This is a genomic window from Geodermatophilus africanus, assembly GCF_900107105.1.
GTDB lineage: Bacteria > Actinomycetota > Actinomycetes > Mycobacteriales > Geodermatophilaceae > Geodermatophilus > Geodermatophilus africanus.
The window spans coordinates 1-54,947 of sequence record NZ_FNOT01000007.1 but is presented as its reverse complement, the minus strand read 5'-3'; the positions used below and the strand labels follow the sequence as shown (position 1 = coordinate 54,947).

The following is a 54,947-nucleotide window of genomic DNA, read 5'->3' as shown; positions in this document are numbered from 1 at the left end:
CTTCCGCGAGGTCATGGAGCAGGACTCCGCGCGGGCGCGGCGCTGCCACGAGTTCCTGCGGCAGATCTCGGGGACCGAGCAGGGCGGACCCGCCACCCAGTAGCCGCGGAACCGGCACCATGGCGGTGTGATCCGCACACCGCTGACCCGGACGTTCGACCTGGCCGCACCGGTCGTCGGGGCCCCGATGGCCGGTGTGGCCGGCGGCGCTCTCGCCCGCGCCGTCACCCTCGGCGGCGGGCTCGGCATGATCGGCGTGGGCAACGCCGCGACACCCGACTTCGTCGCCGAGCAGGCCGCGATCCCGGCGGCCGACGACCTCCCGTTCGGCATCGGGCTCATGGTGTGGGCGCTGGCCGAGCGCCCCGAGCTCCTCGACGCGGCGATCGCCGCCCGCCCGGTGCTGGTGTCGGTGTCCTTCGGCGACCCCGCGCCCGCCACCGGCCGGCTGCACGACGCGGGCATCGCCGTGGCCACCCAGGTCAACACCGCTGGCGACGTCCGGCGCGCGCAGGCCGCCGGCGTCGACCTGCTCGTCGCCCAGGGCACCGAGGCCGGGGGGCACACCGGGCAGCGGGCCACGCTGCCGCTGCTGCAGGAGGTGTTGACCCTGGCCGATCGGCCGGTGCTGGCCGCCGGCGGCATCGCGACCGGGGCGGGGGTCGCCGCGGCACTGGCCGCCGGCGCCGCCGGGGTGTGGATCGGGACTCCGCTGCTGGCCTGCCCCGAGGGGCTCAACTCCCCCGCCGCCCGCGCCCGGGTCTGCGCGGCCGCGGGCGAGGACACCGTGCTCACCCGCGCCTTCGACGTGGCGCAGGGGCTGGCCTGGCCAGAGCGGTGGCCGGGGCGCGCCGTGGCCAACGACTTCTGCCGGGAGTGGCACGGCCGGGAGGCCGAGCTCGCCCGCGACCCCGAGGCCGGTCGGCGGGTGGTGGAGGCCCGCAGCACCGGCGACCTCACTGCCGCGCCGCTCTACGCCGGGGAGTCGGTCGGGCTGGTCACCGGTGAGCGGCCCGCGGCCGACGTCGTCCGGCAGCTGGCCGCTGACGCCGAGCGGGCGCTGCGCGCCGCGGTCGACCTCCTGGACTAGCGCGCGAGGGAGCCGGCGTCCGCCCACGCCCGCTCGAGCACCTGGAGCAGCAGGTCGGCGGGCTGGGCGCCGGCGGCGCCGTACCTGCGGTCGACCACGAAGAAGGGCACGCCGGTCGCGCCGAGCTCCCGCGCGGTGCGGATGTCGGCGAGGACGGCGGGCCGGTAGCGGTGGTCGGCGAGCGCGGTGCCGACCTCGGCCTCGTCCAGGCCGGCCTCCGCCGCGAGCACGGCGAGCGAGTCGGCGTCGAAGACCGAGCGTCCCTCCTCGAAGTGCGCGTGCAGGAGCCGCTCCTTCACCGCTCCCTGGAGTCCGCGCTCGGCGGCGAGGTGGAGGACCTCGTGGGCCGGCAGCGTGTTGCCGCTGACCCCGCTCGCCAGGTCGTAACGCAGGCCCTCACCGGCGGCGGTGTCCTCGACGTGCCGCATCATCTGCCGCACGTCCTCGACCGGGCGGCCGTACTTGGCGGCCAGCGCCGGAAGGGTCGGGTGGGTCTCGCCCTCGGGGGTGCCGGGGTCGAGCTGGAAGGACCGCCAGACGACCTCGACCTCGTCCCGGTGCGGGAACCGCGCGAGCGCGGCCTCCAGTCGGCGCTTGCCGATGTAGCACCACGGACAGACGACGTCGGACCAGACCTCGATGCGCACGGACCGCACCAACGGCGGGCCGGACCGGCTCATTCCGCCAGGTCGGAGTCGCGCCCGACGTCGCCGGGGGTCACCTCGCCGGCGGGCGGGCCGGCGGTGTCACCGCACGCCGACGAGGTCGACGACGAAGATCAGCGTCGCGCCGGGCTTGATGACGCCGCCGGCGCCGCGGTCGCCGTAGGCCTTGTGCGGCGGGATGGTCAGCCGGCGCCGACCTCCGACGCGCATCCCCTGGATGCCCTCGTCCCAGCCCTGGATGACCATGCCGACACCGAGCCGGAACTCGAGCGGGTCGCCGCGGTCCCAGGAGGCGTCGAACTGTTCGCCGCCGTCGTGGGTGACGCCGACGTAGTGGGCGCTGACCAGGTCACCGGCCTTCGCCTCCGGGCCCTCGCCGACGGTGATCTCCTCGATCACCACGTCATCGGGGGCGGGGCCGGTCGGCGGCTCGACGTCGGGGCGGGTGGGCTCGGCCATCGGTTCTCCTGGGGGTCGGTGCCGGGTGGGTCCCGACGGTCGCCCTCATCCAAACAGCGCCCCCGCGAGGTCGCCGGGCGGGCTACGGTCCGGTGCCGTGATCGACCACCTGGCGCTCCAGGTCGCGGACGTCGCCGCCTCGGAGGCTTTCTACACCCGGGTCTTCGCGCCACTCGACGTCCGGACGGTGATGCGGTATGACGGCCCGCAGGGCCTCGTCGTGGGCCTGGCCGGTCCCGAGCGCTTCCCGCGCCTGTGGCTCGGCGCGCTCGTGGACGGCGGCGTGCGGCCGGTGCACCTGGCCCTGCAGGCGCACTCCCGCGCGGACGTCGACGCCGTGTACGCGCTGGCCCGGGAGGCCGGCGCGGAAATCCTGCACGAGCCGCGGGTCTGGGCGGAGTACCACGCGGGCTACTACGGCACCTTCTTCCGCGACCCGGACGGGAACAACGTCGAGGCCGTGCACCACACCTGGCACGCCTCCTGAAAGGACCCCGTCCTCCCCACCCCTCGGAGGAGGACCCCGTCCTCCCCGCGAAGGACCCTCCTGCCCCCCGCCACTCGCAGGCTCGCGGCGGGCCCTGCAGGAGGGCCGATCGAAGCCCGGGGCGGGACCCGGAACGGGGCCGGGGCCTCGGGACGGGGCCCCTCAGCGGCCGCCGGCGACGTCGAGCAGGCTGCCGGTGCAGTAGGCCGCGTCGTTCCCCAGCAGCCACAGGACGGCGGCCGCGACCTCCTCGGGCAGCCCGGCGCGGCCCATCGGCACGGTCGGCCCCACCCGTGCGACCCGGTCGGGCTGGCCCCCGCTGGCGTGGATCTCGGTCTCGATGATCCCGGGCCGCACGACGTTGACCCGGACGCCCTCATCCGCGACCTCGCGGGCCAGCCCGACGCCGAGGGTGTCGACGGCGCCCTTGCTGGCGGCGTAGTCGACGTACTCCCCGGGTGAGCCCAGCCGGCTGGCGGCCGAGGAGAGCAGCACGACCGACCCGCCGGAGCCGCCGTGCCGGGTGGACATCCGCCGCACCGCCTCCCGGCAGCACAGGACGGTGCCGAGCACGTTGACCGCCAACATCCGCTGCACCCGCTCGGCCGTCAGCTCGTCGACCCGCGCCCGCTCCCCCACGATGCCGGCGTTGGCCACCAGCCCGGTCACCGGGCCCAGGCCCTCGGCGGCGGCGAAGGCGGCCAGGACGTCGTCCTCGACCGAGACGTCGGCGCGGACGGCGCGGGCGGTCCCGCCGGCCGCCTCGATGCCGGTCACCACGTCGGCGGCCGCCGCCTCGTCGTCCCGGTACGTCAGGGCGACCGACCAGCCGGCCGCGGCCGCGGCGCGCGCGGTCGCCGCGCCGATGCCGCGGCTGCCGCCGGTCACGAGAACCACACCAGGAGGCACGGTCGGACCGTAGCGCGGCGCGGGTGCGGGACGCCGCCCGCCGTGCTGGGCTGGGCGCATGCCCGCCGATCCCCCGTGGTGGACCCGCGCCGTCGTCTACCAGGTCTACCCGCGCTCGTTCCAGGACTCCGACGGCGACGGGATCGGCGACCTCGGCGGGGTCCTGCAGCGCCTCGACCACCTCGCCGACCTGGGTGTCGACGTCGTCTGGCTCTCGCCGATCTACCCGTCGCCGCAGGCCGACAACGGCTACGACATCAGCGACTACACCGGCGTCGACCCGCTCTTCGGCTCGCTGGCGCAGCTCGACGAGCTGATCGCGGCGCTGCACGACCGCGGCATGAAGCTGGTCATGGACCTGGTGGTCAACCACACCAGCGACGAGCACCCGTGGTTCGGAGAGTCCCGGTCGTCCCCCGACTCCCGGAAGCGCGACTGGTACTGGTGGCGGCCGCCGCGGGAGGGGATGGCCGCGGGGCAGCCCGGCGCCGAGCCCACCAACTGGCACGGCTTCTTCTCCGGCTCCACCTGGGAGCTCGACGAGGCCAGCGGCGAGTACTACCTGCACCTGTTCGACCGCAAGCAGCCCGACCTGAACTGGGAGAACCCGCAGGTCCGGTCCGCGGTGTACGCGATGATGCGGGAGTGGCTCGACCGCGGGGTCGACGGGTTCCGCATGGACGTCATCAACCTGATCAGCAAGGACGTCGGGCCGGACGGCGAGCTGCACGACGGCCCCCCGCTGCCCGGCCTGCCCTACGGCGACGGGTCGGCGTCCTACCTGTGCGGGCCGCGGATCCACGAGTTCCTGCAGGAGATGCACCGTGCGGTGTTCGCCGGGCACTCCGAGCAGCTGCTCCTGGTCGGCGAGATGCCGGGCGTGACGGTGGAGCAGGCGCGGCTGTTCACCGACCCGGCGCGGGCCGAGGTGGACATGGTCTTCCAGTTCGAGCACGTGGGGCTGGACTTCGACGAGACCAAGTGGCGCCCGCGGCCGCTGCGGATGCGCGACCTCAAGACCTCGTTCGGGCGCTGGCAGGCCGGGCTGGCCGACGTCGGCTGGAACTCGCTCTACTGGGACAACCACGACCAGCCGCGCGCGGTCTCCCGCTTCGGCGACGACTCGCCGCGGTACCGCCGGGACTCCGCCACCTGCCTGGCCACGCTGCTGCACCTGCACCGCGGGACGCCCTACGTCTACCAGGGCGAGGAGCTGGGGATGGCCAACGCCCCGTTCGCCGGCATCGACGACTTCCGGGACGTCGAGTCGCTCAACCACTTCGCGCAGGCCGTGGCACACGGCGAGGACCCGGCCGACGTGCTGGCCGCGCTGCGCCGGATGAGCCGGGACAACGCCCGCACCCCGGTGCAGTGGGACGCCTCGGAGCACGCCGGCTTCACCACCGGCAAGCCGTGGATCGCGGTCAACCCCGACCACGCGGACTGGCACGCCGCGGCGCAGCGCGACGACCAGACCTCGGTGTTCGCCCACCACCGGCGGCTGATCGCACTGCGGCACGACGACCCGGTGGTCGCGCTCGGTGACTTCACCATGCTGCTGCCGGAGCACGACGAGCTGTACGCCTTCACCCGCAGCCTGGACGGCGCGACGCTGCTCGTCGTCTGCAACCTCGGCGCCTCGACCCACCCTCTCGGCGCGCTGCTCCCCGGGGCGGTCGGCGCGGAGCTGGTGCTCAGGAACCTGGTCGACGACGGCGACCCCGGCGTCCTGCGGCCGTGGGAGGCCCGGGTGCTGCGGCCCCGCTGACGAAGGACCCCCTTGCCCCCCACCGCTCGTAAGAGGACCCCGTCCTCCCCACCCCTCGCACGCTCGGGGCGGGGCCCTGGACGGGGCCGGGGACCCTGCAAGGGGGCCGGTCCTCTCACCGGTCCTCTCAGCCGAGCAGCAGGTCCAGGGCTGCCGCCGCGGTCCAGGACTGGGCGGCGCTACCGAGCGGCTCGCCGGTGAACGGCTCGTGGTACTCGGCGAACGAGCCCCCAGCCAGCTCGTCGAGCACCGCGCGGCGCAGCGGCCCGGCGACGTCGGCCCGGCCGCGTCGCCCCAGCATCCAGACGACCAGCCAGTCGACCACCGGCCAGCTGGGCCCGCGCCAGTACGCGCGGGGCCGGAAAGCCGGCGACGCGGGGCTGGTGCTGGGCAGGACTGCGTGCCGCAGCCCGGGGTGCCCGGTCCACCGCTCGGACCGCAGCAGCGCCACCATCTCCCGCTCCGCCGTCGCCCCCAGCCCGCCGCAGAGCAGCGGGGCGAACCCGGCCGCCGTCTCCGCGCGCAGCGGCTCGCCGGTCCGCAGGTCGGTGTCCAGGGCCAGCCCCAGCCCGGCGTCGACGCTGCCCGCGACGCCGGTCCGGAAGCGCTCGGCGTGCTCCTCGAGCTCGGCGACCTCGCCGGCCCCCAGGGAGCGGGCGATCCCGGCCAGCGCGTCGCTCGCGGCGGCGAGGACGGCGGAGGCGAGGACGTCGGTGACCAGGAAGCTCGTGGTGACGCGGATCCGGGCGTCGTCGTAGCGGGCCCCCCGGAGCTCCGCGACGAGGCTGAGGTACCGGTCGTACTCGAGGTGGGTCGGGCGCTGGGCGGGATCGCGGACGACCCGGGTGTCCCGGCGGCGGTACGGCGCGAGGTCGGGGCGGACGGCGACACGGGAGTACGGCCCGTCCCACCGCGGCGAGTTGTCCATCCCGCTCTCCCAGCCGTGGTGGATGGCGAGCAGCCCGGTGCGCAGCGGGTCGCGTTCGCGCACGAGGTAGCGGTGCCAGGCCAGCAGCCGGCGGTAGGCCCCGGGCAGCCAGGCCCGGACGCGCGCCGCCGCCCCTGGGCCTCGGCGCTCGGCGAGGGTCACGATCCGCTCGACGGCCAGGGCCTGCACCGGGGGCTGGCAGATGCCGCTGGTCCGGGGGGCGACCGGCGCGTCGTCGGTGACCTCGGCGCACCCCCAGCGGTCCGGCCCGGGGAAGTAGGTGGTCTCGTCGGGGTCGAAGACGATGTGCGGGAGCATGCCGGTGCGCCACTGCCCGCGGAACAGGTGGTCCAGCTCGGCGCACGCGCGTCCGGGGTCGAGGTGGGCGAGGCCGACCGAGACGAACGCGGCGTCCCAGCTCCACTGGTGCGGGTAGAGGTGCGGGGCGGCCCGGACCATCACCCCGGTGTCGTTCCCCCGCAGGACCGCGGCAGCGCGGGCGGCGAGCCCGGCGCCGCGGACGCCGGCAGGGCGGGCTGCCAGTCGGGCATCTCGCTGCGATGCTCCGGCGGCTGTCGTCACGCTGCCGCCCGCAGCGCCGACCTCAGCAGTGCCGTGGCGCGGGGCAGCACCCGGGCGGGGTCCCCCGACAGCCGGCACTCGAACGCGAGGTGGCCGCCGTAGCCGATCGCGTCCAGGGACCGAAGCAGCGCCGGCCAGTCCAGGTGGCCGGCGCCGGGTTCGAGGCGGTTGGTGTCGGAGACCTGCACGTGGCCGAGCCGGTCCGCGACCGCCCGCAGCGCCGCCGGCGGGTCGGCCTCCTCGATGTTCATGTGGTACGTGTCCGCGCCCACCTGCACGCTGGCCAGCCCGGTCGCCCTCGCCAGCTCCGCCGCCTGCGCGAGGGTGTTCACCATGTGGTCCTCGTAGCGGTTCAGCGGCTCGAGCAGCAGGAGGACCCCCTCCCGGGCGGCGACCTCGCCCAGCCGGCCCAGGGCGTCGAGCAGCACCTCGCGGTCGGCCTCGGCCGTGCGGGGTGGGGTGAACGGGGGCAGCCGCCGGGAGAACATCCCCCAGGACGCCGGCGTCATCGCCCCCACGCCGCCGAGCTCGGCGATGACGGCGAGCTGGGTGGCCATGTTGGCGATCGCGTCGGCGCGGCGTCCCGGGTCGAAGTCACCGATGAAGTGGTCCATGTCGACGCAGACCGTGGGCATCACCACGCCGTCCCGCCGGGCCGCCCGCAGCTCGGGCAGCCGCCGGCGCAGCGCGTGCCCACCGGCGCCCCGCAGCTCGATGGCCTCGAAACCGCAGGCCAGCGCGACGTCCCACCTGGCCTGCAGCGTGGCCCCCGGCAGCAACTGCTCCTGGACGGCGAGTCTCACGCGACACCCCCGCCACCGCGTCGGCGTCGTATCGGTACGGACGCCAGCATGTTATCGCTGCTCCTCGGCGCTTTATGCGTGTTCCGTCGGCACAATCCCGCGCGGTGGCCCCGGTCACGCGATGGCCGCTACTGTCCGGAGTCCGGCAACGGCGCCGGCGATGCCGATGGGAGCTGATGGGCGCGATGCAGCGACGGGTCAGGGTCTCGGTGGCGGCGGCGGGGGCAGTGGTCCTCCTCGCCGCCTGCGGTGGAGGTGACTCCGGGGGTGGCGAGGACGGCGGCCCGCTGACGGTGTGGACCCTGGAGAACCTCCCCGACCGCCTCGCCGTCCAGGAGGAGATCGCCGCCGCCTTCACCGAGAGCAGCGGCGTCGACGTCGAGCTGGTCGCGGTCGACCCGAACCAGTTCAACCAGCTCCTGACCTCCTCGGCCGCGGCGGGCGAGCTGCCCGACGTGATCGGTGCCCTGCCGCTGGCCGGCGTCCAGTTGCTGGCGACCAACGAGTTCATCGACCCCGAGGTGACCGCCTCCGTCGTGGAGGGCCTGGGGGCCGACACGTTCTCCGAGCGGGCGCTGGAACTGACCCGCGACGGCGACACCCAGCTCGCCGTGCCCAGCGACGGCTGGGCGCAGCTGCTCGTGTACCGCCAGGACCTCTTCGACGCTGCGGGCCTGGCCGCACCGGAGACCTACGACGACATCCTCGCCGCCGCACAGGCGCTGGACAGCCCCGAGCGTGCCGGGTTCGTCGGGGCCACCGTGCCGAACGACGCGTTCACCCAGCAGACCTTCGAGCACCTCGCCCTGGGCAACGGCTGCCAGCTGGTGGACGAGGCCGGGGAGGTCACGCTCGACAGCGAACCCTGCGTGGCCTCGTTCGATTTCTACGACCGGCTGATCAGCGACTTCTCGGTGGCGGGGGCGCAGGACGTCGACACCACGCGCGCCGCCTACTTCGCCGGGCAGTCGGCCATGGTGGTGTGGTCCTCGTTCATCCTCGACGAGATGGCCGGCCTGCGGGCCGACGCGCTGCCGACCTGCCCCGAGTGCACGGCCGACCCGGCCTTCCTCGCGCAGAACAGCGGCGTGGTCACCGCGATCTCCGGGCCGGACGGGGACGAGCCGGCACAGTTCGGAGAGGTCGTCTCCTGGGCCGTCACGGCCGACGCGCAGTCCTCCGCCGCCGACTTCGTCAGCTACATGATGGAGGACGGCTACGAGCAGTGGATCGGCTTCTCGCCCGAGGGCAAGGTGCCGACCCGGCAGGGCACCGCCGAGGAACCGACGCGGTTCATCGACGCCTGGGCCACGCTGCCGGCGGGCGTGGACACGAAGGCGCCGCTGTCGGACTTCTACTCGCCCGAGGTCCTCGACGCGGTGCGCACGGCCCCGGACACCATCTCCCCGTGGGGCATCCCGCAGGGACAGGGCGCGCTGATCGGGGCCTCCCTCGGCGAGCTGCCCGTCCCCCAGGCGATCGCCGCGATGACCGGCGGCGAGGTCGACCCGCAGGGGGCGGCCCAGCAGGCGGCCGAGGCGCTCCGCGAGATCGCCTCGTCGCTGGACTGACGGTGGGTCCGGCGGTGTCCGCACGTCGGCAGGCCGGCCGGGAGCCCGGGGCTCCCGGCCGCGGGACGCTGCGGGCACGGGAGGCCCGGACCGGGTGGGCCCTGATCTCACCCACCGTCGTCCTCGTGCTGGTGCTCGTGGTGCTGCCGATCCTGTGGACGGTGGTGCTCGCGTTCCAGGACCTGCGGCTCATCCGGCTGCGCACCGCCGGGCTCTTCGGGGACTACACGTTCGACAACTTCGCCGACGTGTTCGGCTCCCCCGGCTTCTGGAGCTCGCTGGTCACCACGCTGATGTACGCCGGCGGCGGCACGGCGGCGTCGATCGGGCTCGGGCTGGTCGCCGCGCTGGCCCTGCGCCGCGGCTTCCGCGGCCGCACGCTGGTCCGGGCGTCGCTGCTGCTGCCCTACGTGGCGCCAGTCGTGGCGGCCACGTTCGTCTGGGGCGTGATGCTCAACCCCCAGTTCGGCGTCGTGAACGAGCTGGGCACGGGCCTGCTCGGCTGGGACGAGCCCATCGCGTTCCTGTCCGAGCGCCCGAGCGCCCTCCTCACCGTGATCGTCTTCGAGATGTGGCGCTCGTTCCCGTTCGCCTTCCTCTTCATCACCGCCCGCCTGCAGGCCGCGCCGGCCACGCTGGAGGAGGCCGCCCGGGTCGACGGCGCCACCCCGACGCAGCTGTTCCGCCACATCGTGTGGCCCCAGCTGCTGCCCACGATCGCGGTGCTCGCGCTGCTCCGCTTCATCTGGACCTTCAACAACTTCGACGACATCTACCTGCTCACCGGCGGCGGGGCGGGTACCGACGTCATCAGCGTGCGGGTGTTCGACTTCCTGATCAGCCGTGGGGACATCGGCGCGGCGTCCGCCCAGGCGCTCGTGCTGTCCGCCGTGCTGCTGGTGCTGGTCACGGTGTACTACCGGTTCGCGGCGAAGGACGAGGTGGCCTGATGGCGGGCATCGCGACCGTGCCGGCGGAGTCCCCCGCCGCACCCGAGACCCGGCGCAGCGGCTCCCCGGCGGGGCGGGGCTGGTCGCGCAACACCGTCGAGACCCGGGTGCTCGGCGTGCTGCGGTGGCTCGTGATCGCGGGGTTGGTGCTGTTCACCCTGTTCCCCTTCTACTACATGGTGCTGCTCTCCCTCCGGGACCTCAGCTCGCTGCTGCAGGCCCCGGCTCGGCTGTGGCCGGCGCTGTCGGAGCTGACGGTCGACACGTACCGCGACGTGCTGGCCCCCACCGACTCCGGCGGGCAGGGCTTCCTGCGCTTCATGGCCACCAGCGGCGTGGTCGCGCTGGGCACGGTGGCGGTGACGCTCGTCTTCGCCGTCCTGGGCTCGTACGCCCTGGCCCGGCTGCGGTTCCCCGGCCGGCGCCGGATCGGTGTGCTGTTCCTGGCCGTGTACCTGTTCCCCAGCATCCTGCTCGCCGTCCCGCTGTTCGTGTTCTTCACCCGGGTCGGGCTGCGCGGCGCCCTGCCGGCGCTCGTGCTGGTGTACGTCTCGCAGACCGTCGCGGTGGCGATCTACATGCTTCGCAACTACTTCCAGACCGTGCCGGCCAGCATCGAGGAGGCCGCCGCGGTCGACGGCGCCGACCGGTTCACGATCATGCGCCGGATCACCCTGCCGCTGGCGATGCCGGCGATCCTCTCCAACGCCCTGTTCGTCTTCATGATCGCGTGGAACGAGTTCCTGTTCGCGCTGCTGTTCCTGGTGGATGACCGGTCGCGGTGGACGGTGTCCCTGGGCCTCTCCCAGCTCGCGGGCAGCATCGAGATCCCCACGACGGTGCTCATGGCCGGATCGGTGATCCTGACGGTGCCGATCGTCGTACTGTTCTTCGCCACCGAGAGGCTTCTCACCGGCGGCCTGACCGCCGGCGCCGAGAAGGGGTGAGGACCTGGGTGAACGCGCCGGACAGCTGCTCGACCTGATCCGCCGGGGCCGGGCCCGGACCCGCGGGGACCTGATCGAGCTCACCGGGCTGTCCCGCTCGACCGTCGCCGCCCGCGTCGACCTGCTGGTCGACGCCGGGTACCTGCGCGAGTCGGGCAAGGAGGCCTCCGCCCGCGGCCGGCCCTCGCAGCTGCTCGGCCTCGAGGGGTCCGGCGGGGTGGTGCTCGCCGCCGACCTGGGCGCCGCGCACGCCACTCTCGCGCTGTGCGACCTGTCCGGGCGCCCGCTGGCCGAGGCGGTCCACGAGATCCGGCTCGCCGACGGCCCCGAGCCGGTGCTCGGCTGGGTCGAGCAGCGCTGGCGGGAGATGCTCGACGCCTCCGGGGTGGTCGCCGGCCGGGTTCTCGGTCTCGGGGTCAGCGTGCCGGGCCCGGTGGACGTCGCCACCGGCCGGGTCGTGCACCACACGCCCGTCCTCCCGGGCTGGCAGGACCACCCCGTGCGCGACCTCCTGGAACGGCGCTTCGGCGTCGTCTGCGTGGTCGACAACGACGCCAACGCCATGGCGCTGGGCGAGCACCACACCGCGTGGCCGGGCTCCTCGCCGCTGCTGTTCGTCAAGGTCGCGACGGGCATCGGCGCCGGCGTGGTGGTCGACGGCCGGCTGCTGCGGGGCGCCGACGGCGCCGAGGGCGACATCGGGCACGTGCGGATCACCAGCGCCGACGACGGCCCGCTGTGCGTCTGCGGCGCCCGCGGTTGCCTCGCCGCGTCGGCGAGCGGACGGGCGCTGGCGCGGGCGCTGCGCGAGCAGGGGGAGGACGTCCCGGACAGCCGGTCGGTCGTCGAGCTGGCGTCGACCGGCCACGCCGAGGCCACCCGGCTGGTCCGGGAGGCGGGGCTGGTGATCGGCGACGTCCTGGCGACCGCGGTCAGCCTGCTCAACCCGCGCGTCCTCGCCCTGGGCGGGGACCTGGCGCTGGTCCACCACTTCGTCGGCGCCGTGTGCGAGCGGCTGTACCAGCGCACCCAGCCCCAGTCCGCCCGGGGCCTGCAGGTGGTGGCCAGCGGCCTGGGCGACCGGGCGGGCGTGGTCGGCGCGGCCCGGCTGGCGCTCGAGGAGGTGCTCTCCGCCGAGGCGGTGGACCGCGCGCTCGCCGGCCGGCGCCAGCCGGTGCCCTGACGCTGCATCCGCTCAGCCCTTCCAGTCGACCAGCTGGACGATCACGCCGTTGGGGTCGCGGACCTGGAAGGCGCGCTCACCCCACTCCTCGACGGTGAGCGGCATGGTGATCGCCACGCCCTCGTCCTGCAGCCGGCGCAGTTCGCCCTCGAGGTCGTCGACGACGAACGCGAGGATCAGCCCGGCCGCGTGCACGTCGCGCTGGTCGGCCGGGAGCGTGGGCAGACCGCGGCGCAGGAAGGCGACGTTCATGCCGGCGTCCTCGCGGGTCAGCGAGGCGAAGCCGTCGGCGGCCATCTCCTCGCGGAAGCCGAAGTGGCGGACGAGGAAGGCACTGCTGGCGGGGACGTCGTCGACGTTCAGCGACACGGCGGTGGCGGTGATGCGCACGGGACCTCCTGGCGTGGACGAACCAACCTCGTACACCGTACGCCGTATCCGCCGGGGAGGATGCCGTCGTGCCGACCGACCGGAGCAGCGCGGGCGACCCCGCCCGCACCCTGGCCCTGCTGTGGCGGCAGCCGCCCGAGGGGCCGCGGCGCGGACCGGCCCGCGCCCTGGACCTGGACGCGGTGGTGGCGGCGGCCGTCACCCTCGCCGACCGGGACGGGCTGGCGGCGGTGACCATGCGGGCGGTGGCGCAGGCGCTGGGGGTGGCGCCGATGACGCTGTACACCTACGTGCCCGGCCGCGCCGAGCTGCTGGACCTCATGCTGGACGCCGTCCACGCGCAGATGGCCCGCAGCGACACCGGGGGCCGGCCCTGGCAGGAACGGGTCACCGCCGTCGCCGAGGAGAACCGGGCGCTGTTCGCCGCCCACCCCTGGGCCGCGACGGTGTCGACCCTGCGCCCTCCCCTCGGGCCCGGCTCCACCGCCAAGTACGAGCACGAGCTGGCCGCCTTCGACGACCTCGGGCTGGACGACGTCGAGCGGGACGACTGCCTGACCCACCTGCTGTCGTTCGTGCAGGCCAACGCGCGGGCGGCCGCGGAGGCGGCCGCCGCCCGGCGGCAGAGCGGGGTGGACGACGCCCGGTGGTGGGCCGCGGCCGGTCCGCTGCTCGCTCGGGTGCTGGACCCGGCGCGGTACCCGCGCGCGGTCCGGGTCGGGGCGGCGGCCGGGGCCGCGCACGGCAGCGCGCACGACCCCGGCCACGCCTACCGGTTCGGGCTGGCCCGGGTCCTCGACGGGCTCGCCGCGATCGTCGACGCCCGCCGCTGACCTCAGCTCACGGCGGTCGTGTGGGTTGGCGGGGCGCCGGACCCCTCCGGGGCCCGTCGACCGACGAGGACGCCGCCGTCAGACCGGGGTGGCCACCGGCTCGGCGGCCGGACGGCGGTCCAGCGGGTGGGCCAGCTCGTCGGCGGGCATCCGGGCCGCCACGACGGCGACCCCCGCCAGCACCAGCGGAACCAGCCCGGCGACGAGGAAGGTCGCGGTCAGGCCGATCCACCCGCTGACCGGGCCGGCCAGCGCCATCGACAGCGGCATGAAGGCGCCCGAGACGAGGAAGTCCAGGCTGGAGACCCGGCCGAGCAGCGCCGGGGGCACCCGCCGCTGCAGCAGCGTGCCCCAGATGACCATGCCGCTCTGGAAGGTGGCGCCGGTGAACAGCCCCGCGGCCACCATGACCTCCAGCCGGGTGGTCAGCCCGAAGACGACGAGCGGCACGCAGCCCAGGCCCCACAGCAGGTTCATGACCGTGAGGTAGCGGCGCGGCAGCGGGCGCGAGGAGATGAGCAGCGAGCCCAGCGCGCCGCCGACGCCGAAGGCGGTGAGCACCAGCGCGTGGCCCATGGGCCCGCCGCCGGCGCGGTCGCGGATGGCGAAGGGCACCAGCACCTCGAAGGGGCCCATCATCACCAGCAACATCAGCGAGGCGAACAGCAGCGTGGCCAGGAACCAGGGCGTGCGGACCATGTAGCCGAAGCCCTCGCGCAGGTCGTCGGCCACGGCGCGCAGCGGGTGGACCGGGACGGCGGCCGGCTCGCGGCGGACGCGGGTGACCGGCAGCGCCGCCACGCACAGCGCCGCGCCGGCCGCGGCCGCGGCGGTGACCAGCAGCGCGATCCCCGGCGAGGCCGCGGCGACCAGCAGCCCGGCGGCCGTGGGGCCGGCCACCTGGTGCAGCACCGGCCGCATCAAGCCCTCGAGACCGTTGGCCGCGAGCAGCTCGTCCTCGGGGAGCAGCGCGGGCACCAGCGCCGAGTAGGCCGGGTAGTACAGCCCCATCCCGACGCCGCCGAGCAGGCCCACGGCGGCCAGCAGGCCCAGGGGCAGGCCGTCGGCCAGTGACAGGACGGCGACGCCCGCGACCGGGACGGCCTGCAGCAGCGCCACCACGAGCAGGATGTGCCGCTGCGGCACCCGGTCGGCGAGCACCCCGCCGAGCAGGGCGACGCCCAGCGTGCCCCCGAAGGTCAGCGCGCTGACCAGGGAGACCTCCGCCGGGCCGCCACCGAGGGCGACGACCTGCCAGATGACCGCGACCGCCCAGGACCCGTTGGCCAGCAGCGACAGGCCGAGCGAGACGGCGAGCAGCCGGTAGGCGCGGTGCCGCAGCGGCTGCAGGGCCCTCGGCAGGCCGGCCATCGTGTCCCCCCGGGTCCTCCGCGCCGCCCCCGCGGTCGGCGCAGCCGATGGTGCCCGGCCGGGTCCGGCGGGCGCGCGCGATTTCGCCGACGGCTCAGCTCGGGCGGTATCGGGTGCGGACGACGCCCTGACGGGGCGCCGGCTCAGTGGGCGCCGCGCTCGGCAGCGAGCCGCACGTAGTGCTCGACCGCCGTGGGGTCGTCGACCGCGCCCAGGTTGAGGGCCCGGGCCGGGTCGGCCCCCTGGAACAGCCGCTTGAGCGGGACCTCCAACCGCTTGCCGGTGCGGGTGTGCGGGACGGCGGGGACGGCGAGCACCTCGTCGGGCACGTGCCGCGGGCTGGCCTGCCGGCGGATCGCGTCCCGGATCCGCGCCTGCAGCTCGTCGGTGAGCTCCTCCCCCGGCGCCAGTTGGACGAACAGCGGCATCCAGTAGCCGCCGTCGCGCTGCTCCACGCCGAGGACGACGCAGTCGCGGACCTCGGGCACCGACTCGACGGCGGCGTAGATGTCCGCCGTCCCCATGCGGACGCCCCCGCGGTTGAGCGTGGAGTCCGAGCGGCCGGTGATGACGCAGGTGCCGCGCTCGGTGACCTCCATCCAGTCGCCGTGCCGCCACACCCCGGGCCAGGGCTCGAAGTACGCCTCGCGGTAGCGGGACCCGTCCGGGTCGTTCCAGAAGTACAGCGGCATCGTGGGCATCGGCTCGGTGACCACCAGTTCGCCGAGCTCGCCGACGACCGGCCGGCCCTCCTCGTCCCAGGCGGCCGCGGCGACCGCGAGCATCGGGCGCTGCAGCTCGCCGGCCACCACCGGGAGCAGCAGGGTGCTGCCGATGAACCCGGTGGCGACGTCGGTGCCGCCGGACACCGAGCCGAGGAAGACGTCGCTGCCCACCGCGTCGTAGACCCAGCAGAAGGCCGACGCCGGCAGCGGCGACCCGGTCGACCCGATGCTGAGCAGCGCGGACAGGTCGTGGGTCTCCCCCGGGCGGATCCCCGCCTTCTCGCAGGCGGTGAGGTAACCGGCGCTGGTACCGAGGTGGGTGATGCCGGTGCGCGCGGCCAGGGCGAACTGCGCGTCGACCGACGGGTACGCGGGGGCGCCGTCGTGGACGACCACCGTCGCGCCGCGCAGCAGGGCCGAGGTGGCGATGTTCCACATGATCCAGGCGGTGGAGGCGTACCAGTAGTAGCGGTCGCCCGGGCCGACGTCGCCGTGCAGGCCGAGCTGCTTGTGCATCTCGACGGCGGTGCTGCCGTGGCCGTGCACGATCCCCTTGGGCAGCCCGGTGGTCCCCGAGGAGTAGACGATCCACAGCGGGGCGTCGAACGGCAGCGGCTCGACGACCGGCGGTTGCTCGTCGGCGACCGCCTCGGCCCAGCTCAGCGCCCCGTCGGGCACCTCGTCGGGGAAGAGCCGGGGGACGGCGATCGTCGTCCGCACGCCGGGCAGCGCCGCGCGGAGCTCGGCGACGACGTCGCGCCGGTCGTACTCCCTGCCGCCCCACCGGTAGCCGTCGACGGCGACCAGCACGGTCGGCTCGATCTGCGCGAAGCGGTCCAGCACGCTGCGGGTGCCGAAGTCCGGGGCGCAGGAGGACCACACCGCGCCGACCGCCGCGGCCCCGAGGAACGCGACGACGGCCTCGGGGACGTTGGGCAGGTAGCCGGCCACCCGGTCGCCGCGCCGCACGCCCAGGCGGCGCAGCGTGGCGGCGAAGGCGCCGACCTGGTCCCGCAGCTGCGCCCAGGTGATCTCGACCGGCTCGGCGTCCTCGGCCACGGCGACCAGCGCCGGGCTGCCGGGGTCCACGGTGCCGTCCCGCAGCGGGCGCAGCGCCTGCTCGGCGTAGTTGACCGTCGTCCCGGGGAACCACTCGGCACCGGGCATCCGGCGGCGGGTGAGCACCCGGTCGTCCGGAACGCCGGGCAGCACGCCGGACCAGTCGGCCACCTCGGCCCAGAACTGGTCGAGGTGCTCGACCGACCAGCGCCAGATCGCGTCGTAGTCGGCCGGGTCGCCGAGGTCGAGTCCGCGCCGCCGGGCCACCCGGTCGGCGAACCGTGCGAGGTGCGTGGCCCGGATCGACTCCGGCGTGGGGCGCCAGAGCACCTGGGGCCCGGCAGACGTGTCGGTACTCACAGCAGCACCTTGCCACGCCGCCCGGTGAGCACGAGGCCACTGAGCGCGGACCGGCGTCGGGCACCAGGATGGGGACCCATGAGCGAGCCGGAGGTCGAGCGCAACGTGCTCGGCGGCGCGCTGCAGCCGTGCGGCACGGAGCCGCTCACCGGCTTCTACCGCACCGGCGTCTGCAGCAGCGGTCCCGAGGACCTGGGCAGCCATACCGTCTGCACCGTCGTGTCGGCCGAGTTCCTCGAGCTGCAGCGGGCGCTCGGCAACGACCTGTCCACCCCGCGGCCGGAGTACGGCTTCCCCGGCCTGCGCCCGGGCGACCGCTGGTGCGTGGTGGCCGCGCGGTGGATGCAGGCCTACCAGGCCGGGGTCGCGGCGGGCGTCGTGCTCGCGGCCACCAACGCCCAGGCGCTCGAGGTCGTCCCGATGGAGGCGCTGCGGCAGCACGCCGTCGACGTCCCCGACGACCTCAGCGGCCTCGACTAGGAGAGGACCCCCGTGAGCGACCTGCTCGGCACCCCGGTGACCACCCTGCAGGGCGAGGTCACCACCCTCCGGGACCTGACCGGCGGCGGCGCGGCGCTGGTGGTCAACGTCGCCAGCCGGTGCGGCCTCACCCCGCAGTACACCCAGCTCGAGGGGCTGCAGCAGGAGTACGGCGGGCGGGGTCTCACCGTCGTCGGCGTGCCGTGCAACCAGTTCGCCGGGCAGGAACCGGGCACGGCCGAGGAGATCGCCGGCTTCTGCTCGGCCACCTACGGCGTCACCTTCCCGATGACCGAGAAGCTCGAGGTCAACGGCCCGGGCGCGCACCCGCTGTTCCGGCGGCTCACCGAGGCGCCCGACGCGTCGGGCGAGGCCGGCGACGTGCAGTGGAACTTCGAGAAGTGGCTGGTGACCGCCGACGGCGAGGTCGTGGCCCGGTTCCGGCCCCCCACCCAGCTGGACGCACCCGAGGTCCGGCACGCGATCGAGGAGGTCCTGCACCGGTGAGCGATCCCGACCTGCACTTCTGGTTCGACCCGGTCTGCCCGTTCGCGTGGATGACCAGCAAGTGGGTCCGGATGGTCGCCGAGCAGCGCGAGTACCGCGTCGAGTGGCGGCCGATCTCGCTGCGGCTGCTGAACCGGCACGTCGACTACGACGCGCAGTTCCCGCCCGAGTACGAGGCCGGCCACACGGCCGGCCTGCACCTGCTGCGGGTCGCCGCCCGCGCCCGCGCCGAGCACGGCCCCGAGGCGCTCGACCCGCTCTACGCGACCCTCGGGCGGCACGTGTTCGAGGACCCGGCCGGCCAGCCGCCGCCGGAGCGGGCCACCAGCCGGCCCTTCCTCGAGCAGGTCCTCGGCGAGGCGGGGCTGCCGGCCGGCCTGGCGGCCGCCGTCGGCGACGCGTCCTGGGACGCGGAGGTCCAGGAGGAGACCGACGCCGCGCTGCGGCTCACCGGCAAGGACGTCGGGACGCCGATCCTGCACTTCCGCCCGCCCGGTGGCACCGCCTTCTTCGGCCCGGTGATCAGCCGGCTGCCCGATCCCGGCGAGGCCGTCGAGCTGTGGGACCACGTCGTGGGCCTCGCCGCGTTCCCGGGGTTCGCCGAGCTCAAGCGCAGCCTGCGGGAACGGCCGCAGCTGCCGGCGCTCGGCGTCAGCCCGGGTGAGGCCGGGATCGAGGAGGACTGGCACGGGGGCAGCCGCCGCCAGCACCGCTGAACGGGGTGCGCGGCGCCGGTGGGTCGGCCGGCGACCAAGGTGAGGCGTCATCGAGTGCACCGTCGAGCTCGCCGAGTCGCTGGGCGCCGACGGCGCGACGGTCGACGCCGCCCGCGAGGGCCAGAGGCGGCGTCGGCCGAGCTGCGGGCCGCCGGCGAGCGCGGGATCACCGTGCTGCCGGTCTACGCCACCGCCGCGGACGGCTGGTGGATGGGCAAGGCCTCCGACGACCCGTCGCTGCGGCTCTACTCCGACCTGGGCGTCGACTTCGTCGACCCGGGCGGCGACACCTACTTCTGGGAGACCACCAGCTGGGACCGGGTCACCGACCACCCGAGCGACGTGATCCTCTACTCGCTGCGCGGTGGGGAGACGCCCGAGCAGATGCGCGCCCAGCCGACCTATCCCCTGCTGCCCGCGGTGCAGGCCGGCCAGGAGCACCCGTGGAAGTACATCGGCATGGACCACGTCGCCCAGGCCGCCTACATGTCCGAGCTGGCCGGCTGGCTCGACGAGGCCGAGAAGGTGACCTGAGAAAGGACCCCCTGCCCCGGCCCCGTCCCGGGCCCCGCCCTGAGCCTGCGAAGGGTGGGGAGGACGGGGTCCTTCCTCAGGCGGGGACCGCCTCCGGCACCGGGGCGGGAGGGCGGGCCGACCGCGCGGTCTGTGCCAGCCCGATGCCCACGAGGACGACGAGGCCGCCGAGCACCTGCCAGCCGGAGAGCACCTGCTCCACCCACAGCCAGGCCACGACCGACGCCAGCACCGGCTCCACCGTGGCGATCAGGCCGGCCGTCGTCGGCGGCAGGTGCCGCAGCGCGGCCAGCGACAGCCAGAACGGCAGCGCCGCCCCCAGGACGACGATCCAGCCGACCAGCACCCACAGCGGCAGCTCGATCGTCCCGAGGGAGACCGGCACGGACGCGCCGAGCACTGCGGGGTCGAACGGCCAGAACGGCGCGGCGACCGCCCAGAACAGCGCGGCCGCGACGAAGCTCCAGCAGGTGAGCGCCACCGGGTCGCGGGTGGTCGTGCCGCGCTCCCCCATCAGGTAGTAGGTCGCCAGGCACAGAGCTGCCGCGAGCGCCGCGGCGACCCCGCCCGCGTCGAGCGAGCCGCCGCCCTGCCAGACCTCCGCCACCAGGACCAGCCCGGACAGCGACAGCCCCAGCGCGCCCCACAGCCGGCGACGGACCCGCTCGCCGCGCACCAGCCACACCCACAGCGCGATGAACACCGGCGCGGTCATCTCGAAGACCAGCGCGATGCCGACCGGCAGCCGGCCGATGGCGACGTAGTAGAGGCACTGGGTGAGCGCGATGCCGACCACCCCGAAGACGGCCAGGAACGGCACCTCCCGCCAGGACACCCGCAGCCGCGCCGGCGCGACGACGGCGAGGGCGGCGAGCAGCACGACCGCCGCCCCGCCGCAGCGCAGCGCCGTCAGCCACGGCGCGGGGACGCCGGCCTGCAGCGCCAGGGTGGAGACGGTGCCGTTGACGGCGAGCAGGCCCGCAGCGCCGACGGTCAGCGCGGAACCGAGCGGAGGACGGGACACGGGACGACGGTAGCGACCGTCCGACCCCGAACCCCCTACCGGGGGGTCACTGCACCGCGGCGGGGTCCATGCAGACGACCTCCCAGACGTGCCCGTCCGGGTCGGTGAAGCTGACCCCGTACATGAACCCCTGGTCCTGCGCCGGCTGCCACGGCCGCCCGCCCGACGCCAGCGCCCGCGCCAGCAGGTCGTCGGCCTCCTCCCGGCTCTCGGCTGACAGCGCGTTGAGCACGGTCGTCGTCTTCGCCGGGTCACCGATCTCGGTGCCCTCCGGGACGAAGTCGGTGAACCGGTCACGGGTCAGCAGCATCACCACGATGTTGTCGGCGACGACGACCGACGCCGTCCGCTCGTCGGAGAACTGCTCGTTGAAGCCGAAGCCCAGGCCGCCGTAGAACGCCTTGGCGGCGGCCAGGTCGGTCACGGGCAGGTTGACGAAGATCCAGCGCACGGTGTGCTCCCGTCGTCGTGGGGCCCGGTCGGCCCCGTCGCAGGTACAGACGGGGCCGACCGCCACGACTCATCGGTCGCGACCGGGCAGCGGAGGAGTGACCTCGGACAGCGGCGAGCGGACGTCGCGCACGCCCCGGTCGCCGTCGGAGCCGCGCCGCTCCGCCGCCGGGAGGACGGTGGTGCCGGTGGCGGTGTCCGGGACGCCGTCGCGGTCGGCGTCCGGCGCGGGCTCGACCACCAGCACGAAGTCCTCGCCGTGCCGGGTGATGCCCTCGACGACGGCCTGCTCGACCGCCTCCACCGCGACCGTGCGGCGCAGCACCAGCGGGTCGGAGCGGACGTCCTTGGCCAGCGACACCGCCATGCCCACCATCACCAGCGCGAAGGGCAGCGCCGCGATGATCGTGAGGTTCTGCAGGCCGGTGAGGGCCTCGTCGCCACCGACCAGCAGCATGATCGCGGCCACGGCGCCCATGACGACGCCCCAGAAGACGACCGTCGTCCGGCTCGGGGACAGCGTGCCGCGCTCGGACAGCGACCCCATGACGATCGAGGCGGCGTCGGCGCCGGACACGAAGAAGATCGCGACCAGCACCATGACCAGCACGGTCATGACCGTGGCGAGCGGGTAGGTGCCCAGGACGCCGAACAGCTGCCCCTCCGCGGTGGTCTGCCCGGCGACGTCGACGCCGCTGCGCTGGGCGGCGACCCCGGCCCCGCCGAACACGGCGAACCAGACCAGGCTCACGACGCTGGGCACCAGCAGGACGCCGGTGACGAACTGCCGGATGGTGCGGCCGCGGCTGATCCGGGCGATGAACAGGCCGACGAACGGCGTCCAGCTGATCCACCAGGCCCAGTAGAAGACCGTCCAGCCGCGCAGCCACTCGGCGGTCGCGTCCCCGCCGCTGGCCTCGGTGCGGGCGGCCATGTCGCCCAGCTCCGCGACGTAGGTGCCGAGCGTGGTGGGCAGCAGGTTGAGGACGAGCACGGTCGGGCCGACGGCGAAGACGAACACGGCCAGGACGACGGCCAGCACCATGTTGGTGTTGGCCAGCCACTGGATGCCCCTGGCGATGCCGGAGACGGCGGAGGCGACGAACGCCGCGGTCAGCACCGCGATGACGACCACCAGCAGCCCGTTGCCGGCGTCCCCCACCCAGCCGAGGATCTCCACACCGCTGCCGATTTGCAGCGCGCCGAGCCCGAGCGACGCCGCCGACCCGAACAGCGTGGCGAAGATGGCGAGCACGTCGATGGCCCTCCCGGCCCAGCCCTCGGTGCGGTGCCGCCCGAACAGCGGGGCGAAGGCGGAGCTGATCAGCTGCCGCCGGCCGCGGCGGAAGGTGCCGTAGGCGATCGCCAGGCCGACGACGGCGTAGATGGCCCACGGGTGCAGCGACCAGTGGAACACCGTGGTCGCCATGGCCGTCCTGAGCGCCTCGGGCGTCTCGGCCTCGACGGTGCCCGGCGGCGGGGCGACGTAGTGCGCCAGCGGCTCGCTGACGCCGAAGAACATCAGCCCGATGCCCATTCCGGCGCTGAACATCATCGCCACCCAGGACACCGTCCGGAACTCCGGCTCCTCGTCGTCGCGGCCCAGCGGGATGCGGCCGTACCGCCCGGCCGCCAGCCAGACCACGAACACGACGAAGGCCGAGGCGAGCAGCACGAACAGCCAGCCGAGGTTGGTCTCCACCCACTCGAGGGCGGTGCCGCTGGCCGAGCCCAGGCCCTGCGGGCTGGCGAAGCCCCAGGCGACGAAGGCCAGGGCGAGGACGGCGGAGACCCCGAAGACGACCCGGTCCAGCGCCCCCCCGCGGTCGGCGGGCGACGGTGGTGGCTGCGCGACGGCGGGGTGGGCCTCGGTGGCCCCGGGTGGGCCGGTGCGTTCAGGTGTTGTGGTCACGACTGTGGGCGCCGGTGCCGGCGCGCCTCCCTACTGAGTGGACGACGGGCGCCGTCGGCACCAGGGCGCCGACGGCAACCCCTCCACCGTCGGGGCGTTCCCGGAGCGGTGCAAGCTCGCCGGGACCCGGGCGGGACGCGCCGAGGAGGCGGCGGCGGGCCGTGTGCCGACCCCGGCGACCGGGCACACCCCCGGCAGCCAGGCGGCCGCCCGACCGGGACGGCGGCGCCGCGACGGGGGGAGGCACCGGATCGTGAGCGAGCTGCGTCCGCCCTGGTCAGCGCGCCGTCGGAAGCTGCTGCTGTGGCTGGCGGTGGGCGCGGTGCTCGGCGGGCTGGGGGCCGTCGGCCTGCCCGGCGAGTTCGGGGCGACGGCGGGCTACGCGGCCGCGCTCTGCGCCTTCCTCCTCGGAGTCGCCCTGGTGGTGTTCATCACCGTCCCCGGGCCCGAGACCCTGGGCACACTGTTGCGCACACCACCCCTGGCGGGGGCGGTGCTGGTGGTCGCCGTCCTGCTGGTGCTGGCCAACCCGACCGGGTCGTCGCTGCGCTGGCTGTGGGTGGTCGCGGCGGTGCTCGCCGCCGGGTGGACGGCGTTCGCCGTGTGGGAGACCCGCCGCTCGGGCGGCTGACCGCGGCGGCAGACTGCGATCGTGACGCCCGGCCTGCCCGCTGCCCTCTACGTGCCCGACCGCGACGGCTTCCTCGCCACCGACCTCACCATCGGGCCGTGGGACCCGGGGCTGCAGCACGCCGGGCCGGTCGCGGCGCTGCTGGCCCGCGAGGCCGAGCGGGGGACCGGGATCCCCGACGGGCAGACGGTGCGGCTGGCCTTCGACATACTCGCGCCGGTGCCCGTGGGCCCGGTGCGGGTCGCCGCCCGGCAGCTGCGGCCCGGACGGCGGATCGAGCTGCTGGAGGCGGTGCTCACCGCGGGCGGCTCGGAGCGGCCGCTCGTGCGGCTGACCGCCTGGCGGATGCGCAGCTCCGCGGTCGAGGGGACGCCGGAGGCCCCCGTCGCGCTGCCCGGGCCGGAGGAGAGCCGCCCGGAGACGGCGGCCTTCTTCACCACCGACGTCGCCTACCACCGGGCGCTGGACTGGCGCTTCGCGCACGGCTCATTCAACGCGCCCGGGCCCGCGGCGGCGTGGACCCGGCCGCTGTGCGCGCTGGTCGAGGGCGAGCCGATGAGCCCGCTGCAGCACCTGCTGGTGATGACCGACGCGGCCAGCGGCATCTCCGCCGTGCTGGACTGGCGGCGGGCCACGTTCGCCAACGTCGACCTCACCGTCGCCCTGGTGCGCCCGCCGGCCGGCGACTGGCTGGGCGTCGACGCCGTCACCACCATCGGCTCCTCGGGCGCCGGGCAATGCTTCGCCGACCTCCACGACGCCACCGGCCGGATCGGCCGCTCGGCGCAGGCGCTGTTCGTCGCCCCCCGCTGATCGGGGGACGGGGGTTGGCGTCCACACCGTCCCCCGGGGAGGCTGGAGCGCGATGGCACCCCTGAACCCACTGCTGACCTGGCTGGCCGAGCGCGGGCTGGTGATCGCCCTGTTCGTCCTGGGGTCGGTGCTGCTGGCCCGGTTCATCGCCTGGGTCGGCGAGAAGATCACCGACCGCATCGACGCCCGCGCGACCGGCGGCGACGCCCTCGTGCGCTCCGAGGCGGCCAAGCACCGGCACTCGCTGACCCAGGTGATCACCTGGACGCTGGTCGTGATGGTCTACGCGATCGCCGTCTTCGCCGTGCTGGACCGGGCCGGCATCCCGATCGGCGGGCTGGTGGCCCCGGCGACCGTGCTGGGTGTCGGGCTGGGCTTCGGCGCGCAGCGGGTCGTGGGCGACGTGCTGGCGGGCTTCTTCATCATCACCGAGCGGCAGTACGGCTTCGGCGACGTCGTCGCCATCACGGTGGTGGGGGGCGTTGACCCGGCCGAGGGCACGATCGAGGACGTCACGCTGCGGATCACCCGGCTGCGCTCCCCCAACGGCGAGGTGATCACGCTGCCGAACGGGCAGATCGTGAAGGTCGTCAACCTCTCCCGCGACTGGGCGCGCGCCGTCGTCGACGTGCCGGTGCCGACCACCCTGGACGTCAGCCGGGTCAACGACATCCTCCGCGAGGTCGGCGCCGACGCCTTCCGCGACCAGCGGCTGCGCCCGCTGCTGCTCGACCCGCCCAGCGTGATGGGCGTGGAGACGCTCGACCTCGAGCAGGTCAACGTCCGGATGGTGGCCCGCACGCTCCCCGGCAAGCAGTTCGAGGTCGGCCGCGACCTGCGCGCCCGCGTCGTCCAGGCCTTCCGGGAGGCGGGCCTCACCGTGCCGCCGCCGACGACCGGCACGCCGACCGGGCAGCTCTCCGCCTCCTCTGACGGTGCCCGGTGACCACCCCGCACGAGGGCCCCGACGAGCCGACCCGCGCGCGGTCGGTGGACGCCGCGCCACGCCGCTGGTGGTCCTCGGTGCCGCACCACCTCGGCCGCGCGCGCACCTCGACCGTCGTCCTGGCGCTGCTGTTCGTCGGGCTCTACGTGCTGTGGCTCTACGTCCGCCCGCCGGACGTGCCGACGGCGCCGGCCACCGACGGGACGACGGTGCAGACACCGGCGACCACCGCCCCCGCCGAGCCGCCCGCGACCACCGCGCCGACCACGACGGCCCCGGCACCGACGTCGCCGACCCCCGAGCCCACGTCCCTCCCCCCGGGGGAAACCGGCGGCGAGGAGACCCCCTCGGGGACGACCCCGGCGCCGACCCCGGCCGGGGAGGAGCCGACGACGCCGCAGCCACCCACCCCCGCCGCGCCGACGACGAGCGCCGCGCCCGGGAGCTGACCGCTCAGCCGCGGGTGACCACCGCGATGCCGGGGTCCCGGCCCACCGCGGCCAGCGCGGCACCGGCCTCGTCGAGGGGGAGCCGCCGGGTGACCAGCGCCTGCGGCCGCAGCCGGCCGGCGGCGACGAGGCCGAGCAGCTCGGGATAGGTGTGCGCGGCCATGCCGTGGCTGCCCAGCACCTGCAGCTCGCGGGCGATCACGAGGTCCATCGGCACCGCGGGACGGCCCTGCGCCGGGGGCAGCAGCCCGATCTGCACGTGCCGGCCCCGCGGCCGCAGCGACCGGATCGAGTTCTCGCAGGTCGCCGCCGCGCCGAGGGCGTCGAGGGAGACGTGCGCACCCCCGCCGGTCAGTCCGGTGACCGCGGCCGGGACGTCCCCGCCGCCGTCCAGCGTGTGTTCCGCGCCGTTGGCGGCGGCGAGCCGCAGCGCCGCCGCGGAGACGTCGACGGCGACCACCCGCGCGCCCGCGGCGACCGCCACCTGCACCGCCGAGAGCCCCACCCCGCCGCAGCCGTGCACGGCGACCCACTCACCGGGCCGGACCCGCGCGACCTGCGCCACCGCGCGGAAGGCGGTGGCGAACCGGCAGCCCAGGCTCGCGGCGGTGGCGGGGTCCAGGTCCTCGGGCAGCGCGACGAGGTTGACGTCGGCCGCGTCGAGGGCGACGTACTCGGCCATCGAGCCCCAGTGGGTGAACCCGGGCTGGGTCTGCCGGGCGCACACCTGGTGCTCCCCGGCGGCGCACTGCGCGCAGCGGCCGCAGGCGTTGACGAAGGGGACGGTGACGCGGTCGCCCACCCGCCAGTGCCGCACGCCGGCCCCGACGGCAGCAACGGTGCCGGCCAGCTCGTGGCCGGGCACGTGCGGCAGGACGACGTCGGGGTCGTGCCCCTGCCAGGCGTGCCAGTCGCTGCGGCAGACGCCGGTGGCCGCCACCTCGACGACGACGCCGCCGGGCGCCGGGTCCGGCGCGGGGACGTCCTGCACGGTCAGCGGGCCGCCGAAGGTCTCGAACACGAGTGCGCGCACCCCGGCAGCCTCTCCCAGGCCGCAGCGGTGTCCACCACCTGGGACGCCGGTTCCGCGGAGGGCGGCGACCTGCCTAGGATCACGCTGGCTCACGAGAGGCAGTGACAAGCACCTGGCTGGCTGCCCGGCAACCTCTACTCCGTCTGAGGTGCTCCCAGGGGAAGAGCCGGCCGGACGGCGCCCGCCGCCCGGCAAGGACGGAGTCCTCGCGCGCCGCGGGTCCTCCGCGAGCGAGAGGACGAGCCGCATGAGCGACCCCCAGAGCTGGAGCTTCGAGACCCGGCAGATCCACGCCGGCACCAGCCCCGACCCCACGACCGGCGCCCGCGCGCTGCCGATCTACGCGACGACGAGCTACCAGTTCCGCGACGCCCAGCACGCCGCCGACCTGTTCGCGCTGGCGGAGATGGGCAACATCTACACGCGGATCATGAACCCGACGCAGGACGCGCTCGAGCAGCGCGTCGCCTCGCTCGAGGGCGGCGTGGCCGCGCTGGCCGTGTCGTCGGGTCAGGCCGCCGAGACCCTCGCGATCCTCAACGTCGCCGAGGCCGGCAGCCACGTCGTCGCCTCGGCCTCGCTGTACGGCGGCACCTACAACCTGCTGCACCACTCGCTGCCCAAGCTGGGCGTCTCGGTGTCCTTCGTCGAGGACCCCGACGACCCGGAGAACTGGCAGTCGCTGGTGCAGGAGAACACCAAGGCCTTCTACGCCGAGTCGATCGGCAACCCGAAGGGCGACGTCCTCGACATCGAGACCGTCGCCGGCGTCGCGCACCGCAACGGCGTCCCGCTCATCATCGACAACACGATCGCCACCCCGTACCTCATCCGGCCGATCGAGTCCGGTGCGGACGTCGTGGTCCACTCGGCGACCAAGTACCTCGGCGGCCACGGCACCGCGATCGCGGGGCTCATCGTCGACTCGGGCACCTTCGACTGGACGAGCGGGAAGTACCCCGGCTTCACCGAGCCCGACCCGACCTACCACGGCGTCGTCTACGCCGACCTGGGCGCGCCGGCCTACGCGCTCAAGGCCCGCGTGCAGCTGCTGCGCGACCTCGGCCCGGCGATCTCGCCGTTCAACGCGTTCCTCGTCGTCCAGGGCATCGAGACGCTGTCGCTGCGGATGGAGCGGCACGTGGCGAACGCGCAGCGGGTCGCGGAGTTCCTCGAGGCACACGACTCGGTCGACCGGGTCAACTACCCGGGCCTGCCGTCGTCCCCCTGGCACGCGGCGCAGCAGAAATACGCGCCCCGCGGCGCCGGCGCCGTCCTCACCTTCGAGCTGCACGGCGGCGTCGAGGCCGGCAAGCGGTTCGTCGACGCCCTGGAGCTGCACAGCCACGTGGCCAACATCGGCGACGTGCGCAGCCTGGTCATCCACCCGGCCTCGACCACGCACTCGCAGCTGACGCCCTCGGAGCAGCTGACCACCGGTGTCACGCCGGGCCTGGTCCGGCTGGCCGTCGGCCTGGAGGGCATCGAGGACATCCTCGCCGACCTGGAGTCCGGCTTCCGCGCCGCGAAGGGGGCCTGAGGTGGGCGGGGCCCGGGTGACCTCCTGGGCCCCGCCCCGGCCGGGGGGCTGGCGCGAGGGCGACCCGGCCGGCGACCGTCGCTTCCTCGACCTGCCCGGACCGCTGCGGCTGGAGCGCGGCGGCCTGCTGCCGGGGGTGCGGGTGGCCTACGAGACGTGGGGAACGCCGGCGCCCGGCGGCGGCAACGCCGTCCTCGTCGAGCACGCGCTCACCGGCGACAGCCACCTCGCCGGCCCCGCCGGCCCGGGGCACCCGACACCGGGCTGGTGGGACGAGCTGGTCGGCCCCGGGGCGCCGCTGGACACCGACCGGCTGTTCGTCGTGTGCGCCAACGTCCTGGGCGGCTGCCAGGGGACGACGGGGCCCTCCTCGACCGCGCCCGACGGGACCCCGTACGGGTCGCGGTTCCCGGCCGTCACGGTCGCCGACCAGGTCCGGGTCGAGGCCGCGCTCGCCGACGCGCTGGGCGTCCCCCGGTGGGCGGCGGTGCTCGGCGGCTCGATGGGCGGGATGCGCGCACTGGAGTGGGCGGTGGCGCTGCCCGACCGGGTGGAGCGGCTGCTCTTCCTCGCCTCGGGCGCCGCGGCGACCGCCGACCAGATCGGCACCCAGACCACCCAGCAGGCCGCGATCCGCGCCGACCCCGCGTGGGCCGGCGGAGACCACCCGCCCGGCGAGGGGCCGGTGGCCGGGCTGGGCGTGGCCCGCCGGATCGCGCACCTGACCTACCGCAGCGACCAGGAACTCGACGCACGCTTCGGCACCGCGGTGCAGGACGACGGCCGCTACGCCGTCGCCTCCTACCTCGACCACCACGCCGACAAGCTGGCGCGCCGGTTCGACGCCGGCAGCTACGTGGTGCTCACCGAGGCCATGAACTCCTGGGACGTGGGCCGCGGCCGCGGCGGGGTCCGGGCGGCGCTGGGCCGGGTCACCGCGCGCGCCGTCGTCGCCGGTGTCGACACCGACCGGCTGTACCCGCTCGCGCTCCAGCAGCAGGTGGCCGACGCCCTCGGCGTCCCGCTGCGGGTGATCAGCTCGCCGTACGGGCACGACGGCTTCCTCATCGAGGCCGATGCCGTCGGTGTCCTGGTCCGCGAGCTGCTGGACACCTGACCCGCGACCTCGTGAGGGGGCCTCAGTCCATCGCGTCGCCGGGCGTCTGCCCGGCCGGCGGGAGCGGGGCGCGGACGACCGGGCGCACCCGTCGCGCGCTGTCGAGCCGGTCGGTGTAGCTGGCGGCGTTGCCGCGGATGTGCCGCTGGTCGTCGTCCGTGGCCGACCGGATCACCTTGGCGGGGACCCCGGCGACGAGCGACCCCGGCGGCACCTGCGTGCCCTGGGTGACGACGGCGCCGGCGGCGACGATCGAGCCCGAGCCGATGTGCGCGCCGTTCATGACGACGCTGCCCATGCCGACCAGCACGTCGTCGTCGACCCGGGCGCCGTGCAGGACGACGCGGTGCCCGACGGTCACGCCGCGGCCGACGACCAGCGGGAAGCCGGGGTCGGAGTGCAGGGTGCAGCCGTCCTGGATGTTGGAGCCCTCGCCGATCTCGATGACCTCGGCGTCGGCGCGCGCCACCGCGCCGTACCAGATGCTCGACCGCGGCCCCATCGTCACGGCGCCGACGACGACGGCCGTCGGCGCCACGAACGCCTCGACGTCGATCTGCGGGGACCCGAACGGCAACTCGGCGATGTAGTTCTCGGCCACGGGCGACAGCACAGCACAGACGCGTCGGAGCTGCACCGCCGGAGGGCTGGTGGCCCCGACCGTGGACCGGGGCACCCACCGCCGCCAGGATGGCCGCCGTGACCGTGCCGACCGACCTGCCCGTCCTGGCCTTCGCCAGCCAGGCCGCGCTGGAGGCGTGGCTCGACGCCGAGCACGCGACCGCGCCCGGCCTGTACGTGCGGCTGGCGAAGAAGGGGGCCGGTGTCCCCTCGGTGACCTACGCCGAGCTGGTCGAGTCGGTGCTCTGCTTCGGCTGGATCGACGGCCGGTCGCAGCGCCTGGACGAGACCTCCTACCTGCAGCGCATCACCCCGCGCCGGGCGCGCAGCATCTGGTCGCAGAAGAACGTCGCCGCGGTCGAGGCGCTCACCGCCGCCGGCCGGATGCGCCCGGCCGGGCTGGCCGCGGTGGCGGCGGCGCGGGCCGACGGCCGCTGGGAACGGGCCTACGCGGGTCCGGCCACCATCACCGTTCCCGACGACCTCGCCGCCGCGCTGGCCGCCGACCCCGCCGCGCAGCAGGCCTTCGCCGGCCTCGACGGCCGCAACCGCTACGCCGTCCTGCACCGGGTGGCCACGGCCGCCACGCCGCAGACCCGCGCCCGGCGGATCGCCGCCCTGGTCACGATGCTCGCCGAGAGACGCCGCCCGTACTGAGAAAGGACCCTCCTGCCGCCCACCCCGGCCCCGTCCAGAGGCTCGCCCCGAGCCTGCGAGGGGTGAGGAGGACGGGGTCCTTTCACCTGCAGGAGGCCTCCGCTCAGAGGACGCGGCGGGCGCCCACGTAGCCGCCCATGTCCACGCTGGTCACCGCCACGGGGATGCCGTGCGTGCGGGCGTGCACCATCTTGCCGCCGCCGATGTAGATGCCGACGTGGCTGATCGGGGAGTAGAAGAAGACGAGGTCGCCGGGCATGAGCTCGTCCCGCGACACGGCGACCCCCATCCGCGACTGGGCGCGGCTGGAGTGCGGCAGCGAGACACCGGCCGCGGCGTAGGCGAAGCTGGTCAGCCCGGAGCAGTCGAAGCCGTCGGGGCCGGTGCCGCCCCAGACGTAGGGGTCGCCGACCTGCGCGAGGGCCGCCTCGAGCACGGCTGCGACGTCGCCGCTCGGCGCGGCGGCCACGACCGCGTCGGTGTCCGGAGGGGCCAGTGACGGGCCGGCGAGCGAGGTGGTCACGACGGCCCGCTCGGCGGCCGAGAGCCGGTCGAAGTCCGCCTCGTAGGCATCGACACGCGTCTGCACCTCGGCCCACTGGCGCTCCAGCTCGGCGAGCGACGCGGTCGCCTGCGCGGCAGTGGCGTCGGCGTCGGTCCGGGCCTGCTCGGCCGCGCGCTGCGCGATCGACACCTCGGCCAGCAACCCCTCGGTGTGGGCGGCGATAAGGTCGAGCGTGGTCATCTGCTGGACGACGTCGGCCGCGGACTCGGAGGTAAGGAACGCGGCCATCCGGGACTGCGAGGTGCCGGCGGTCTGCGCGATGGCCGCCAACTGCGGGCCGTAGCCGGCGAGCACGCCCTCGGCCTGGGCCGCCCGCGCGGCGGCGTCGGCCGCGGCCTGCTGCTGAGCGGCGACGGTCAGCTGGGCCTCGTGGACCTGCTCGTCGAGAGCGGCGAGCTGCCGGCCGGTCTCGGCGACCAGTCGGGCGGCCTCGTCCGCGGTGCCGGGGGTGGCGCCCGCGGTCGCCGGGGTCAGCAGCACGGCGACGGCGGCAGTGACGGCCAGGGTGGCGCGCGTCCAGCGCCGGCTCGTCGTCCGGTTGCGGCCCATGTCCGGCCCCCTCTCGCCGCGCCCCGCTCCGGGAAGGGAGCGGTGTTCCGAGCGCGTGAGCACGCACGGTAAGGACACGACGTCAAGGGGTAGGGGGCGGCGCGCGGCGCCACGGGAGGGTGCGCGCCTCAGCTGTCACAGCTCCCTCAACGGCCCCCTGCGACGCCGGGGTGACCGCGTGCCGTCAGCGGTGTGGACTACCGGCGGCGGGGCGGGGCGGAGCCCGAGGGGGTGCGGTCGGGTGCGAGGGGGACCAGGCGGTCGGCCACCGCACCGGTCACGAAGGAGTAGACGGCCTTGCCGCCGAGGTCGACGACCTGGTCGCGGCGCGACCAGGTCCACGGCGGCGCACCCACGCCGGTGGCGTTCTCGAGGGTCTGGTCGGTGGCCAGCCGCACGGAGGTGTGCCAGGCCGAGGCGCGCCAGCCGCGCAGCCCGCTGGCCGACCACACGCCGCGCAGGGCGCCGACGAGCGCACCGGTGCCCCAGTGCATGAGGTGGTTGCGCACCGGTGGGCGCTCAGACCCCGGCAGCCGGCGGCGGGTGGTCAGCGCCGTGAGGGTGCGCGCGGGCACGTAGGAGTCCGGGCGGTGCGTGACGGACTGCTCGACCTGCTCGGCGAGCGTCATGGCCGCGGTGCCGGCCAGGCCGGCGAGGGCACCTCGGAGAGCAGCGCGTCCCAGCATGGAGCAGCCCTACCCGGGTCGGGGTGCGGAGGAACCGCGACCCGGCCCCGCAGGTGCGGAGCCGGGTCGGGGGACGTACCGGAACGGCCACCTCTCAGGGTCCCGCGCCGAGCCTGGTGACGTACGGGAACGGCCACCCTTCAGGGGCCCGCGCCGAGCCTGCGAGGTGCGGGGGGAAGGGTGGTCCTTCTCTCAGCCGGCGAGCGGCTCGGGGGCGTCGAGGTCGGCGACCATCTCGAGGTCGCGGACGATGGCGGTGAGCTCGTCGGCGGTCCACGGCTCGCAGCACTCGCAGCCGCCCTCGCGGTAGCTCACCAGGCCGAGCAGGCCCTCGGTCTGGTCCTCGGCGATGGCCAGGCTGCCGGCGGACGGGTGGCGGTGACAGGCGCACGCCGCGGCGCACAGGCCCAGGCCCCACCCGGAGACCACGACGGCGTGCCCGTCGTCCCACACCCTGCCGATCTGGAAGACCGACGGCTTCTGAGTCCTCGTCACGGGACCCTCCCCTCACCGTTCCGGCTGTGCCGGAGCCCGTCCGATGCGGGCGGGAGGTCTTCCCGCCCGGTGCACGTTTCGGCGTGCGTGCGGGGTGGTCAAGCCGAAGGTCCAGCAGCCCGCGAGACAGACAGTAGGTGGGCAGACGCAGAACGTCACGACGCCATGCGTGACGAGTGTGACGGAACGGTCGCTCCGCCCCACGAGTCCCAGGGACCCCACGCGTACGGCCCCCGGCCCCGGCCCCGTCCAGGGCACCGCCCCAAGCTCGCGAGGGGTGGGGAGGACGGGGTCCTTCTCCGAGCGGTGAGGAGGACGGGGTCCTTCAACTGGCGGGCGACACCGAGCTCATGTTGAAGTCCGGCACCCGCACGGTGGGCATCGCGGCGCGCGTGAACCAGTCGTTCCACTCGCGGGGCAGCGTCCGCTCGGTGCGTCCGGCCTGGGTGATCCGGCCGAGCAGGTCGACCGGCGACTCGTTGAACCGGAAGTTGTTCACCGCGCCGGTCACCTCCCCGCCCTCGACGAGGAAGACGCCGTCACGGGTGAGCCCGGTCAGCAGCAGCGTCTGCGGGTCGACCTCGCGGATGTACCAGAGCGTCGTCAGCAGCAGCCCGCGGTCGGTGGCGGCGACCATCTCGTCCAGCGACGCCGTGGCGCCCGGCTGCTCGAGGACCAGGTTGTCGACGGCGGCAGTGGCCGGTGCCGTCGTCCTCAACGCCCAGGCCCGCGGTCGGATCAGGTTGGCGAGCACGCCCCCGGAGATCCACTCGACCGCCGGGGCCGCCATGCCGTTGTCGAACACCGACGCCGAGCCCGACGATCCGCTGACCACCTGGAACGGGCAGGCCTCGAGGCCCGGCTCGAACGGGTCGCTGCGCAGCGTGAGCGGCAGCGCGGCCAGCCGCTCGCCGACCCGGTTGCCGCCGCCGGCCCTGGCGTAGACGTTGCGACCCTCGTCGGCGTCGCGGGCCTCCATGGTCCAGTAGGTGTAGATCATCAGGTCGCTGACCGCCGACGGCGGCAGCAGCGTCTCGTAGCGGCCGGCGGGCAGCTCGACCCGGCGCTGCGACCAGCCGAGCTTGCGCTGCACGTCGGCGACGAGCCCGGCCACCGACACGTCGGCGAAGTCGCGGGTGCCGACGCCGGACCACACCGAGCGACTCATGTCGCCGCTCTTGCCGTTGAGCTCCACCCGGCCGCTGGGCTGGTCGTGCCGCAGGCGCAGGCCGGTCGACGTCCCCAGGTAGGTGGTGGCCATGGCGTGCTCGGCGTAGCCGAACAGCAGCTCGTCGCGGTCGCGCGCGCCACCGAAGGCCTCGCCCAGGGCGGGTGCGAAGTCGCGGAAGACGCCGATCGAGGTCTCCGCGGGGTCGGCGTCCCAGTCGCCGGCGCCGGGTGGCGCCTCGCCGACCAGCGGGACGGCGTCCTCGGCCGGGCCGGCGTCGCGGGCGGCCTGCTCGCTGGCGGCCACCAGCTCCTCGACGTCCGGGTTGCCGGTGCGCGCCACCGTGCCGGCGGCCATCCCGGCCCCGCCGTCGACGAACGAGACGACGACGACCTGCCGCGAGCGCATCGCGCCGTTGGTGGTCAGGCTGTTCTTCGCCCAGCGCAGGTTGGCCTCGGAGCTCTCCACGACGAAGGCGACCTGCCCGTCGGCGGTGGAGGCGGCCAGCGCCTTCTCGACGACGTCCTGCGGTCGCGACCACGAGCTCACGAGTCCTCCTCGCTGGCGCTCGTCAGCCGCGTTCGCGGAGCTGCTGTGTCCACGGATGAGCTCGCAGGCTCACTCATCGCCCGGCCTCCTGGACGGTGTTGAGGATGTTCACGCCCTCGAACAGGGCCACCGGGCAGCCGTGGCTGACCGGGGCGACCTGTCCGGGCTGGGCCTTGCCGCAGTTGAACGCGCCGCCGAGCAGGTACGTCTGCGGGCCGCCGACGACGCGCATCGAGCCCCAGAAGTCCGTCGTCGTCGCCTGGTAGGCCACGTCGCGCAGCTGACCGGCCAGCCTGCCGCCCTCGATCCGGTAGAACCGCTGGCCGGTGAACTGGAAGTTGTAGCGCTGCATGTCGATCGACCAGCTCTTGTCGCCGACGACGTAGACGCCGCGCTCCACACCGGCGATGACCTCCTCCGTGGAGGGGCCGTCGGGCGCCGGCTGCAGCGAGACGTTGGCCATCCGCTGCACCGGCGTGTGCTGCGGCGAGTCGGCGAAGGCGCAGCCGTTGGAGCGGGCCATGCCGCCCAGCCGCGCGGTGTTCCGGTCGACCTGGTACCCGACCAGCACGCCGTCCCGGACGATGTCCCACTGCTGACCGGCGACGCCCTCGTCGTCCCAGCCGATCGTGGACAGCCCGTACGGGGCGGTGCGGTCGCCGGTGACGTTCATGACCTCGGAGCCGTAGCGGAGCGTGCCCAGTTTGTCGACGGTGGCGAACGAGGTGCCGGCGTAGGCGGCCTCGTAGCCCAGGGCCCGGTCCAGTTCGGTGGCGTGGCCGATCGACTCGTGGATGGTCAGCCACAGGTTCGACGGGTCGACGACGAGGTCGTAGCGGCCGGCCTGCACCGACGGCGCCTTGGTCTTCTCCCGCAGCAGCTCGGGGATCTCGGCGATCTCGGTGCGCCAGTCCCAGCCGGTACCGATCAAGTACTCCCAGCCGCGGCCCGCCGGCGGCGCGATGGTGCGCATGCTCTCGAACGCGCCGGTCGTGCGGTCGACGGTGAGCGCGGTGAGGTCGGGGTGGATGCGCACCCGCTGCTGACGGGTGCGGGTGCCGGCGGTGTCGGCGTAGTACTTCTGCTCCTTCACCGCCTGGCAGACCGCCTGCACGTGCTCGACACCGTCCGCGGCCAGCAGCTGCTCGGACAGCTCCGTGAGCAGCCCGGTCTTCTCCGCGTCGGGCACCGCGAACGGGTCGACGTCGTGGTCGGACACCCACACCGCGTCCGGGTACACCGGCTCGGGGGCGAGCTCGATGCGGTCGCTGTTCACCGCCGCGGACACCTGCGCGACGGCGACCGCCTCCTCGGCAAGCCGCACGGCCTCGGCCGCGGTGAGGACGACGCCCGCGGCGAACCCCCAGGTGCCCTCGTGGACCACGCGCACGGCCAGGCCGAGGTCCTCGCCGTCGGCCAGCGACTCCAGCCGGGCGTCGCGCAGGCTGATCGACTGGGTGCGGATCCGCTCCACCCGCAGGTCGGCGTGCTCGCAGCCGAGGTCGAGGGCCCGGGTGAGCGCGGCGTCGGTCAGCGCGGAGAGCGGGAGGGCGAGGAAGGACGCGTCCACGTCTCGGGAGGCAGCCACCGCCCCTGTCTACCAGCCGGGCCCGAGGGGTCCGCCGTCCCACCGGTCGGCGCCGCCACTAGCCTCGCGGGGGTGCCCCGATGCCGGATCTGGGCCGTCCCGGCGGCGGCCCTCGCCCTCACCGCCTGCGCCGGCGCTGGCCTGGACCGGTCGTCGGCCGAGGCGTGCGACGTCCTGGCCGCCTGGTCGGCGTCGGGCAGCCCCGCCGACCGGCGCGAGGAGGTCACCGCCCGGGTCGAGGGCCTGCTCGAGGAGTCCGGCACGACCCCGCTGACCGACCCGTTCGGGCGGTTCCGCGACACGAGAGAGAGCGACCTCGACTACGCCGCGGTCGTCGAGGCCGGCGCCAACGTCCTCCGCGCGTGCGGCGACCACGGCTGGGAGCGCCCCGAGGGCTGACCGGTCACCGGCCCGGGGCGGCGTGGCCGGGGAACCGCCGGGGTAGACGCGGCTCATGGCTGCGCCCTCCCCCGCCGACGACGTCACGCTCACCTTCGGCGGGAACGCCACCACGCTCCTGCGGCTCGGGCCCTTCACGCTGCTCACCGACCCGAACTTCCTGCGCCGCGGACAGCGCGCCTACCTCGGCAAGGGGCTGTGGACCAAGCGGCTGACCGACCCCGCACTGCAGCCCACCCAGCTGCCCACGCTCGACTCGATCCTGCTGTCGCACCTGCACGCCGACCACTGGGACCGGATCGCCACCCGCACCCTCGACCGCGGCACCCCGGTCGTCACCACCCAGGCCGCCGCCCGCGCGCTCGCCCGGCGCGGCTTCCGGGAGACCGTCGACCTCACCCCCTGGCAGCAGCACGAACTCGTGCGGGACGACGCCACGCTCCGGATCACCTCGGTCCCCGGCGTCCACGGCCCCCAGCCGGTCGCCAAGCTGCTGCCGCCGGTCATGGGCAGCGTGCTCGAGCTGCTGCGCGGCCGCGAGGTCACCTGGCGGGGCTACATCAGCGGCGACACCGTCTTCCGCCCCGAGCTCGGCGAGGTGCTGCAGCGCTGCGGGCCGCTCGACGTCGTCATCCCGCACCTCGGCGGCACGAGGGCGCTCGGCTTCACGGTGACCATGGACGGCCGGCAGGGCGCCGACCTGGTCGAGCTGCTCAAGCCGCCGGTCACCGTGCCCGTGCACTACGACGACTACGACCGGTTCGCCTCGCCGCTGGGCGACTTCGTCCGCGAGGTGGCCGCCCGCCGCGCCCCCGGTGAGATCCGCGCCGTGACCCGCGGCGAGACGATCTCACTGCGCGCGTGATCATCGCGATCCTCCGGATCGCACCGCGGCCAGGTGCCGTCCCCGACCTGCGTTGAGCCGCTGCCCGTGTCCGATCGATGTAAGGACCCCCTCCTCCCCACCCCTCGCACGCTCGGGGCGGGACCCGGGAGGGGGCCGGGGCCTCCACGACCGGTCCACCGCGGCCAGGAGCCGTCCCCGACCTGGCCTGAGCTCCTCAGCCGCTGGCGAGACGGGCTGCCCGTTCGGCGACGTCGGCGCGCAGCTCCTCGGCGTCCACCGTCGTGCAGACGCCGTCGCGCACCACCGGCCGCCCACCGACCCAGACGTCGCGCACCAGCCGCGAGGTGCCCGACCAGACCAGGTGGGTCAGCACGTCCGGTGGGCTGAGCACCGGCTCGAACAGCAGGTCGCGCACGTCGACGTGCACCAGGTCCGCCCGGCGGCCCACGGCGAGCTGGCCGAGGTCCGGCCGCCCGATCGCATCGGCGGCGGCCCCGGTCGCCAGCCAGAACGCCTCGGCGGCGGTCAGCGCGGTGGCCGAGCCCTCGCGGAGCCGGGCCAGGGACGCGGCCAGCCGGACGTCGGCCAGCAGGTCCAGCCCGTCGTTGGACGCCGGCCCGTCGGTGCCCAGCCCGACCCGGACGCCGCGGTCGAGCATCGCGCGCACCGGCGCGATCCCGCTGGCCAGCTTCGCGTTGCTGGCCGGGCAGTGCGCCACCGCGACGTCGTACTCCCGCCACAGCTCCAGGTCGCCGTCGTCCACGTGCACGCTGTGCGCGGCCAGCACCCGCCCGCCCAGGACGTCGTGCGCGGCCAGCAGCGCGGGGACCGACAGCCCGTGGGTGGCCAGCAGGTCCGCGCCCTCGCCGGCGGTCTCGGCGACGTGCAAGTGCAGCAGCAGACCGTGCTCCCGGGCGGCGGCCGCGGCGTCGCGCAGCACCGGGAGCGGCAGCGTGTAGGCCGCGTGCGGGCCGATGCCGTACTCGACGGCGCCGTCGCCGGGCGCCGCGGCCGCCAGCGCCACCGCGTCGGCCAGCTGCTCGGCCAGCAGGGGCATCCCGGGCAGCGGCAGCAGCGGGGTGGCGACCACCGCGCGGGCGCCGGTGCGGCCGACCGCGGCGGCGATCCGCTCGGGCGAGAAGTACATCTCGACGCTGGTGGTGACCCCGCCGCGGAGCATCTCCACCGAGGCCGCGGTCATCGCCACCTCGACGTCGTCGGGGGTCAGCCGTGCCTCGCGCGGCCAGATCACCTCGCGCAGCCAGCGGGCCAGCGGCAGCCCCTCGGCCTGGCCGCGGAACAGCACCATCGGCGCGTGCGAGTGGGCGTTCACCAGCCCCGGCAGCAGCACCCCGGGGACGGCGACGACCTCGGCGTCCCCGGCGTCCGGCGCGTCGGCGGCCGGGCCGACCCAGGTGAGCCTGCTGTCCTCGACGTCGACCGCAGCGTCGGGCACGACCGTGCCGGCGCGGTCCCCGACGACGACGGCCCGGGCGGTGAAGCGCTGCCGCATGGGTGGCGAACCTACCCCCGCGACTGGCAGGTGCCGCCCGGAGCACGCCGTTACCGTGGGTGCATGTCCTCCCTCGCCGCCGCGGCCTCCTCCGACCAGGGCGGCATCACCGGCTTCCTGCTCGACATGGTGGAGCGACTCGGCGCCGTGGGCGTCGGCTTCGCCATCCTGCTGGAGACGGTCATCCCGCCCATCCCCAGCGAGGCGGTGCTGGGCCTGGCCGGGGTGCTCATCAACGACGGCCGGCTCGAGATCGTCCCGGTGGTCCTGTTCGCCACCCTCGGGTCGATCCTGGGCGCGGTCTTCTTCTACCACGTCGGCCGGGCGCTGGGCCCGCGCCGCTCCCACGCCTTCCTCGACCGGCTGCCGCTGGTGGAGACCGAGGACGTCGACAAGACCTTCGCCTGGTTCGAGCGGCACGGGCGCTCGGCGGTGTTCTTCGGCCGGATGGTGCCGATCGTGCGCAGCTTCATCTCCGTCCCCGCCGGGGTCGTGCGCATGCCCTTCGCCCAGTTCGTCGCCTACTCCGCCGCGGGCAGCCTGGTCTGGAACAGCGTGCTCATCGGCCTGGGCGTCGCGGCCGGCGACTTCGTGCAGGCCAACCTCAAGTACCTGGACTACGCCGTCGTCGCCGCGTTCGCCCTGGGCATCGGCTACCTGATCTACAAGCGCTACCGGGACGTCCGCCGGCACCGGCAGGCCCGCCGCGCCGGCAGCGACGAGAGCCGGTCGGCGTGAGCGCGCTGCGCCCCGACGCCGTGCCGGCCACCCGCCCCACCGTCGTCGCCTTCGACGTCAACGAGACGCTGCTCGACCTGGCCCCGGTGCGCGCCGCGCTGGTCGAGCTCGGGCAGCCGGCCGACCTGCTGCCCGCCGTCTTCTCCCGCACCCTGCTCACCGGCTTCGCCGCCGCGACGGCGGGCACCTGGTGCCGCTTCCGCGAGGCGTTCGACGCCGCGCTCGCCCAGGGCACCGACCTGGGGGACGCCGACCGGTCGCGGGTGGCCGACACCTTCCTCGAGCTCGCCCCGCACCCCGACGTCGAGCCCGCGCTGCGCCGGCTGGTCCAGGCCGGCGTCCGGGTGGTGACGCTGACCCACGGCTCCCCCGGCGTCGCCGAGGCCGGGCTGGAGCGCGGCGGGGTGAGCCCGCTGGTGGAGCGCTCGCTGTCCAGCGAGGTGATCCGGGCGTGGAAGCCGGCCCGCGAGGTCTACCTCTGGGCGGCCGGGGTCTGCGACGTCGAGCCGGCGCGGCTGGCACTGGTCGCATCGCACGGCTGGGACGTCCACGGGGCGCTGCGGGCCGGTCTGACCGCGGCCTGGTTCCCGCGCAGCGAGCGCACCTACCCGGCCGTCTACGACCCCGCCGCTCTGGTGGCGGGTGACCTCGCCGGCGCGGTGGACGCGCTGCTCGCGCTGCCCCCGGCGTGACCCGGGACGTCGACACCCCGCTCGGCCCGGCGCGGGTCACCGTCACCGAGCCCGCGGGCGCCACAGTCGGCACGCTGGTGCTCGGCCACGGCGCGGGCGGCGGCATCGGGTCGGCCGACCTGACCGCGGTCACCGCCGACGCCGCCGCGGCTGGCTGGCGGGTGCTGGGCGTCGAGCAGCCCTGGCGGGTGGCGGGGAGGCGGATCGCGCCGGCGCCGCCCCGGCTGGACGAGGGCTGGACGGCGGTGCTCGCCGCGCTGCGGGACGACGGCCGGCTCACCGGGCGGCTGGTGCTGGGCGGCCGCAGCGCCGGCGCCCGGGTGGCCTGCCGGACGGCGGCCGCGCTCGGGGCGGACGGCGTGCTGTGCCTGGCCTTCCCGCTGCACCCGCCGGGCCGGCCGGAGCGCAGCCGCGCCGGCGAGCTGACCGCCGTCGAGGTGCCGCTGGGCGTCGTGCAGGGCGAGCGGGACGCGCTCGGCCGCCCCGAGGAGCTCGCCGCGGTGCTGACCGGACGGCCCGGGGCCTCGCTCTACGCCGTCCCCGGGGACCACGCGCTCACCCGGTCCCCGGACGTGGTCGCGCTGGCCGCCGTCGACTGGCTGGCCGGGGTCGCCGAGGTCTCCCCCGGCGACCCCGCGGGCGTCAGCGGCGCCGGCGCCGCACGACCAGCGTGACGACCAGCAGCAGCACCGCGGCACCGGCCAGCGGCGCGGCGTAGCGGGTCAGCGCGGCGCCGCCGGCGACCTCGAGCAGGTCGATCGGCTCGGGCTCGGCGTGCTCGGGACCCGACGCCCGAGCCGCCGGGGTCGCCGGAGTCGTCGCTGCCGGGACGGGAACGGCGGCGGCCGGCACGGTGTCCGTCGCCCCCGGGGCGGCGACGGCCGTGGCCGGCATGGTGTCGTCGGCGGCCGGCGCAGCCGCCCGGTCGGCCGTGGCAGCGGCGGTCTTCTTCGCCGCGGCCGCGGTCGTGCGGGTCTTCGCCGCCGCGGCGCTGTCCCCCGGCACCTGCTCGGCGGAGGCGGCGACCTCCTCGGCCACGCCGGCCGCGGTGGCCGCGGCCTTCTTCGCCGGCGTCGCCTTCTTCGCCGGTGCGGGAGCGGCCGCGACCGTCGCCCCCGCGTCGCCGGAGGCCAATTGGGCGGCGAGCTTGTCGGCGAACTGGCCGAGCAGCTTGTTGCCGACGTCGGTCATGACGCCGCGGCCGAACTGCGCCGGCCGACCGGTGATGTTCAGGTCGGTCAGGACGTCGACCCGCGTGGTGTCGCCCTCGGCCTTCAGCTGCGCGGTGATGAGCGCGGCCGCGGTGCCGTTGCCGCGCTGGTCCTTGCCGCGGCCGTCGATGACCGCCCGGTGCGCGTCAGCGTCCTTCTCGACGAAGGAAGCCTTTCCCTGGTAGGTGAGGTTGATCGGGCCGAGCTTGACCTTGACCCGGCCGGTGAAGTCGTCACCGGTGACCGAGTCGAGGGCGGCGCCGGGCATGCACGGCGCGATCCGCTCGATGTCCAGCAGCACCCGCCAGGCTTCGTCGATCGGCACGGGGACGGTGAACGAGTTCTCCAACTTCACGGTGCTACCTCCGAGGATGCGGAATCCGGCCGGCCCGCCCCCCGCGGGGTAGGCCGGCCGATCCGGGCGCGGCCCCGTCCAGGGCACCGCCTCGAGCCTGCGAGGGGTGGGGAGGACGGGGTTCTTCAAGCTACAGTCCCGCCGCCGCGGTCACCGCGCGACGAGTGAGCACCTGCGCCAGGTGTTCCCGGTAGTCGGCCTGGGCGTTGAGGTCGCTGCTCGGGGAGGTCCCCTCGGCGGCCGACCGCGCCGCCGCGGCGATCGTCTCGGGGCTGGCCTGTGCACCGGCCAGCGCGGCCTCCACCGCGGTCGCCCGCAGCGGCGTGCTGCCCATGTTGGTCAGCCCGATGCGCGCCTCGGCGATGTGCCCGTTCTCCCGCCGGACGACCGCGGCCACCGCCACGATCGACCACGCCTGGGCCACGCGGTTGAACTTCTCGTAGCGCATCCCCCACTCACCGGCCAGCTTGGGGACGCGGATCTCGACGAGGAGCTCCCCCTCCTCCACCGCGGTGGTCAGGTAGTCGACGAAGAACTCCCCCGCGGACACCGTGCGCCGCCCCTCGAGGCCGGCGATGACGAACTCCGCGTCCAGGGCGAGGGCCACCGCCGGCAGGTCGCCGGCCGGGTCGGCGTGCACCAGCGCTCCGCCGAAGGTGCCGCGGGCGCGGACCTGCCGGTCGGCCACCGTCTCGGTCGCCTCGGCGATGAGCGGCGCGTACTGCTGCACCAGCGGGTCGGTCATGACGTCGTGGTGCGTCGTCATGGCCCCGATGACGATGGCGTCGCCGTCGTCCCGGACGCCCCGCAGCTCGGCGACGCGGCCCAGGTCGACCACCGTCTCCGGTGCGGCCAGCCGCAGCCGCATGACCGGGATCAGCGACTGGCCACCGGCGAGGACCTTCACGTCGTCCCCACCTGCGGCGATGGCCTGGAGGGCCTCGTCGACGGTGGTGGGACGGGCGTACTCGAACGCAGCGGGGATCATGGCTCGACTCCTTCGTCGTCACCGGTCATGGCTCGTCTCCCCTGTCGCCCCGGCGGGATCACCGGTCACCTCCGAGAGCGGACTGCGGGGTGGAGACGCCGGCGGTGGTCTCGGTCTGCGCCCCGCCATAGGCGTTGGTGCCGGCGGTGGCACGGTCGCCGCCGTCACCGCCGTCGTGCAGCGCCCGCCAGACCCGCTCGGGCGTCAGCGGCATCCGGATGTCGCGCACCCCGAGGTGACGGACGGCGTCCAGCGCGGCGTTGACGACCGCCGGGGTGCTGGCGATGCAGCCGGCCTCCCCCACGCCCTTCGCGCCGATCGGGTTGCCCGGCGCCTCGTGCACCGTGTTGCCGGTGTCGAAGTGCGGCAGGTCGGCCGCCGACGGGACCAGGTAGTCGACGAAGGTGCCGGTGGTGAGGTTGCCGTCGGCGTCGTAGACGGCCTCCTCGAACAGCGCCTGCGCGATGCCCTGCGCCAGCCCGCCGTGCACCTGACCCTCGACGATGAGCGGGTTGACGATGGTCCCGACGTCGTCCACGCAGGCGTACTTGCGGATCTTCACCATGCCGGTCTCGGTGTCGACCTCCATGGCGCACACGTGCGTGCCGTGGGGGAAGGAGAAGTTCTCCGGGTCGAACGTCGCGTCGGCGTCGATCGAGGGCTCCACCCCCTCGGGGAAGTTGTGCGCCGCGAACGTGGCCAGGGCGATCTCCTGGATGGAGACCTCCGAGCCGGGCGTGCCGCGGACGGAGAACTTCCCGCCGGTGTAGTCGAGGTCGTCCTCGCTGGCCTCGAGCAGGTGCGCGGCGACCCTGCGGGCCTTCGCCACCACCTTCTCGGCCGCGTTGACCACCGCCGCCCCGCCGACCACCAGGGACCGGGAGCCGTAGGTGTCCAGGCCGCGGGGGGCGACCGAGGTGTCGCCGTGCAGCACCTCGACGTCCTCGAACGGCACGCCGAGCCGGTCGGCGACCAGCTGGCTCCACGCCGTCTCGTGACCCTGCCCGTGCGGGGTGGAGCCGGTGACGACCTCGACCTTGCCGGTCGGCAGCATCCGGATGGCGGCGTGCTCCCAGCCGCCGGCGCCGTAGGACAGCGAGCCCAGCACGCGGGAGGGCGCCAGGCCGCACATCTCGGTGAAGGTCGAGAAGCCGATGCCCAGCTGCACCGGGTCGTTCGACTCCCGCCGGCGCTGCTGCTCCGCGCGCAGCTCGTCGTAGCCGAGCAGCTCGAGCGCCTGCTGCGTGGCGGTCTCGTAGTCGCCGCTGTCGTAGGTCATCCCGGCCACCGTGGTGAACGGGAACTCCTCGGCCTTGATCCAGTTCTTGCGGCGCAGCTCCAGCGGGTCCATGCCCAGCTCGACGGCGAGCTCGTCCATGATCCGCTCGATGGCGAACGTGGCCTCGGGGCGGCCCGCGCCGCGGTAGGCGTCGGTGGGCGTCTTGTTGGTGAAGACGCCGTCGCACTCGAACCGGTAGGCGTCGAACTTGTAGATGCCGTTGAACATGAAGGCGCCGAGCACCGGGACGCCAGGGCTGACCAGCCGCAGGTAGGCGCCCATGTCGGCGAGGATCCGGCAGCGCAGGCCCTTGACGTTGCCCTCGCGGTCGGACGCGATGTCGATGTACTGGATCTGGTCGCGGCCGTGGTGGGCCGTCATCAGCGACTCGCTGCGGGTCTCGGTCCACTTGACCGGCTTCCCGAGCCGGCGGGCCACCAGCAGGCTGATGACCTCCTCCGGGGTCACCTGCAGCTTGCCGCCGAAGCCGCCACCGACGTCGGGAGCGACGACCCGGAGCTTGTGCTCGGGCACCCCGGTGACCATCGCCAGCATGATCCGCAGGATGTGCGGCACCTGGGTCGAGGACCACATCGTGTAGTTGTCGCCCTGCGGCTGGACGACGACCGAGCGGGGCTCCATGAACGCCGGGATCAGCCGCTGCTGCACGAACCGGCGGCTGACCACGACCTCGGCGTCGGCGAAGACCTGGTCGGTGTCGGCACCCGTGCCGGCCTCCCCGCCGTCGAAGACGAAGTGGAAGCTGCGGTTGGACTCGAGGTGGTCGTGGCACAGGTCCGGGTCCTGCCCGGTCGCCTCCTCCATGTCCAACACGGCGGGCAGCAGATCGTAGTCGACGTCCACCAGCTCGACGGCGTCCTGCGCGGCGGCCTTGCTGCGCGCGACGATCACCGCGACGGCCTCGCCGACGTGGTTGACCTCGTCCACGGCGATCGACGGGTGGCCGGGGTTGACCATGTCGGGGGTGACCGGCCAGGCGCAGGGGATCGAGCCCTGCTCGTCGGCCACGTCGCGCCCGGTGAGGACGGCGACGACGCCCGGCGCCTCCTGCGCGACGCTGGTGTCGATCGAGCTGATCTTCGCGTGCGCCACCGGGCTGCGGACGACGGCCAGGTGCAGCATCCCCGGCAGCACCATGTTGTCGGTCCAGGTGGTCCGGCCGGTGATCAGCCGGGCGTCCTCCTTGCGGCGGCGGGCCTTGCCGACCTCGCGCTCCGGCGCCTCGGTGGTCGGCCGGTCCTCGACGGCGGTCATCGTGCCTCCTCGCTGGCGCTCGTCGGCGCGCTGCCCGACGGTGCTGTGTCCACTGCTGAGCTCGCGAGCTCGCTCACGACTGACCGACCACGTGCGGAGCGGCCGCGATGTCGACGTCGGCCGCGGAGACGTGCCCGTTGGTGGCGCCGCGCATCTCACCGGCGGCCTGCTGAACCGCGCGGACGATGTTCTGGTAGCCGGTGCATCGACAGAGGTTGCCCTCGATGCCCTCGCGGACCTCGGTGTCGCTCGGGTCCGGGTTCTCCTTGAGCAGGTCGACCGAGGCCATGATCATCCCCGGCGTGCAGTAGCCGCACTGCAGGCCGTGCATCTCGTGGAAGGCCTTCTGCACCGGGTGCAGGCTGCCCTGGGGAGCCAGTCCCTCGATGGTGGTCACTTCGCCGCCGTCGGCCTGGACGGCCAGCACGGTGCAGGACTTCACGGCCGAGCCGTCCAGGTGGACGGTGCAGGCGCCGCAGTTGCTGGTGTCGCACCCGATGACGGTGCCGACCTTCCCCAGCTGCTCCCTCAGGTAGTGCACCAGCAGCGTCCGGGGTTCGACGTCGTCGGTGTACGTCACCCCGTCCACCCGCACGTTGATCTGGGTCACCGTTCCTCCGCTCCTCTGCAGGGGTCGCGTGTGGTGTCGGGCACGGCCCCACCTACTGGCGAGTGTGTCGAGCAACACGTGACTTAGGCCACGCTTACCTGAGGGCGGTGCGCACTCCGGACTCCGCGCCGGCAGGCCGAGGGACCCGTGATCACCCGCGTGAGCGGGACTTCTGCCCCTTGCGCGACCGCGGCCGCGGTAGTCAGGCAACGTTGCAGCGCCGTTGCAGCCGGCCACGGCGCGGACCCGGGTCGAGCCGCTCCAGGACGACGTAGTCAGGTGAGCCTCACCTACTCGGAGGGGAGACCCATGCCCGTTCGCCCGATCCTGCGCGGCGCCGCCCTGCTCGCCGCCACCGTCCTCGTCGCCGGCTGCGGTTCCGCCGACGGCGAGTCATCGGGGGAGGCCGCCGCCGGCGACTCCCCAGCCTCCGGCGGCGCCTTCCCCGTCACCGTCGGGACCGCCCTCGGTCCGGTCGAGATCGCCGAGGAGCCGCAGCGGGTGGTCGCCCTGGGCTGGTCCGACGCCGAGACCGCGCTGGCGCTGAGCGTGCAGCCGGTGGGGGTCAGCGACTGGCTGGGCTTCGGGGGCGAGGGCGTCGGTCCGTGGGCCGAGGGGCGCTACGACGAGGCCCCGAAAATCATCGAGACGCTCGAGCCGAGCCTCGAGGCGGTGGCCGCGCTGCAGCCCGACCTGATCCTCGACACCCGCTCGGACGGCACCCAGGCGCGCTACGGCCAGCTCAGCGCGATCGCGCCGACCGTAGGTGCACCGGAGGGCGTCGGCCCCTACCAGACGACCTGGCAGCAGCAGCTGGACCTGGTCGGCCGGGCGCTGGGCCGCGAGGAGCAGGCCGACGAGCTGCAGGCCGAGGTCGAGCGGCAGTTCGCCGAGGCCGCGGCGGCCAACCCGGCGTTCGCCGGCACCGAGGTGGCCGTGGGCGCGTACACCTCCGAGGGCTTCGGGGCCTACGTGCGCGGCGACTCCCGCGTCGACTTCATGGAGGCGCTGGGCTTCACCAACGAGCCGGCGATCCAGGACCTCGCCGGGGAGAACTTCTTCGTCTCGATCAGCGAGGAGCAGGTGCCGCTGCTCGACGCGCCGCTGACCGTCGTCTTCCCGATCTTCGTCGACGCCGCGCAGATCACCGGCAACCCGCTGTGGCAGGCCCTCCCCGCGGTGCAGCAGGGCAACGCCCTGGTGCTCGAGGACCAGACGCTGGTCAGCGCCTTCTCCAGCGGCTCGGCGCTGGGCACCCAGTACGCGCTGGACAACGCCGTCCCGCTGTTCGCCGAGACGCTCCGCTAGGCCTCCCTGCAGGGTCCCGCCGCGAGCTCGCGAGTGGCGGGGGGCAGGGAGGTCCTTTATCTGGCGGGGGCGGGCGCCGTCCGCACCGGCCCGGTCCGCAGCTCGCGGCGGCGCAGCACCGCCGAGGCGGTGAGCGCGACCAGCCCGACCGCCGCCAGCGCCGCGCCGACGGCGGCCGGGGCGGTCCAGCCCAGGCCGGCCGCGATGACGACGCCACCGAGCCAGGCGCCCAGCGCGTTGGCCGCGTTGAGCGCCGAGTGGTTGAGCGCGGCGCCCAGCATCTGCGCCTCGCCGGCGACCTCCATGAGCCGCAGCTGCAGGGTCACCACCAGCACCGAGGCGGTCGCCGACAGCAGGAACAGGGTGACCAGCAGCCCGAGCACCCAGCCGGCCAGCAGCGCCACCAGGGCCAGCAGCAGGCCCATCGCCCCCATGGCCCCGAGCAGCGAGCGGAACAGCGCGAGGTCGGCGAGCCGGCCGCCGAGCGCCGTCCCCAGGACTCCCCCGACGCCGAAGACGAGCAGCACCCACGGGACCGCACCGCGCGGCAGCCCGGCCTCCTCGGTCGTGAGCGGGGAGATGTAGCTGTAGACGGCGAACATGCCGCCGAAGCCGACGGTGGCCACCAGCAGGGTCAACAGCACCTGCGGACGGCGCAGCGCGGTGAGCTCGGTGGCGACGGTGACCTCGGCCGGCGCGGGCGAGGACGGCACGACCGCCAGCACCGCGAGCACGGTCGCGCCGGCGAGGACGACGACCGCCCAGTAGGCCGCCCGCCAGCCCAGCGTCTGGCCCAGCCAGGTCGCCGCCGGGACCCCGGCCACGTTCGCCACCGCCAGGCCGAGCATCACGGAGCTGACCGCGCGGCCGCGCAGCTCGGCGCGCACCAGCGAGGCGGCCACGAGCGAGGCCACCCCGAAGTAGGCGCCGTGCGGGAGGCCGGTGACGAAGCGGGCGAGCAGCAGCGAGGAGTGCCCGACGGCCAGCGCGCTGCCGAGGTTGCCCAGCAGGAACGCGAGCACGAGGGCGACCAGCAGCCCGCGCCGCGGCAGCCGGGCGCCGAGCGCGGCGATGACCGGGGCGCCCACCACGACGCCGAGCGCGTAGGCGGAGATGACGTGGCCGGCGGTCGGGATGTCCACGGCCACGCCGTCGGCGATCTCGGGCAGCACGCCCATCGTCACGAACTCGGTCGTGCCGATGGCGAAGCCGCCCAGGGCGAGGGCGACGACCGCGGCGACGACGCCCCGCCGGGTGCTGAGCTGGCGGACGTCAGGCGGTGCGGTCACGTGGGAGAGGCAAGGCCACCCACCCCGACTGCATTCCCGGCGCGGCGGGGACCCGGAGCGGCCCTCCTGCAGGGTCCCGCCCCGAGCGACGGCGGGGGGTGGGGGGCAGGAGGGTCCTCAGCGCAGCGGCGCGCGCGGGACCCGGCGCAGCCGGTGCAGGTGCGCGGCGACGGCCGGCCGGCTCGGGGCGCCGGGCGGCAGGGCCTCCAGGCAGGCCTGCCACACCGCGACGTCGTCCTGCGCCTCCGGCAGCCGGGTGTAGCGCAGCAGCAGCTCGGGACGGCGGGCGGCGAGCACGGCCTGCCGCAGCGCGGCCGACAGCCGGTCGCGGGCGGCGCGCACGCCGGGCGCGGACGAGCGGGGCAGCACCGCGCCGGGGTACCGCTCCAGGGCGGGCCCGACGGCGCCGCGGGCGAGCAGCCGGCGCACCTGGTCGAGGTCGGTCTCCAGCGGGCCGGTCAGCCGGTAGGGGCGCGAGCCGAGCAGCTGGGCGCCGACCAGCCGGCGCAGCCGCGACAGCTCGGCCCGGACGGTCACCGCCGCGGCGTCACCGGCGTGGCACTCGGCGGCCAGCTGCTCGGCCGTGCGCCCGCCGCCACCGGCAGCCGCCTCCGCGAGCAGCAGGAGCAGCTCGGAGTGGCGCAGCGAGAGCTCCGCGGGACCGGAGGGGAGCTGCAGCCGGGCCCGCTCGCGGCCGAGCACCTCCAGCCGCGGGGCCGGCCGGGCGGCCGGGCGGGGCGCGGCGGCCGGCGGCCGGGCGGCGTCCTCGCGGTGCAGCCAGCGCAGCTCGGCCTCGACGGCGGCGACCGTGGCCCGGACCAGGGTGAGGACCTGGGGGCTGGCCACGTGGTCGCCGCCGGTGACGTCGATGGCGCCGAGGAGCACCCCGGTGACCGGGTGGTGCACCGGCGCGGCCGAGCAGCTCCACGGCTGCACCGGGCGGCGGTAGTGCTCACTGCCGTAGATCTGGACGGCGTGGTCGAGGGCCAGCGCGGTGCCCGGGGCGTTGGTGCCGGCGACGTCCTCGGACCACCGGGCGCCCTCGACGAAGTGCATCGCCTCGGCGCGCGTCCGCAGCTGCCGGTCGCCCTCCACCCAGAGCATCCGGCCGTCGGCGTCGGTCACCGCGACGATCATCCGGTCGGCCTCGGCGTCCTCGACCAGCAACCGGCGGATCACCGGCAGCACCGGCGCCAGCGGGTGGGCGGCGCGGTAGGCCAGCAGCTCGTCGTCGAGCAGGTCGACCGGCGGGGCGGCGCCGTCGGGGTCGACGCCGCCGGCGAGGCTGCGCCGCCAGGAGTCCCAGACGACAGCGCGCACCAGGTCCGGCACGACGGGGACGGCACGGGTCACGAGCGCCTCGTGGGCGGCGCGCAGCCGCCGGGTGTGCGCGGGGTCGGGTCGGCCCTCGGGCAGCGCGACCCACGGGTTCCCCGCCGTCACGGCTGTGTCTTCACGGCGCTGTCCGCGGGCTCGGGTCCATCGTCCGCCCATCGTGACCGCTCTCACGCGATTCCACCAGGGAGCCGGTGGTGCGCAACCGTTTCGGAGGAGGCGGCATCGGTGCAGGCCGGGCAGGGAGCAGCGCCCGCGGGTCGCGCGCCCGCAGCGCCCCGGTCCACAGCCCGGCGCCGTAGGCGAGATCCTCGAGGCGCCGCCCGGCGGCGAAGCGCAGCGGGCCGACCCGGCGGCGGTGCGGCCACCAGGCGAGGGCGGCATCGGCGACGGCCGCCGCGGTGACGAGGCGGCGGGCCCGGCGGGAGACCGCGGCCGCGACCAGGGCCAGCGGCCAGTGGTGCCGGGTGACGCTGCGCGCCAGGGTCTTCCCCGCCGCGGCGCTGCCCCGGACGACGAGCACCGCGGCCAGGCCCACCGGGGCCCGCTGCCCGGGCCGGGCCAGCCGGGGCGCGAGGCGGGCGGTCGCGACGGCCAGCACCGCGGCAGAGCCGAGCACGCCCGCCCGGCGTCCGGTGAGCGCCAGCGCCCAGGCCGCCGCCGACCACGGCGAGAGCACCACGGGGGCGACGGCGGCCCCGTGCCGAGCGGCCAGCAACGCGGCGCCGGTGCCGTAGAAGGCGCGCCGGCGCCACCACTCCCCCGTCGCCGCCGGGTGCTCGTGGGCGACGGCGGCGGACGGCTCGTAGCGCACCCGCCAGCCGGCCGCGACCAGCCGCCACACCAGGTCGACGTCCTCGGCGACCCGCATCGACTCGTCGAAGCCTTCGCCGAGCGCGGCCCGGCGGGCCACCATCGCGGCGCTGGGCAGGTAGGACACCGCCGTCCCCGGGGCGACCGGCGCCGGGGCGGGGCCCATGTCGAGTGCGCTGACCGTGGCCTCGTACTGCGCCACCCAGCCGCCGCCGGGCGCCGGGAGCGCGGTGATCCGGGGAGCGACCAGCGCCAGCCGCGGATCGGCGGTCAGCCGGGCCAGCGGCCCGGACCAGCCGGGCAGCGGCACGCAGTCGGAGTCGAGGAACGCCACGAGCGGCGTGGTCACCGCTCGCAGGCCGGCGTTGCGGGCAGCGGCCGGGCCGCGGGCGGTGGCGTGCCGCAGCACCTCGGCGCCGTGCCGGCCGGCGGTCGTGGCCACCGCGGCGGGGTCGGCGGAGCCGTCGTCGACCACGAGCACCGGGACGGCGGCAGTGTCGGGGTCGGCGCGCAGCGCGGCGAGCAGCCGCGCCAGCTCGGCCGGGCGGTCCTTGACGGGGACGACGACGGTGAGCTCCCCCGCGGGGACGCCGTCCGGCTCGGGGTGGGCGAGGCCGGCGTCGAGCAGCCGGGCGGCCAGCGCGGCGGTGGCGGCGTCCCGGACGACGAGCCGGTCGGCGCACAGCAGGTCGCGGGCGCGGGGCTGCAGGCGCAGCAGCCGCAGCGGCGAGCCGCCCAACAGCGTCGTCCCCCCGTCGCGGCGGCGGACCCGGGGGTCGAGGCGGACAGCGGTGCCGTCGGGGAGCCGGTCGCGCGGGGGGACGGCGACGAGCACCCGCCTCCCCGCGCGGAGCCCCGTGCTCATGCGTCGGCCAGGACCTCGGAGGTGGTGGTGACCTCGACCAGCGGGGCGTAGCAGCCGAGGATCCGCATGGTGTCGTCGTGCGCCTCGTCGTCCGCGCCGGCGCAGGCGTCGGAGACCACGCGGACCAGCACGCCGGCATCCGCCGCCGGCAGCACGGTGGACAGGACGCAGCAGTCGGTGGCGACCCCCACGACGGTGATCGGGCCGTCGCCGACCAGCTCGGCGACGGTGGGGACCCACTTGCCGAAGGCCGGCGCGTCGACGACGGGGCGGGCCCGGGGGTCCTCGGAGAGCTGGAACAGCGGGATGGCGTGCGCCTGCGTGAAGTAGTCGTACTTCGCGTAGTAGTCGGCCCACGCGCCGGTCGGCTCGTCGGGGACGACGAAGCGGGTGAACACGACGCGGTCGCCGAAGGCCTCGACCAGCGAGCGGACGCGCGGCCGGATCTCGTCGAAGCGCGGCGTCGTCCACGGTGAGGTCGGGTCGCGGAAGACCTCCTGGTAGTCGACGACGACCAGCCAGCCGGGGGGCGGAGGCATGCTCGCGACACTAGATGCCGCTCCGAGCGCTCCGCCGCCGGGAGGACCCGTGCCCGAGTACCCGCCGTCCCTCGTGCCCGTCGGCCACGTCGAGCCCGCCCCCCGCCGGGTGCGCGCCTTCCTCGGCGGCCGGACCGTGCCGGACGCCCACAGCGCCGGGTACGTGTGGGAGTGGCCCCACTACGCGCAGTACTACGTGCCACGGGACGACGTCGACGTCTCCCTGCTCGTCGACGAGCGAGCTGCCGAGGACTCCGACCACGGGACGGCGCGGCGGCACGGGCTCCAGGTGGGGGAGGTGAGCCGTCCGGGCGCGGCCCTGGTCTACGGCGCGGACGCCCTGGAGGCCCTCCGGGACACCGTGCGGTTCGAGTGGTCGGCGCTGGACGCGTGGTTCGAGGAGGACGAGGAGGTCTTCGTCCACCCGCGTAGAGCTCGACGGGGTCGTGCTGGCCGAGTCGTCGTCACCGGCGCTGGTCTTCGAGACCGGCCTCCCCCCGCGGTCCTACCTGCCGCGGACGGCGGTGGACTTCACCCACCTGGTGCCCAGCCCGACCCGGACCGAGTGCCCGTACAAGGGGCGGACGAGCGCCTATTGGTCGGCGGGGACCGGTTCCGCCGTCCACCCCGACGTCGCTTGGTCCTACGACTTCCCGACCCGCGAGATGTCGCCGATCGCCGGGCTGGTGGCCTTCTACGACGAGAAGGTGGCCGTCGTCGTGGACGGCCGGCGCCGGCCACGGCCTCGGACGCCCTTCTCCGACTGAGCGCCGGCGGGCCGTGCGGGCCCCTCAGCCGCGCAGCCGGCCGGCGGGGTCGACGTCCCACGCGCGGACGGCGGCGGCCAACCGCCCGGCCATCCCGGCGAGCAGTTCCGCCCCCTCCCCCGACGAGGCGCCCGCCGGGTCGCCGAGGACCCCCGTCGGGCTGACCGCGCGGACCCCCTCGGCGCGCAGCCGGGGCAGCAGCTCGTCGATCGGGGCGGTCTCCCCCGCCACCGCCCGCTCCCCGCGGACCCCCGCTGGTTCCACGTGCAACATCAGTGACGTCTCGGTCCGCCCGGCGTGCGCGTCGGCGCCCGCGACGCCGCAGGGGAACCAGGCGACCTCGCGCCCCTCGACCCGCAGCTGCGCGCCGGCCGTGCGCAGCGCGTCGAGGTTGCCGCCGTGGCCGTTGACCAGCACCAGCCGCCCGGCCCAGCGGCACGCCGACCGGCCGTACTCGACGAGCAGCCCGGTCAGCGCCTCGGTGCCGATCGAGACGGTGCCGGGGAAGTCCTCGTGCTCGCCGCTGGCGCCGTAGGCCAGGGCGGGGGCGAGCAGCGCGCCGGCCAGGTCGTCGACGGCCGCCTCGGCGACCGCGCAGGCCACGGTGGTGTCGGTGGCCAGCGGCAGGTGGTGGCCGTGCTGCTCGACCGCGCCGAGGGGGACCAGCAGCAGCGGACGCTGGGGCAGCTCGGGCCAGGTGGCGCCCGCGAGCCTCGTTCTCGGGACGGCGTCGGTCACCGGGACCACGGTAGTCAGACCGCCAGGCCGACTCGGTCGCCGTCCAGGGTGGCCGCGCCGGCCCTGCGCGGGGCGAGGCAGTCGCCGACGCGGTGCACCTCCAGGCCGCTGTCGCGCAGCGCGGTCCACAGCTCGTCGTCGGCCCGCGGGGGTGCCGCGACGACCAGCCAGTCGACGTCGCGCTCCTCGACCGCACCGGTCGGGTGGTGCAGCAGCCGCACGGTGCGGCCTTCGACGGCGGTGACGAGCCGTTCCGTCGTCCGCCGGATGCGCAGGTCCGCGGCCCGCCGCTCCCAGCCCGGGCGGTCGAGGGTGAGGCCGAGGTCCTGGCCGACGACCAGCGCCGCGGTCACCACCTCGACCGTGCAGCCGCGCGTGGCGAGCAGCTCGGCGGCCGAGGGAGCCGCGGCGGTGCCGAGGTCGTCGACCACCAGGACGTCGCCGGCCGGGTGGGCCGCGCCGGTGAGCACGTCGCGGACGTCGACCACCCGGTCGCTGTCCGGCTGGATCGTCGTCCGGTTCGAGCCCGGGGCGCTCACGAGGTCGCAGCGCAGCGAGTTCGCCGCCGCCCTCGACTGCCTCTACGTGGGGATCACCGAGGACCGTGTCGAGTGCTGATCACGGGCCGGTGGAGACTCCGGGCATGGTCCCTCGACGCTGCCCCTGTGGGACCGGCCTGTCCTACGCCGAGTGCTGCGGCCGACTGCACGACGGCACCGCGACGGCGGGGACCGCCGAGCAGTTGATGCGCTCGCGGTACAGCGCCTTCGCCGTGGGGGACCCGGCGTACCTGCTGGCGACCTGGCACCCCTCGACCCGCCCGCCGTCGCTGGAGCTCGACCCGGCCGTGCGCTGGACCGGCCTCGACGTGCTCGCCACCACCGACGGCGGGTTGCTCGCGGCGGAGGGCACGGTCGAGTTCCGGGCCTGGTACCGGCACGAGGGTGAGACCGGCAGTCAGCACGAGGTCAGTCGCTTCGTCCGCCAGGACGGCGCCTGGCGGTACCTCGACGGGAGCTGACCGCCACCGGCCCTCGCGCACGGACAGCCGGCAGCCACCCGGCGCCCGGAGGGGGCGTCGATCGGCTGCCGGCAGGGGTGCTGGCGGGGTCGTTGGTGTGGCGGTCGGGTCAGGCGGCTGTGGTGAGGGGTGGTCCGGTGCGGCCGGGTCCGGTGCGGATCTCGGTGCCGTCGGGTCGCCAGGTGCGCCATCGGCCATCGGGTTGTCGTTCGACCCGGAAGCCGTGGTGGACCTTGGTGTGGTGCCGCTCGCACA

The 54,947-nt window shown here is 75.3% G+C and carries 55 protein-coding genes, 5 pseudogenes and 1 riboswitch (1 of these 61 running past the window's edge); of the genes and pseudogenes, 30 read left to right on the top strand and 30 right to left on the bottom strand.

The genetic code is table 11. The features are described 5' to 3' along the window. Window positions 1–103, top strand: the 3' end of a protein-coding gene (locus BLW63_RS14200) for an acyl carrier protein (RefSeq protein WP_091157444.1). Its footprint begins 140 nt before the window's first position; 103 of the gene's 243 nt are visible here — the last part of the coding sequence; its start codon lies beyond the left edge, outside the window; it ends in the stop codon at window positions 101–103. A gap of 24 nt (window positions 104–127) precedes the next feature. Continuing rightward, window positions 128–1,090 (top strand): NAD(P)H-dependent flavin oxidoreductase, encoded by a 963-nt coding sequence (locus BLW63_RS14195; protein WP_091157439.1) that lies wholly within the window; start codon window positions 128–130, stop codon window positions 1,088–1,090. Here the strand turns inward: BLW63_RS14195 and BLW63_RS14190 are convergent. Further along, window positions 1,087–1,737 carry a DsbA family oxidoreductase gene (locus BLW63_RS14190; protein ID WP_170856773.1) on the bottom strand — a complete coding sequence of 217 codons (651 nt, stop codon included), beginning with the start codon at window positions 1,735–1,737 and terminating at the stop codon, window positions 1,087–1,089. The two genes, BLW63_RS14195 and BLW63_RS14190, sit on opposite strands and share 4 nt — an antisense overlap. A 99-nt stretch (window positions 1,738–1,836) precedes the next feature. After that, window positions 1,837–2,214: an FKBP-type peptidyl-prolyl cis-trans isomerase gene (locus tag BLW63_RS14185; protein WP_091157433.1), complete on the bottom strand. Its 378-nt coding sequence runs from the start codon at window positions 2,212–2,214 to the stop codon at window positions 1,837–1,839. 97 nt (window positions 2,215–2,311) lie between these two features. On the opposite strand from BLW63_RS14185, the gene BLW63_RS14180 reads away from it, so the two are divergent. After that, the gene (locus BLW63_RS14180; protein ID WP_091157430.1) at window positions 2,312–2,701 is read left to right on the top strand and encodes a VOC family protein; all 390 of its coding nucleotides are present in this window, start codon (window positions 2,312–2,314) and stop codon (window positions 2,699–2,701) included. A 162-nt stretch (window positions 2,702–2,863) separates the two neighbouring features. Here the strand turns inward: BLW63_RS14180 and BLW63_RS14175 are convergent, their stop codons facing one another. Then, entirely contained in the window at window positions 2,864–3,610 is a 747-nt protein-coding gene (locus tag BLW63_RS14175) for an SDR family oxidoreductase (protein WP_244522575.1), read from the bottom strand. A gap of 58 nt (window positions 3,611–3,668) precedes the next feature. On the opposite strand from BLW63_RS14175, the gene BLW63_RS14170 reads away from it, so the two are divergent. Further along, entirely contained in the window at window positions 3,669–5,378 is a 1,710-nt protein-coding gene (locus BLW63_RS14170) for an alpha-glucosidase (protein ID WP_091157420.1), read from the top strand. Between the two features lie 127 nt (window positions 5,379–5,505). Here the strand turns inward: BLW63_RS14170 and ggh are convergent, their stop codons facing one another. Together ggh and BLW63_RS14160 are read right to left on the bottom strand one after the other, a co-directional pair. Further along, on the bottom strand, window positions 5,506–6,888 hold the full coding sequence (gene ggh, locus BLW63_RS14165) for a glucosylglycerate hydrolase (protein WP_211517112.1): 1,383 nt from the start codon (window positions 6,886–6,888) through the stop codon (window positions 5,506–5,508). Next, window positions 6,885–7,691, bottom strand: a complete 807-nt coding sequence (locus tag BLW63_RS14160; protein ID WP_091157416.1) for a sugar phosphate isomerase/epimerase family protein — start codon at window positions 7,689–7,691, stop codon at window positions 6,885–6,887. Before BLW63_RS14160 ends, ggh begins: the two co-directional genes overlap by 4 nt. Window positions 7,692–7,876: 185 nt before the next feature. Between BLW63_RS14160 and BLW63_RS14155 the strand changes: the two genes are divergently transcribed. The 5 genes and pseudogenes from BLW63_RS14155 to BLW63_RS14140 all read left to right on the top strand — a co-directional run bounded on the left by BLW63_RS14155 (window position 7,877) and on the right by BLW63_RS14140 (window position 12,342). Next, window positions 7,877–9,262: an ABC transporter substrate-binding protein gene (locus BLW63_RS14155; protein WP_091157955.1), complete on the top strand. Its 1,386-nt coding sequence runs from the start codon at window positions 7,877–7,879 to the stop codon at window positions 9,260–9,262. Between the two features lie 14 nt (window positions 9,263–9,276). After that, window positions 9,277–10,212: a carbohydrate ABC transporter permease gene (locus BLW63_RS14150; RefSeq protein ID WP_211517111.1), complete on the top strand. Its 936-nt coding sequence runs from the start codon at window positions 9,277–9,279 to the stop codon at window positions 10,210–10,212. Beyond that, entirely contained in the window at window positions 10,212–11,159 is a 948-nt protein-coding gene (locus BLW63_RS14145) for a carbohydrate ABC transporter permease (protein ID WP_091157412.1), read from the top strand. Before BLW63_RS14150 ends, BLW63_RS14145 begins: the two co-directional genes overlap by 1 nt. A 4-nt stretch (window positions 11,160–11,163) precedes the next feature. Beyond that, a pseudogene (locus tag BLW63_RS28945) lies at window positions 11,164–11,298 on the top strand (winged helix-turn-helix transcriptional regulator); the annotation flags it as partial. A 78-nt stretch (window positions 11,299–11,376) separates the two neighbouring features. Then, window positions 11,377–12,342: an ROK family protein gene (locus BLW63_RS14140; protein WP_170856772.1), complete on the top strand. Its 966-nt coding sequence runs from the start codon at window positions 11,377–11,379 to the stop codon at window positions 12,340–12,342. A 12-nt stretch (window positions 12,343–12,354) separates the two neighbouring features. Here BLW63_RS14140 and BLW63_RS14135 read toward each other — a convergent pair whose 3' ends face one another. Next, window positions 12,355–12,732 carry a VOC family protein gene (locus BLW63_RS14135; protein WP_091157403.1) on the bottom strand — a complete coding sequence of 126 codons (378 nt, stop codon included), beginning with the start codon at window positions 12,730–12,732 and terminating at the stop codon, window positions 12,355–12,357. A gap of 68 nt (window positions 12,733–12,800) precedes the next feature. Here BLW63_RS14135 and BLW63_RS14130 point away from each other — a divergent pair, with 68 nt between their 5' ends. Beyond that, window positions 12,801–13,565 carry a TetR/AcrR family transcriptional regulator C-terminal domain-containing protein gene (locus tag BLW63_RS14130; RefSeq protein ID WP_091157399.1) on the top strand — a complete coding sequence of 255 codons (765 nt, stop codon included), beginning with the start codon at window positions 12,801–12,803 and terminating at the stop codon, window positions 13,563–13,565. Between the two features lie 78 nt (window positions 13,566–13,643). Here BLW63_RS14130 and BLW63_RS14125 read toward each other — a convergent pair whose 3' ends face one another. Further along, window positions 13,644–14,936: an MFS transporter gene (locus tag BLW63_RS14125; RefSeq protein ID WP_091157395.1), complete on the bottom strand. Its 1,293-nt coding sequence runs from the start codon at window positions 14,934–14,936 to the stop codon at window positions 13,644–13,646. A 143-nt stretch (window positions 14,937–15,079) separates the two neighbouring features. Continuing rightward, the gene (locus BLW63_RS14120) at window positions 15,080–17,080 is read right to left on the bottom strand and encodes an acetoacetate--CoA ligase (RefSeq protein WP_170856771.1); all 2,001 of its coding nucleotides are present in this window, start codon (window positions 17,078–17,080) and stop codon (window positions 15,080–15,082) included. A gap of 78 nt (window positions 17,081–17,158) precedes the next feature. On the opposite strand from BLW63_RS14120, the gene BLW63_RS14115 reads away from it, so the two are divergent. The 4 genes from BLW63_RS14115 to BLW63_RS14100 all read left to right on the top strand — a co-directional run bounded on the left by BLW63_RS14115 (window position 17,159) and on the right by BLW63_RS14100 (window position 19,317). Continuing rightward, the gene (locus tag BLW63_RS14115; protein ID WP_091157389.1) at window positions 17,159–17,560 is read left to right on the top strand and encodes a DUF2237 family protein; all 402 of its coding nucleotides are present in this window, start codon (window positions 17,159–17,161) and stop codon (window positions 17,558–17,560) included. A 12-nt stretch (window positions 17,561–17,572) separates the two neighbouring features. After that, the gene (locus BLW63_RS14110) at window positions 17,573–18,067 is read left to right on the top strand and encodes a glutathione peroxidase (protein ID WP_091157385.1); all 495 of its coding nucleotides are present in this window, start codon (window positions 17,573–17,575) and stop codon (window positions 18,065–18,067) included. Beyond that, the gene (locus BLW63_RS14105) at window positions 18,064–18,783 is read left to right on the top strand and encodes a DsbA family protein (protein WP_091157381.1); all 720 of its coding nucleotides are present in this window, start codon (window positions 18,064–18,066) and stop codon (window positions 18,781–18,783) included. The genes BLW63_RS14110 and BLW63_RS14105 overlap by 4 nt, the downstream gene beginning before the upstream one ends. Window positions 18,784–18,954: 171 nt before the next feature. Next, the gene (locus BLW63_RS14100) at window positions 18,955–19,317 is read left to right on the top strand and encodes a TroA family protein (protein ID WP_091157377.1); all 363 of its coding nucleotides are present in this window, start codon (window positions 18,955–18,957) and stop codon (window positions 19,315–19,317) included. Between the two features lie 76 nt (window positions 19,318–19,393). Here BLW63_RS14100 and BLW63_RS14095 read toward each other — a convergent pair whose 3' ends face one another. The 3 genes from BLW63_RS14095 to BLW63_RS14085 form a co-directional block, all read right to left on the bottom strand. Beyond that, entirely contained in the window at window positions 19,394–20,341 is a 948-nt protein-coding gene (locus tag BLW63_RS14095; protein WP_091157374.1) for an EamA family transporter, read from the bottom strand. Between the two features lie 46 nt (window positions 20,342–20,387). Beyond that, window positions 20,388–20,792, bottom strand: coding sequence for a VOC family protein (locus BLW63_RS14090; RefSeq protein WP_091157371.1), 405 nt, complete (start codon window positions 20,790–20,792; stop codon window positions 20,388–20,390). A 69-nt stretch (window positions 20,793–20,861) separates the two neighbouring features. After that, window positions 20,862–22,703 (bottom strand): BCCT family transporter, encoded by a 1,842-nt coding sequence (locus BLW63_RS14085; protein ID WP_091157369.1) that lies wholly within the window; start codon window positions 22,701–22,703, stop codon window positions 20,862–20,864. Window positions 22,704–22,956: 253 nt separating this feature from the next. On the opposite strand from BLW63_RS14085, the gene BLW63_RS26140 reads away from it, so the two are divergent. The 4 genes from BLW63_RS26140 to BLW63_RS14065 are packed head-to-tail and all read left to right on the top strand — an operon-like array spanning window position 22,957 to window position 25,542. Beyond that, window positions 22,957–23,334 carry a hypothetical protein gene (locus BLW63_RS26140; protein WP_139263541.1) on the top strand — a complete coding sequence of 126 codons (378 nt, stop codon included), beginning with the start codon at window positions 22,957–22,959 and terminating at the stop codon, window positions 23,332–23,334. Window positions 23,335–23,355: 21 nt separating this feature from the next. Beyond that, a complete protein-coding gene (locus BLW63_RS14075; RefSeq protein WP_091157362.1) occupies window positions 23,356–24,147 on the top strand; it encodes a thioesterase family protein in 792 nt (263 codons plus the stop codon). Window positions 24,148–24,199: 52 nt separating this feature from the next. Then, entirely contained in the window at window positions 24,200–25,093 is an 894-nt protein-coding gene (locus BLW63_RS14070) for a mechanosensitive ion channel family protein (protein ID WP_091157359.1), read from the top strand. Beyond that, a complete protein-coding gene (locus tag BLW63_RS14065; protein ID WP_091157355.1) occupies window positions 25,090–25,542 on the top strand; it encodes an Rv3103c transmembrane domain-containing protein in 453 nt (150 codons plus the stop codon). The genes BLW63_RS14070 and BLW63_RS14065 overlap by 4 nt, the downstream gene beginning before the upstream one ends. A 4-nt stretch (window positions 25,543–25,546) precedes the next feature. On the opposite strand, the gene BLW63_RS14060 is transcribed toward BLW63_RS14065, so the two are convergent. After that, window positions 25,547–26,575, bottom strand: a complete 1,029-nt coding sequence (locus tag BLW63_RS14060; RefSeq protein WP_091157352.1) for a zinc-dependent alcohol dehydrogenase family protein — start codon at window positions 26,573–26,575, stop codon at window positions 25,547–25,549. Window positions 26,576–26,662: 87 nt separating this feature from the next. Beyond that, window positions 26,663–26,779: riboswitch (SAM riboswitch) on the top strand. 40 nt (window positions 26,780–26,819) lie between these two features. Between BLW63_RS14060 and BLW63_RS14055 the strand changes: the two are divergent. Together BLW63_RS14055 and metX are read left to right on the top strand one after the other, a co-directional pair. Next, window positions 26,820–28,115 (top strand): annotated as a pseudogene (locus BLW63_RS14055) (bifunctional o-acetylhomoserine/o-acetylserine sulfhydrylase); the annotation flags it as partial. 16 nt (window positions 28,116–28,131) lie between these two features. After that, a complete protein-coding gene (gene metX, locus BLW63_RS14050; RefSeq protein ID WP_244522574.1) occupies window positions 28,132–29,232 on the top strand; it encodes a homoserine O-acetyltransferase MetX in 1,101 nt (366 codons plus the stop codon). Between the two features lie 22 nt (window positions 29,233–29,254). Here metX and BLW63_RS14045 read toward each other — a convergent pair whose 3' ends face one another. Continuing rightward, window positions 29,255–29,833 carry a gamma carbonic anhydrase family protein gene (locus BLW63_RS14045; protein ID WP_244522573.1) on the bottom strand — a complete coding sequence of 193 codons (579 nt, stop codon included), beginning with the start codon at window positions 29,831–29,833 and terminating at the stop codon, window positions 29,255–29,257. A 98-nt stretch (window positions 29,834–29,931) separates the two neighbouring features. Here BLW63_RS14045 and BLW63_RS14040 point away from each other — a divergent pair, with 98 nt between their 5' ends. Beyond that, window positions 29,932–30,510, top strand: a complete 579-nt coding sequence (locus BLW63_RS14040) for a YdeI/OmpD-associated family protein (protein WP_244522572.1) — start codon at window positions 29,932–29,934, stop codon at window positions 30,508–30,510. Window positions 30,511–30,613: 103 nt separating this feature from the next. On the opposite strand, the gene BLW63_RS14035 is transcribed toward BLW63_RS14040, so the two are convergent. The 5 genes from BLW63_RS14035 to BLW63_RS14015 all read right to left on the bottom strand — a co-directional run bounded on the left by BLW63_RS14035 (window position 30,614) and on the right by BLW63_RS14015 (window position 36,110). Then, window positions 30,614–31,624 carry a C40 family peptidase gene (locus BLW63_RS14035; RefSeq protein ID WP_091157338.1) on the bottom strand — a complete coding sequence of 337 codons (1,011 nt, stop codon included), beginning with the start codon at window positions 31,622–31,624 and terminating at the stop codon, window positions 30,614–30,616. A 197-nt stretch (window positions 31,625–31,821) separates the two neighbouring features. Further along, the gene (locus BLW63_RS14030) at window positions 31,822–32,310 is read right to left on the bottom strand and encodes a hypothetical protein (RefSeq protein WP_091157334.1); all 489 of its coding nucleotides are present in this window, start codon (window positions 32,308–32,310) and stop codon (window positions 31,822–31,824) included. A gap of 192 nt (window positions 32,311–32,502) precedes the next feature. Then, window positions 32,503–32,805 carry a hypothetical protein gene (locus tag BLW63_RS14025; protein ID WP_091157329.1) on the bottom strand — a complete coding sequence of 101 codons (303 nt, stop codon included), beginning with the start codon at window positions 32,803–32,805 and terminating at the stop codon, window positions 32,503–32,505. Between the two features lie 325 nt (window positions 32,806–33,130). After that, entirely contained in the window at window positions 33,131–34,522 is a 1,392-nt protein-coding gene (locus tag BLW63_RS14020; RefSeq protein WP_091157325.1) for a metallopeptidase TldD-related protein, read from the bottom strand. 73 nt (window positions 34,523–34,595) lie between these two features. Then, window positions 34,596–36,110, bottom strand: a complete 1,515-nt coding sequence (locus tag BLW63_RS14015; RefSeq protein ID WP_091157321.1) for a TldD/PmbA family protein — start codon at window positions 36,108–36,110, stop codon at window positions 34,596–34,598. Between the two features lie 72 nt (window positions 36,111–36,182). On the opposite strand from BLW63_RS14015, the gene BLW63_RS14010 reads away from it, so the two are divergent. Next, complete coding sequence (locus tag BLW63_RS14010; protein WP_091157316.1) at window positions 36,183–36,509, top strand: hypothetical protein; 327 nt, start codon at window positions 36,183–36,185, stop codon at window positions 36,507–36,509. Between the two features lie 55 nt (window positions 36,510–36,564). After that, window positions 36,565–37,374: an MBL fold metallo-hydrolase gene (locus tag BLW63_RS14005; RefSeq protein WP_091157313.1), complete on the top strand. Its 810-nt coding sequence runs from the start codon at window positions 36,565–36,567 to the stop codon at window positions 37,372–37,374. 196 nt (window positions 37,375–37,570) lie between these two features. Here the strand turns inward: BLW63_RS14005 and BLW63_RS14000 are convergent, their stop codons facing one another. Then, window positions 37,571–38,869 carry an amidohydrolase family protein gene (locus BLW63_RS14000; protein WP_091157310.1) on the bottom strand — a complete coding sequence of 433 codons (1,299 nt, stop codon included), beginning with the start codon at window positions 38,867–38,869 and terminating at the stop codon, window positions 37,571–37,573. Between the two features lie 63 nt (window positions 38,870–38,932). On the opposite strand from BLW63_RS14000, the gene BLW63_RS13995 reads away from it, so the two are divergent. Genes BLW63_RS13995 through BLW63_RS13985 form a run of 3 tightly spaced genes read left to right on the top strand, consistent with a single transcriptional unit; the run spans window position 38,933 to window position 40,973 of the window. Beyond that, a complete protein-coding gene (locus BLW63_RS13995; RefSeq protein ID WP_091157308.1) occupies window positions 38,933–39,607 on the top strand; it encodes a DedA family protein in 675 nt (224 codons plus the stop codon). Next, window positions 39,604–40,299 carry an HAD-IA family hydrolase gene (locus BLW63_RS13990; protein ID WP_244522571.1) on the top strand — a complete coding sequence of 232 codons (696 nt, stop codon included), beginning with the start codon at window positions 39,604–39,606 and terminating at the stop codon, window positions 40,297–40,299. Before BLW63_RS13995 ends, BLW63_RS13990 begins: the two co-directional genes overlap by 4 nt. Continuing rightward, window positions 40,296–40,973: an alpha/beta hydrolase family protein gene (locus BLW63_RS13985; RefSeq protein ID WP_091157306.1), complete on the top strand. Its 678-nt coding sequence runs from the start codon at window positions 40,296–40,298 to the stop codon at window positions 40,971–40,973. The genes BLW63_RS13990 and BLW63_RS13985 overlap by 4 nt, the downstream gene beginning before the upstream one ends. Here BLW63_RS13985 and BLW63_RS13980 read toward each other — a convergent pair. The 4 genes from BLW63_RS13980 to BLW63_RS13965 form a co-directional block, all read right to left on the bottom strand. Further along, window positions 40,942–41,865, bottom strand: coding sequence for an SRPBCC family protein (locus BLW63_RS13980; protein ID WP_091157303.1), 924 nt, complete (start codon window positions 41,863–41,865; stop codon window positions 40,942–40,944). The two genes, BLW63_RS13985 and BLW63_RS13980, sit on opposite strands and share 32 nt — an antisense overlap. A gap of 130 nt (window positions 41,866–41,995) precedes the next feature. Further along, the gene (locus BLW63_RS13975; protein ID WP_091157301.1) at window positions 41,996–42,853 is read right to left on the bottom strand and encodes an FAD binding domain-containing protein; all 858 of its coding nucleotides are present in this window, start codon (window positions 42,851–42,853) and stop codon (window positions 41,996–41,998) included. Window positions 42,854–42,911: 58 nt separating this feature from the next. Next, complete coding sequence (locus BLW63_RS13970; RefSeq protein WP_091157297.1) at window positions 42,912–45,407, bottom strand: xanthine dehydrogenase family protein molybdopterin-binding subunit; 2,496 nt, start codon at window positions 45,405–45,407, stop codon at window positions 42,912–42,914. Window positions 45,408–45,480: 73 nt separating this feature from the next. Further along, window positions 45,481–46,017: a (2Fe-2S)-binding protein gene (locus BLW63_RS13965; protein WP_091157292.1), complete on the bottom strand. Its 537-nt coding sequence runs from the start codon at window positions 46,015–46,017 to the stop codon at window positions 45,481–45,483. Between the two features lie 309 nt (window positions 46,018–46,326). Here BLW63_RS13965 and BLW63_RS13960 point away from each other — a divergent pair, with 309 nt between their 5' ends. Continuing rightward, window positions 46,327–47,325 carry an ABC transporter substrate-binding protein gene (locus BLW63_RS13960; RefSeq protein ID WP_091157289.1) on the top strand — a complete coding sequence of 333 codons (999 nt, stop codon included), beginning with the start codon at window positions 46,327–46,329 and terminating at the stop codon, window positions 47,323–47,325. Window positions 47,326–47,381: 56 nt separating this feature from the next. Here BLW63_RS13960 and BLW63_RS13955 read toward each other — a convergent pair whose 3' ends face one another. The 4 genes from BLW63_RS13955 to BLW63_RS13940 all read right to left on the bottom strand — a co-directional run bounded on the left by BLW63_RS13955 (window position 47,382) and on the right by BLW63_RS13940 (window position 52,166). Beyond that, window positions 47,382–48,614 carry an MFS transporter gene (locus BLW63_RS13955; RefSeq protein ID WP_091157286.1) on the bottom strand — a complete coding sequence of 411 codons (1,233 nt, stop codon included), beginning with the start codon at window positions 48,612–48,614 and terminating at the stop codon, window positions 47,382–47,384. A gap of 117 nt (window positions 48,615–48,731) precedes the next feature. Then, on the bottom strand, window positions 48,732–50,057 hold the full coding sequence (locus BLW63_RS13950; RefSeq protein WP_091157282.1) for a GAF domain-containing protein: 1,326 nt from the start codon (window positions 50,055–50,057) through the stop codon (window positions 48,732–48,734). Window positions 50,058–50,067: 10 nt separating this feature from the next. Further along, on the bottom strand, window positions 50,068–51,627 hold the full coding sequence (mftF, locus tag BLW63_RS13945; RefSeq protein WP_091157278.1) for a mycofactocin biosynthesis glycosyltransferase MftF: 1,560 nt from the start codon (window positions 51,625–51,627) through the stop codon (window positions 50,068–50,070). Beyond that, window positions 51,624–52,166, bottom strand: coding sequence for a cysteine hydrolase family protein (locus tag BLW63_RS13940; protein WP_091157275.1), 543 nt, complete (start codon window positions 52,164–52,166; stop codon window positions 51,624–51,626). Before BLW63_RS13940 ends, mftF begins: the two co-directional genes overlap by 4 nt. On the opposite strand from BLW63_RS13940, the pseudogene BLW63_RS28940 reads away from it, so the two are divergent. Both BLW63_RS28940 and BLW63_RS27355 read left to right on the top strand, forming a co-directional pair. Next, window positions 52,165–52,527, top strand: a pseudogene (locus BLW63_RS28940) (DUF427 domain-containing protein); the annotation flags it as partial. The gene BLW63_RS13940 and the pseudogene BLW63_RS28940 overlap by 2 nt on opposite strands. A 76-nt stretch (window positions 52,528–52,603) precedes the next feature. Beyond that, window positions 52,604–52,933: pseudogene (locus BLW63_RS27355) on the top strand (DUF427 domain-containing protein); the annotation flags it as partial. Between the two features lie 24 nt (window positions 52,934–52,957). On the opposite strand, the gene mftE reads toward BLW63_RS27355, so the two are convergent. Together mftE and BLW63_RS13925 are read right to left on the bottom strand one after the other, a co-directional pair. Next, entirely contained in the window at window positions 52,958–53,671 is a 714-nt protein-coding gene (gene mftE / locus BLW63_RS13930) for a mycofactocin biosynthesis peptidyl-dipeptidase MftE (RefSeq protein WP_244522570.1), read from the bottom strand. Between the two features lie 14 nt (window positions 53,672–53,685). Then, window positions 53,686–54,210, bottom strand: a complete 525-nt coding sequence (locus tag BLW63_RS13925; protein WP_139263540.1) for a beta/alpha barrel domain-containing protein — start codon at window positions 54,208–54,210, stop codon at window positions 53,686–53,688. Window positions 54,211–54,314: 104 nt separating this feature from the next. Between BLW63_RS13925 and BLW63_RS13920 the strand changes: the two genes are divergently transcribed. Further along, a complete protein-coding gene (locus BLW63_RS13920; protein ID WP_091157950.1) occupies window positions 54,315–54,692 on the top strand; it encodes a YchJ family protein in 378 nt (125 codons plus the stop codon). Window positions 54,693–54,801: 109 nt separating this feature from the next. Here BLW63_RS13920 and BLW63_RS27985 read toward each other — a convergent pair. Further along, window positions 54,802–54,947, bottom strand: a pseudogene (locus BLW63_RS27985) (endonuclease); the annotation flags it as partial.

What these genes read in the sequence shown, in the direction of transcription:
- BLW63_RS13975 (WP_091157301.1), bottom strand. Translation starts at nt 42,853, where the DNA reads ATGATCCCCGCTGCGTTCGAGTACGCCCGTCCCACCACCGTCGACGAG.
- BLW63_RS14030 (WP_091157334.1), bottom strand. Translation starts at nt 32,310, where the DNA reads ATGCTGGGACGCGCTGCTCTCCGAGGTGCCCTCGCCGGCCTGGCCGGC.
- BLW63_RS13920 (WP_091157950.1), top strand. Translation starts at nt 54,315, where the DNA reads ATGGTCCCTCGACGCTGCCCCTGTGGGACCGGCCTGTCCTACGCCGAG.
- BLW63_RS14155 (WP_091157955.1), top strand. Translation starts at nt 7,877, where the DNA reads ATGCAGCGACGGGTCAGGGTCTCGGTGGCGGCGGCGGGGGCAGTGGTC.
- BLW63_RS14145 (WP_091157412.1), top strand. Translation starts at nt 10,212, where the DNA reads ATGGCGGGCATCGCGACCGTGCCGGCGGAGTCCCCCGCCGCACCCGAG.
- BLW63_RS14005 (WP_091157313.1), top strand. Translation starts at nt 36,565, where the DNA reads ATGGCTGCGCCCTCCCCCGCCGACGACGTCACGCTCACCTTCGGCGGG.
- mftF (WP_091157278.1), bottom strand. Translation starts at nt 51,627, where the DNA reads ATGAGCACGGGGCTCCGCGCGGGGAGGCGGGTGCTCGTCGCCGTCCCC.
- BLW63_RS13970 (WP_091157297.1), bottom strand. Translation starts at nt 45,407, where the DNA reads ATGACCGCCGTCGAGGACCGGCCGACCACCGAGGCGCCGGAGCGCGAG.
- BLW63_RS14170 (WP_091157420.1), top strand. Translation starts at nt 3,669, where the DNA reads ATGCCCGCCGATCCCCCGTGGTGGACCCGCGCCGTCGTCTACCAGGTC.
- BLW63_RS14185 (WP_091157433.1), bottom strand. Translation starts at nt 2,214, where the DNA reads ATGGCCGAGCCCACCCGCCCCGACGTCGAGCCGCCGACCGGCCCCGCC.
- BLW63_RS14070 (WP_091157359.1), top strand. Translation starts at nt 24,200, where the DNA reads ATGGCACCCCTGAACCCACTGCTGACCTGGCTGGCCGAGCGCGGGCTG.
- BLW63_RS14035 (WP_091157338.1), bottom strand. Translation starts at nt 31,624, where the DNA reads ATGGGCCGCAACCGGACGACGAGCCGGCGCTGGACGCGCGCCACCCTG.
- BLW63_RS14115 (WP_091157389.1), top strand. Translation starts at nt 17,159, where the DNA reads ATGAGCGAGCCGGAGGTCGAGCGCAACGTGCTCGGCGGCGCGCTGCAG.
- BLW63_RS14125 (WP_091157395.1), bottom strand. Translation starts at nt 14,936, where the DNA reads ATGGCCGGCCTGCCGAGGGCCCTGCAGCCGCTGCGGCACCGCGCCTAC.
- BLW63_RS13960 (WP_091157289.1), top strand. Translation starts at nt 46,327, where the DNA reads ATGCCCGTTCGCCCGATCCTGCGCGGCGCCGCCCTGCTCGCCGCCACC.
- BLW63_RS13995 (WP_091157308.1), top strand. Translation starts at nt 38,933, where the DNA reads ATGTCCTCCCTCGCCGCCGCGGCCTCCTCCGACCAGGGCGGCATCACC.
- BLW63_RS14000 (WP_091157310.1), bottom strand. Translation starts at nt 38,869, where the DNA reads ATGCGGCAGCGCTTCACCGCCCGGGCCGTCGTCGTCGGGGACCGCGCC.
- BLW63_RS13940 (WP_091157275.1), bottom strand. Translation starts at nt 52,166, where the DNA reads ATGCCTCCGCCCCCCGGCTGGCTGGTCGTCGTCGACTACCAGGAGGTC.